This window comes from Rivibacter subsaxonicus, assembly GCF_004217215.1.
GTDB classification, from domain to species: domain Bacteria; phylum Pseudomonadota; class Gammaproteobacteria; order Burkholderiales; family Burkholderiaceae_C; genus Rivibacter; species Rivibacter subsaxonicus.
Genome location: NZ_SHKP01000005.1, coordinates 460,489 through 517,542 on the forward strand (window position 1 = coordinate 460,489; position 57,054 = coordinate 517,542).

At 68.6% G+C, this 57,054-nt stretch carries 48 protein-coding genes and 1 pseudogene (2 of these 49 cut by a window edge); 20 read left to right on the forward strand and 29 right to left on the reverse strand.

Annotated features, from left to right (window positions below; translation table 11 throughout):
* The 6 genes from EV670_RS08125 to rpmH all read right to left on the reverse strand — a co-directional run.
* On the reverse strand, positions 1 to 966 hold the 5' portion of the coding sequence (locus EV670_RS08125; protein WP_242616881.1) for a tyrosine-type recombinase/integrase. 249 nt of this gene lie to the left of the window's left edge; 966 of the gene's 1,215 nt are visible here — the first part of the coding sequence; the start codon lies at positions 964 to 966; its stop codon lies off the left edge, out of view.
* 194 nt (positions 967 to 1,160) lie between these two features.
* Positions 1,161 to 2,558 carry a tRNA uridine-5-carboxymethylaminomethyl(34) synthesis GTPase MnmE gene (gene mnmE, locus EV670_RS08130; protein WP_130431336.1) on the reverse strand — a complete coding sequence of 466 codons (1,398 nt, stop codon included), beginning with the start codon at positions 2,556 to 2,558 and terminating at the stop codon, positions 1,161 to 1,163.
* A gap of 82 nt (positions 2,559 to 2,640) precedes the next feature.
* Entirely contained in the window at positions 2,641 to 4,320 is a 1,680-nt protein-coding gene (yidC, locus tag EV670_RS08135; protein ID WP_130431337.1) for a membrane protein insertase YidC, read from the reverse strand.
* The gene (gene yidD / locus EV670_RS08140) at positions 4,317 to 4,667 is read right to left on the reverse strand and encodes a membrane protein insertion efficiency factor YidD (protein ID WP_130431338.1); all 351 of its coding nucleotides are present in this window, start codon (positions 4,665 to 4,667) and stop codon (positions 4,317 to 4,319) included. The genes yidC and yidD overlap by 4 nt, the downstream gene beginning before the upstream one ends.
* Positions 4,668 to 4,671: 4 nt before the next feature.
* Complete coding sequence (locus EV670_RS08145; protein ID WP_130431339.1) at positions 4,672 to 5,088, reverse strand: ribonuclease P protein component; 417 nt, start codon at positions 5,086 to 5,088, stop codon at positions 4,672 to 4,674.
* A gap of 48 nt (positions 5,089 to 5,136) precedes the next feature.
* Positions 5,137 to 5,271 carry a 50S ribosomal protein L34 gene (gene rpmH, locus EV670_RS08150; RefSeq protein WP_130431340.1) on the reverse strand — a complete coding sequence of 45 codons (135 nt, stop codon included), beginning with the start codon at positions 5,269 to 5,271 and terminating at the stop codon, positions 5,137 to 5,139.
* Positions 5,272 to 5,596: 325 nt separating this feature from the next.
* On the opposite strand from rpmH, the gene dnaA reads away from it, so the two are divergent.
* From dnaA to EV670_RS08175, 5 genes are all read left to right on the forward strand, one after another.
* Positions 5,597 to 6,985: a chromosomal replication initiator protein DnaA gene (dnaA, locus tag EV670_RS08155; RefSeq protein WP_130431341.1), complete on the forward strand. Its 1,389-nt coding sequence runs from the start codon at positions 5,597 to 5,599 to the stop codon at positions 6,983 to 6,985.
* 244 nt (positions 6,986 to 7,229) lie between these two features.
* Complete coding sequence (gene dnaN, locus EV670_RS08160; protein ID WP_130431342.1) at positions 7,230 to 8,336, forward strand: DNA polymerase III subunit beta; 1,107 nt, start codon at positions 7,230 to 7,232, stop codon at positions 8,334 to 8,336.
* 109 nt (positions 8,337 to 8,445) lie between these two features.
* Positions 8,446 to 11,028 carry a DNA topoisomerase (ATP-hydrolyzing) subunit B gene (gene gyrB, locus EV670_RS08165; protein WP_130431343.1) on the forward strand — a complete coding sequence of 861 codons (2,583 nt, stop codon included), beginning with the start codon at positions 8,446 to 8,448 and terminating at the stop codon, positions 11,026 to 11,028.
* 386 nt (positions 11,029 to 11,414) lie between these two features.
* Entirely contained in the window at positions 11,415 to 13,715 is a 2,301-nt protein-coding gene (locus tag EV670_RS08170; protein WP_130431344.1) for a hypothetical protein, read from the forward strand.
* Positions 13,712 to 14,860, forward strand: a complete 1,149-nt coding sequence (locus EV670_RS08175; RefSeq protein WP_130431345.1) for a protein NO VEIN domain-containing protein — start codon at positions 13,712 to 13,714, stop codon at positions 14,858 to 14,860. Before EV670_RS08170 ends, EV670_RS08175 begins: the two co-directional genes overlap by 4 nt.
* Positions 14,861 to 15,148: 288 nt before the next feature.
* Here EV670_RS08175 and EV670_RS08180 read toward each other — a convergent pair whose 3' ends face one another.
* Both EV670_RS08180 and EV670_RS08185 read right to left on the reverse strand, forming a co-directional pair.
* Complete coding sequence (locus tag EV670_RS08180; protein WP_165393269.1) at positions 15,149 to 16,591, reverse strand: right-handed parallel beta-helix repeat-containing protein; 1,443 nt, start codon at positions 16,589 to 16,591, stop codon at positions 15,149 to 15,151.
* Positions 16,592 to 16,834: 243 nt separating this feature from the next.
* Positions 16,835 to 17,512: an SgcJ/EcaC family oxidoreductase gene (locus EV670_RS08185; RefSeq protein ID WP_130431347.1), complete on the reverse strand. Its 678-nt coding sequence runs from the start codon at positions 17,510 to 17,512 to the stop codon at positions 16,835 to 16,837.
* Here EV670_RS08185 and EV670_RS08190 point away from each other — a divergent pair.
* Positions 17,511 to 19,523 carry an acetoacetate--CoA ligase gene (locus EV670_RS08190; protein ID WP_130431348.1) on the forward strand — a complete coding sequence of 671 codons (2,013 nt, stop codon included), beginning with the start codon at positions 17,511 to 17,513 and terminating at the stop codon, positions 19,521 to 19,523. The two genes, EV670_RS08185 and EV670_RS08190, sit on opposite strands and share 2 nt — an antisense overlap.
* A gap of 125 nt (positions 19,524 to 19,648) precedes the next feature.
* Positions 19,649 to 20,056, forward strand: coding sequence for a BON domain-containing protein (locus EV670_RS08195; protein WP_130431349.1), 408 nt, complete (start codon positions 19,649 to 19,651; stop codon positions 20,054 to 20,056).
* Between the two features lie 24 nt (positions 20,057 to 20,080).
* Here EV670_RS08195 and EV670_RS08200 read toward each other — a convergent pair whose 3' ends face one another.
* On the reverse strand, positions 20,081 to 21,052 hold the full coding sequence (locus tag EV670_RS08200) for an AraC-like ligand-binding domain-containing protein (protein ID WP_130431350.1): 972 nt from the start codon (positions 21,050 to 21,052) through the stop codon (positions 20,081 to 20,083).
* Positions 21,053 to 21,289: 237 nt separating this feature from the next.
* Here EV670_RS08200 and EV670_RS08205 point away from each other — a divergent pair, with 237 nt between their 5' ends.
* The 6 genes and pseudogenes from EV670_RS08205 (at position 21,290) to EV670_RS08225 (ending at position 27,275) form a co-directional block, all read left to right on the forward strand.
* Entirely contained in the window at positions 21,290 to 22,513 is a 1,224-nt protein-coding gene (locus EV670_RS08205) for an amino acid ABC transporter substrate-binding protein (RefSeq protein ID WP_130431351.1), read from the forward strand.
* A 13-nt stretch (positions 22,514 to 22,526) separates the two neighbouring features.
* Positions 22,527 to 23,405, forward strand: a complete 879-nt coding sequence (locus EV670_RS08210; RefSeq protein WP_130431352.1) for a branched-chain amino acid ABC transporter permease — start codon at positions 22,527 to 22,529, stop codon at positions 23,403 to 23,405.
* Positions 23,402 to 24,319: a branched-chain amino acid ABC transporter permease gene (locus EV670_RS08215; RefSeq protein WP_130431353.1), complete on the forward strand. Its 918-nt coding sequence runs from the start codon at positions 23,402 to 23,404 to the stop codon at positions 24,317 to 24,319. Before EV670_RS08210 ends, EV670_RS08215 begins: the two co-directional genes overlap by 4 nt.
* Complete coding sequence (locus EV670_RS08220; protein ID WP_130431354.1) at positions 24,316 to 25,062, forward strand: ABC transporter ATP-binding protein; 747 nt, start codon at positions 24,316 to 24,318, stop codon at positions 25,060 to 25,062. Before EV670_RS08215 ends, EV670_RS08220 begins: the two co-directional genes overlap by 4 nt.
* A pseudogene (locus EV670_RS18820) lies at positions 25,059 to 25,541 on the forward strand (ABC transporter ATP-binding protein); the annotation flags it as partial. The gene EV670_RS08220 and the pseudogene EV670_RS18820, both read left to right, overlap by 4 nt.
* 279 nt (positions 25,542 to 25,820) lie before the next feature.
* The gene (locus EV670_RS08225; RefSeq protein ID WP_242616902.1) at positions 25,821 to 27,275 is read left to right on the forward strand and encodes an aldehyde dehydrogenase; all 1,455 of its coding nucleotides are present in this window, start codon (positions 25,821 to 25,823) and stop codon (positions 27,273 to 27,275) included.
* 16 nt (positions 27,276 to 27,291) lie between these two features.
* Here the strand turns inward: EV670_RS08225 and EV670_RS08230 are convergent, their stop codons facing one another.
* Complete coding sequence (locus EV670_RS08230) at positions 27,292 to 27,918, reverse strand: MliC family protein (protein WP_207225028.1); 627 nt, start codon at positions 27,916 to 27,918, stop codon at positions 27,292 to 27,294.
* Between the two features lie 96 nt (positions 27,919 to 28,014).
* On the opposite strand from EV670_RS08230, the gene EV670_RS18660 reads away from it, so the two are divergent.
* Together EV670_RS18660 and EV670_RS08235 are read left to right on the forward strand one after the other, a co-directional pair.
* Positions 28,015 to 28,152: a hypothetical protein gene (locus EV670_RS18660; protein ID WP_165393270.1), complete on the forward strand. Its 138-nt coding sequence runs from the start codon at positions 28,015 to 28,017 to the stop codon at positions 28,150 to 28,152.
* A complete protein-coding gene (locus EV670_RS08235; protein ID WP_278044413.1) occupies positions 28,149 to 28,817 on the forward strand; it encodes a 3'-5' exonuclease in 669 nt (222 codons plus the stop codon). Before EV670_RS18660 ends, EV670_RS08235 begins: the two co-directional genes overlap by 4 nt.
* A gap of 16 nt (positions 28,818 to 28,833) precedes the next feature.
* Here the strand turns inward: EV670_RS08235 and EV670_RS08240 are convergent, their stop codons facing one another.
* The 16 genes from EV670_RS08240 to ssuE form a co-directional block, all read right to left on the reverse strand.
* The gene (locus EV670_RS08240; protein WP_130431356.1) at positions 28,834 to 29,886 is read right to left on the reverse strand and encodes a sulfate/molybdate ABC transporter ATP-binding protein; all 1,053 of its coding nucleotides are present in this window, start codon (positions 29,884 to 29,886) and stop codon (positions 28,834 to 28,836) included.
* Positions 29,883 to 30,800, reverse strand: coding sequence for a sulfate ABC transporter permease subunit CysW (cysW, locus tag EV670_RS08245; protein ID WP_130431357.1), 918 nt, complete (start codon positions 30,798 to 30,800; stop codon positions 29,883 to 29,885). Before cysW ends, EV670_RS08240 begins: the two co-directional genes overlap by 4 nt.
* A 1-nt stretch (position 30,801) precedes the next feature.
* On the reverse strand, positions 30,802 to 31,638 hold the full coding sequence (gene cysT / locus EV670_RS08250) for a sulfate ABC transporter permease subunit CysT (protein ID WP_130431358.1): 837 nt from the start codon (positions 31,636 to 31,638) through the stop codon (positions 30,802 to 30,804).
* A gap of 18 nt (positions 31,639 to 31,656) precedes the next feature.
* Complete coding sequence (locus EV670_RS08255) at positions 31,657 to 32,679, reverse strand: sulfate ABC transporter substrate-binding protein (protein ID WP_130431359.1); 1,023 nt, start codon at positions 32,677 to 32,679, stop codon at positions 31,657 to 31,659.
* 170 nt (positions 32,680 to 32,849) lie between these two features.
* Entirely contained in the window at positions 32,850 to 33,860 is a 1,011-nt protein-coding gene (locus tag EV670_RS08260) for a sulfate ABC transporter substrate-binding protein (protein WP_130431360.1), read from the reverse strand.
* A 111-nt stretch (positions 33,861 to 33,971) separates the two neighbouring features.
* A complete protein-coding gene (locus EV670_RS08265; RefSeq protein ID WP_130431361.1) occupies positions 33,972 to 34,565 on the reverse strand; it encodes an RBBP9/YdeN family alpha/beta hydrolase in 594 nt (197 codons plus the stop codon).
* Between the two features lie 6 nt (positions 34,566 to 34,571).
* A complete protein-coding gene (locus EV670_RS08270) occupies positions 34,572 to 34,790 on the reverse strand; it encodes a TOBE domain-containing protein (RefSeq protein ID WP_130431362.1) in 219 nt (72 codons plus the stop codon).
* A 141-nt stretch (positions 34,791 to 34,931) separates the two neighbouring features.
* A complete protein-coding gene (locus tag EV670_RS18825) occupies positions 34,932 to 35,573 on the reverse strand; it encodes a CDGSH iron-sulfur domain-containing protein (RefSeq protein WP_165393271.1) in 642 nt (213 codons plus the stop codon).
* Between the two features lie 78 nt (positions 35,574 to 35,651).
* Positions 35,652 to 36,041: a thioredoxin family protein gene (locus EV670_RS08280; RefSeq protein ID WP_130431363.1), complete on the reverse strand. Its 390-nt coding sequence runs from the start codon at positions 36,039 to 36,041 to the stop codon at positions 35,652 to 35,654.
* A gap of 39 nt (positions 36,042 to 36,080) precedes the next feature.
* Entirely contained in the window at positions 36,081 to 36,968 is an 888-nt protein-coding gene (locus tag EV670_RS08285) for an ATP-binding cassette domain-containing protein (protein WP_130431364.1), read from the reverse strand.
* A gap of 21 nt (positions 36,969 to 36,989) precedes the next feature.
* Positions 36,990 to 37,760 carry an aliphatic sulfonate ABC transporter permease SsuC gene (gene ssuC, locus EV670_RS08290; RefSeq protein ID WP_130431365.1) on the reverse strand — a complete coding sequence of 257 codons (771 nt, stop codon included), beginning with the start codon at positions 37,758 to 37,760 and terminating at the stop codon, positions 36,990 to 36,992.
* Between the two features lies 1 nt (position 37,761).
* Positions 37,762 to 38,178 carry a VOC family protein gene (locus tag EV670_RS08295; protein ID WP_130431366.1) on the reverse strand — a complete coding sequence of 139 codons (417 nt, stop codon included), beginning with the start codon at positions 38,176 to 38,178 and terminating at the stop codon, positions 37,762 to 37,764.
* 13 nt (positions 38,179 to 38,191) lie between these two features.
* The gene (gene ssuD, locus EV670_RS08300) at positions 38,192 to 39,367 is read right to left on the reverse strand and encodes an FMNH2-dependent alkanesulfonate monooxygenase (protein ID WP_130431367.1); all 1,176 of its coding nucleotides are present in this window, start codon (positions 39,365 to 39,367) and stop codon (positions 38,192 to 38,194) included.
* Positions 39,364 to 40,380, reverse strand: a complete 1,017-nt coding sequence (locus EV670_RS08305) for a sulfonate ABC transporter substrate-binding protein (RefSeq protein WP_130431368.1) — start codon at positions 40,378 to 40,380, stop codon at positions 39,364 to 39,366. Before EV670_RS08305 ends, ssuD begins: the two co-directional genes overlap by 4 nt.
* On the reverse strand, positions 40,377 to 41,396 hold the full coding sequence (locus tag EV670_RS08310) for a sulfonate ABC transporter substrate-binding protein (protein ID WP_130431369.1): 1,020 nt from the start codon (positions 41,394 to 41,396) through the stop codon (positions 40,377 to 40,379). The genes EV670_RS08305 and EV670_RS08310 overlap by 4 nt, the downstream gene beginning before the upstream one ends.
* Before the next feature lie 129 nt (positions 41,397 to 41,525).
* Positions 41,526 to 42,167: an NADPH-dependent FMN reductase gene (ssuE, locus tag EV670_RS08315; RefSeq protein WP_130431370.1), complete on the reverse strand. Its 642-nt coding sequence runs from the start codon at positions 42,165 to 42,167 to the stop codon at positions 41,526 to 41,528.
* Between the two features lie 309 nt (positions 42,168 to 42,476).
* Here ssuE and EV670_RS08320 point away from each other — a divergent pair, with 309 nt between their 5' ends.
* The 4 genes from EV670_RS08320 (at position 42,477) to EV670_RS08335 (ending at position 53,429) form a co-directional block, all read left to right on the forward strand.
* Complete coding sequence (locus EV670_RS08320; RefSeq protein WP_130431371.1) at positions 42,477 to 43,553, forward strand: M14 family zinc carboxypeptidase; 1,077 nt, start codon at positions 42,477 to 42,479, stop codon at positions 43,551 to 43,553.
* Positions 43,554 to 43,688: 135 nt separating this feature from the next.
* Positions 43,689 to 45,299, forward strand: a complete 1,611-nt coding sequence (locus tag EV670_RS08325; protein ID WP_130431372.1) for a galactose oxidase early set domain-containing protein — start codon at positions 43,689 to 43,691, stop codon at positions 45,297 to 45,299.
* Positions 45,300 to 45,507: 208 nt separating this feature from the next.
* Positions 45,508 to 47,964 (forward strand): PA14 domain-containing protein, encoded by a 2,457-nt coding sequence (locus EV670_RS08330; RefSeq protein WP_165393272.1) that lies wholly within the window; start codon positions 45,508 to 45,510, stop codon positions 47,962 to 47,964.
* A 359-nt stretch (positions 47,965 to 48,323) separates the two neighbouring features.
* Positions 48,324 to 53,429, forward strand: a complete 5,106-nt coding sequence (locus EV670_RS08335) for a DUF4082 domain-containing protein (RefSeq protein WP_207225029.1) — start codon at positions 48,324 to 48,326, stop codon at positions 53,427 to 53,429.
* Positions 53,430 to 53,534: 105 nt separating this feature from the next.
* Here EV670_RS08335 and ssb read toward each other — a convergent pair whose 3' ends face one another.
* Both ssb and EV670_RS08345 read right to left on the reverse strand, forming a co-directional pair.
* Complete coding sequence (gene ssb, locus EV670_RS08340; protein ID WP_130431375.1) at positions 53,535 to 54,026, reverse strand: single-stranded DNA-binding protein; 492 nt, start codon at positions 54,024 to 54,026, stop codon at positions 53,535 to 53,537.
* A gap of 63 nt (positions 54,027 to 54,089) precedes the next feature.
* Positions 54,090 to 54,578 carry a cupin domain-containing protein gene (locus EV670_RS08345; RefSeq protein ID WP_130431376.1) on the reverse strand — a complete coding sequence of 163 codons (489 nt, stop codon included), beginning with the start codon at positions 54,576 to 54,578 and terminating at the stop codon, positions 54,090 to 54,092.
* A 76-nt stretch (positions 54,579 to 54,654) separates the two neighbouring features.
* Here EV670_RS08345 and recQ point away from each other — a divergent pair, with 76 nt between their 5' ends.
* Positions 54,655 to 56,556, forward strand: a complete 1,902-nt coding sequence (gene recQ, locus EV670_RS08350) for a DNA helicase RecQ (RefSeq protein ID WP_130431377.1) — start codon at positions 54,655 to 54,657, stop codon at positions 56,554 to 56,556.
* A 9-nt stretch (positions 56,557 to 56,565) separates the two neighbouring features.
* Here the strand turns inward: recQ and EV670_RS08355 are convergent, their stop codons facing one another.
* Positions 56,566 to 57,054 carry the 3' portion of a DUF1269 domain-containing protein gene (locus EV670_RS08355; RefSeq protein ID WP_130431378.1) on the reverse strand. Its footprint extends 27 nt past the window's final position, so the window shows 489 of its 516 coding nt (coding positions 28-516); its start codon lies beyond the right edge, outside the window; it ends in the stop codon at positions 56,566 to 56,568.

Here is a 57,054-nt window from a genome sequence, read left to right on the forward strand (position 1 = left end):
CGTCTCCAGCGCCTTCTTCAACGCCGAGTTCATGGCGTTGTGGGCGAAGGGCTTCTTCAGGCTACTTCGGCCGGGCATCACGAGTTCGCTCGTCGAGGCCAAGGCTCGCAGCTCCTTGAACAACGCAGTTGCCTGGCTCGACAGGTAGACGATGTGCGGCTTGCCGGTCTTGGAGGTCTCGGCCGGGATGTGCCACTCGCCCTGGTCAAGGTGCACATCCGACCAGCGCGCCTGGATCAGTTCGGACTTGCGCACCATCGTGAGCAACACCAGCCGCAACCCCGCCTTGAACTGGCGTCGGACATTCGACGCCTCGACGGCGCGCAGGAACACGCCGATCTCTTCCCGTGACAGGTTCCGGTCGCGCGACTTTGGTTTGAAGACATGGCGTGCCGGCAGGCCGTGCACGGGGTTCACGGTGATGAGCCCACAGGTGATGGCGTAGTCGAACAGGCGCTTGAGCAGGCCCCGAATGTCGGCGGCGGCCGCGTCGAAGCCATGCGCCTTCTTGGCCCAGATGATCGACCGCACGTCTTCGGCACTGACCTCGCTCACCTGCAGCGCGCCGATGGCGGGAAAGATCTGCCGGTCGAGGTAGCGCCGCGGGATGGTGGTGATCTTGCGGTCGCGGGTGACGATCTCACGGAAGAAGCGCTCGCCGAAGTCCTTGACGGTCTTCTCCTTCACTTCCTCGCGCTTGCTGGACTGCTTGGCGCGCGCCGGCGACTCGCCGCGCTGGACCTCGCGGCGAGCCTCGAAGCACAGCTCGCGCGCCTCCTTGAGCGTGATCTCCGGGTAGGTGCCGATGACCAGCTTCTCGGCCTTGCCGCCGAGCCGGTAGCGGTACATCCAGGTCTTGCGCCCGCTGGCCTTGACCTCGATCAGCAGGCCCTCGCCGTCGGCGGATTGGTAGGTGGCGGTCTTCGGCTTCAGCGCCTTCAGTGCGGTATCTGTCAGTCGTCCCAAGTTGCTCTCCAACAGTGATCGTGTGTCCATGGACACAGCGAAGCCCGAAAAGCGGGCCGCCATGGACACATCCATGGACACAAATCACTGAGCTCGGCTGAGCATATGTGAGCAGACCTGGCATAAAAAAACGTTTACCGCAGAGGTAGATGAGAGGAGAAGCGAGCCGATCTGATCGCTCCTCAGCACCAGCTCTACTTTCCAATGCAGAAGCGCCCGAAGATTTCACCCAGCAGGTCATCGGCGCTGAAGGCGCCGGTGATGGCGCCGAGGCAATCGTGCGCCAGCCGCAGTTCCTCGGCCAGCAGGTCGAGCGCGGCGTCGCGCTGCTCGGCCAGTTGCTGCGCCAGTCGCAGGTGCTCGCGCGATTGATCGAGCGCGCGCAGGTGGCGCGCGCGGGCGATGAACACGCCCTCGCCACCCGGTTGCCAGCCGGCGAGTTCGAGCAGGCGCGCGCGCAGTGCGTCGAGCCCGGCGCCGCTGCGGGCCGATAGCGCCAGATGCTCGCCGGCCATCGACACGCCGCCGGTCGCGGCCGGCGCGAGGTCGAGCTTGGTGTCGAGATGCAGCACCGGCGCGGACGCGCCGCCAATGCGCACGGCGATCTCGCGGTCGGCCGCCGCGTAGCTCGCGTCGCCGGCGCGCGTGAGATCGTGCAGGAACAGCACCGCGTCGGCGTCGCCGATCGCCTCCCAGCTGCGCGCGATGCCGATGCGTTCGGCCTCGTCGACCGCGTCGATGCGCAAACCGGCGGTATCGACCACGTGCAGCGGCACGCCCTCGATCTGGATCGTCTCGCGCACCTTGTCGCGCGTGGTGCCGGGAACCGGCGTCACGATCGCCAGCTCGGCGCCGGCCAGCGCGTTGAGCAGGCTGCTCTTGCCGGCGTTGGGCTGGCCGGCGAGCACCACCGTCAGGCCCTCGCGCAGCAGCGCGCCCTGGCGCGCGCGGGCCCGCACGGCGTCGAGCGCGGCCAGCACCCGTTGCAGGCGACCGCGGGCATCGGCCTTCTCGAGGAAGTCGATCTCTTCCTCGGGAAAGTCGAGCGTGGCCTCGACCAGCATGCGCAGCTCGATCAGCGCGTCGCGCAACACGCCGATCTCGGTCGAGAAGGCGCCGGCCAGCGCGCGTCCGGCCGAGCGCGCGGCGGCCTCGGTGCTGGCATCGATCAGGTCGGCCACCGCCTCGGCCTGGGCCAGGTCGAGCTTGCCGTTGAGGAAGGCGCGCTCGGTGAACTCGCCCGGCTCGGCCGGACGCAGGCGCGGCAGCGTGTCGTCCTGCGCGGCGGCCTCGAGGCAGCGCGCCAGCAGCAACTGCAGCACGATCGGCCCGCCATGCGCCTGCAACTCGAGCACGTCCTCGCCGGTGTAGCTGTGCGGGGTCGGGAAGAACAGCGCCAGGCCGCGATCGATGGCCTCGCCGCCGGCATCGAGGAAGGGGCCGTAGTGCGCGTGGCGGGAGCTGAGCTCGCGCCCGGTCAGCGCCCGCGCCAGCGCACCGAGGCCGCGCCCGGAGACGCGCACGATGCCCACCGCGCCGCGGCCCGCGGCGGTGGCGACGGCGACGATCGGTTCATGGTGGCGCGGCAGCATGGTCGGGATTGTCGGGCTCCACAAAGCACGACGCCCCGCGGCGTGAACCGGCGGGGCGTCGTGGGTTGCTTTCAGCGTCGGATCAGTTCACGCCGAGCCGGCGGTTGATGAACCACTGCTGCGCGATGGACAGCACGTTGTTCGTGATCCAGTACAGCACCAGGCCGGCCGGGAAGAAGAAGAACATGATGCCGAACACCAGCGGCATGATCCACATCAGCTTGGCCTGCACCGGATCCGGCGGCGTCGGGTTGAGCCAGGTCTGCAGTAGCGAGGTGGCGGTCATCACGATCGGCAGGATGAAGTACGGATCCTTGGCCGAGAGGTCGGTGATCCACAGCCACTGCGCGTTGCGCATTTCCACGCTCGACAGCAGCACCCAGTAGAGCGCGATGAAGACCGGGATCTGGACCAGGATCGGCAGGCAGCTGCCGAGCGGGTTGATCTTCTCCTCGCGGTAGATGCGCATCATTTCCTGCTGCATCTGCTGCGGGTTGTCCTTGAGGCGCTCGCGCATCTCCATGATGCGCGGGTTGACCTTCTTCATCCGCGCCATCGACGCGTAGGCGCGCGCGTTGAGTCCGTAGAACGCGGCCTTCAGCAGCACCACCAGCGCGACGATCGCCCAGCCCCAGTTGCCGATCAGCTGGTAGAGCCACGAGAGCAACCAGAACAGCGGCTTGGCGAGGATCGTGAAGATGCCGTAGTCCTTGACCAGGTCGAGGCCGGGCGCCAGCTCCTCGAGCTTCTTCTCCTCCTGCGGACCGGCATAGAGCTGGCTCGTGAAGCTGCGGGTCTGGCCAGGCTCGATCGGCCCGAGCGCGAACAGCTGGCCGATGGCGTAGAGATTGGTGTCGACCTTGCGTGCGTAGAACTCGCGCGCCGCGGCGTCGCCGTGCAGCCAGGCGCTGATGAAGTAATGCTGGACCATCGCGACCCAGCCGTTGTCGGCGCTCTTGTCGATCGAGGCGTTGCCCTTCTCGATGTCCTTGAACTCGATCTTCTTGAACTTGGCCGCGTCGGTGTAGACCGCCGGCCCGGTGAAGGTGAAGTAGAAGCTCGACTCCCCGGGCGGCGGGTTGCCATCGCGCACCAGCTGCTGGTAGAGCTGCGGCGAGATCGCCGTGGTGCCGACGTTCTGCACCTCGTGCGTCACCTTCACCGCATAGCTGCCGCGCTTGAAGGTGAAGGTCTTGGCGAGCTTGACGCCGCCCATCACCGGCGACTCGAAGCGCACGTTCAGTTCGTCGGCGCCGTCCTGCAGCGTCGTCGCACCGGGCACGAGTTGCATCGGACTCAGATGCGACGGGAGGTCGGGCGCACCGACCAGGCCGGTCTGCGCCAGGTAGACGCGCTCCGCCGAGCGGTCGAACAGCACGACGTTGCGCGTCTTGTCGTTCTGGTCGACGTGATGCAGCAACTCGAGCCGCACCAGGCTGGCGCCGGCCGAGTCGAAGCTCGCCTTGATCAGGTCGCTGGTCACGGTGAAGGTCGTGCCGGCGGCCGGCGCCGACGCGCCGCCGACCGGTGCGACGGCCGCGGCCGCGGTTACCGAAGCAGCACCGCCCGCCATCGGCGCCGGTACCGCGGCGCTGCCGGCGATCGCCGGTGCCGAGCCCGGCGCCGGCGCAGTGACCGCCGGCTTGGCGCCGGCCCCGAAGAACATCGGCGGATGCCCGTTGTGCTTGTTCCACGCGTCCCACAACAGGACGAGCGACATCGTGAACACCACCCAGAGGACGGTGCGGCGCATATCGGTCATGACTTCTTGATCTCGCAGGACGACGTTGAATGGGAAAGAGGAGTCTCGGCCGCGGCGCGCGTGAGCCAGCCGGGTGCCCAGGCGGCGAGCCGCTCCGGCACCGGATCGCAGCCACCCTCGCAGCCCGGGTAGCAGCGCAGCAGGCGCCGCGCGCCGAGCGCGCTGCCGGCCAGCGCGCCATGGCGCTGAAGGGCTTGCATCGTGTAGGCCGAGCAGCTGGGTTCGTAGCGGCAGCTGTTGCCCAGCCAGGCGCTGAACAGCAACTGGTAGGCGCGCACCAGGCCCATCAGCAGGCGCTGCGGTGCGCGTGCCAGGTCATCGGCGGCCTGGGTCCAGGAGAACTGCATCGGTTCAGCCTCTGGGGCCGCCAGGCAAGGCCGCAAACAGGCGGCCCACCTCGTCGCGCACGCTCGCGCGCAGCGCGGGCGATCTGGCGCTGACGAAGTGCTTGGGATCGAAGGGCGCGCGCAGCCGCAGCACCCAGTTGCCCGCCGCCAGTGCAGCGGCACGCGCGTCGAAGGCGCTGCGCGCCTGGCGCTTGATCAGGTTGCGGGTGACGGCCCGGCGGGCATGCCGCTTGGGCACGACCAGACCGACTTGCAGCGTGTCTTCCACAGGCTTGGCGTCTGCAGATACTGTGCTTGTTGACAACTGGGCGTGGTGGAGCACGAAATGCTCGGTCCGGGCCACCGGTCGTGACGAAAGCGCAGCCGCAAAGGCGCTCGGATCGCCAAGGGCGATCCAGCGGCGTGCCGGCAAGGCGCTCATCGCGCTAGCGGCCAGCGCCGCTCAGGTCGAGACGGAAGCGTTGGAGGATCAGAGACCCAGGCGCTTGCGGCCCTTGGCGCGACGTGCGCTGATCACGGCTTTGCCACCGCGCGTCTTCATGCGCACCAGGAAACCATGGGTGCGGGCGCGGCGGATCTTCGACGGTTGGTAAGTGCGTTTCATGATGGAAAACCTCGGTAGCGATGACGTCGACCGACATCAGGCTCGGTCAGGCTGGGGCCCTGCTGGCAACCGGGCCCGATCGGCCTGGCTGCTTGAGCCCTCATGCGCAAAAGAACGGGCAGGACGCAGAAAAGCGGCGGTGCCCGGACGCGCGGAACCCGTGATTACACCAGAGATGGGCCATCCGGTCAAACCCGGAACCCTCCAAGGAGCCCGGCGATCTGTGGACGCCAGACCCTAGGAACTGTGGATAACCCTGCTGGCAGGGGTTCCGCGCGGCATAGAATTCAGCCGCTCGAACCCTGCTTGTCCACACAACAAAAGAATGAGTCCCGATCTCTGGCAGCGCGGCTGCGAGCGCCTCGCGCTGGAACTGCCCGAACAGCAGTTCAACACCTGGATCCGTCCGCTGCCAGGGGCCGAGTTGCGCGAGCACCAGGACAGCACGATCCTGACCCTGCGCGTGCCCAACCGCTTCAAGCTCGACTGGATCCGCACCCAGTACGCGCCGCGCATCGAAACGCTGATGAGCGAGCTCGCCGGCAAGCCGGTGCGGCTCGAGCTGCAACTCGCGACCCGCGATGCGACCACCGTCGAGCGTGCCCGTCCTTCCGCCAACCCGCCCGCCCACAACGGGGTTGCCGTCGCCAGCGTAGCGGCCACTCCGATCGCCGCGCCGGCGCCGAGCCAGTCCAAGCACCGGCTCAACTCGGCCCTGACCTTCGACACGCTGGTGCCCGGCCGCGCCAACCAGATGGCGCGCACCGCGGCGCTGCACGTGGCCGGCGCGCCGGGCCACATGTACAACCCGCTGTTCATCTACGGCGGCGTCGGCCTCGGCAAGACGCACCTGATCCACGCCGTCGGCAACGCGCTGCTGCGCGACAAGCCCGACGCCCGCGTGCTCTACCTGCATGCCGAGCAGTTCATCACCGACGTCGTGCGCAACTACCAGCGCAAGACCTTCGACGAACTCAAGGCCAAGTACCACTCGCTCGACCTGCTGCTGATCGACGACGTGCAGTTCTTCGCCGGCAAGGAGCGCACCCAGGAGGAGTTCTTCAACGCCTTCGAGGCGCTGCTGGCCAAGAAGGCCCACATCATCATGACCAGCGATACCTATCCAAAAGGTCTCGCAGACATCGATGAACGCCTGACCAGCCGCTTCGACGCCGGCCTGACGGTCGCGATCGAGCCGCCCGAGCTCGAGATGCGCGTGGCGATCCTGATGAAGAAGTCCGACGCCGAAGGCACGCCGATGCCCGAGGACGTGGCCTTCTTCGTGGCCAAGAACGTGCGCGCCAACGTGCGCGAGTTGGAAGGCGCGCTGCGCAAGGTGCTGGCCTACGCCCGCTTCAGCCAGAAGGAAATCAACATCGGCCTGGCACGCGAGGCGCTGAAAGACCTGCTCTCGATCCAGAACCGCCAGATCGGCGTCGAGAACATCCAGAAGACGGTGGCCGACTTCTACAAGATCAAGGTCGCCGACATGTACAGCAAGAAGCGCCCGGCCAGCATTGCCCGCCCGCGCCAGATCGCGATGTACCTGGCCAAGGAACTCACGCAGAAGAGCCTGCCCGAGATCGGCGAGTTGTTCGGTGGTCGCGACCACACCACCGTGCTGCACGCGGTGCGCAAGATCGGTGGCGAGCGCGGCAAGAACACCGAGCTCAACCAGCAACTGCACGTGCTCGAACAGACCCTGAAGGGTTGAAGACCCAGAAGCAGAAGCTTGTCCCGGCTGTCAAGGCATAGCTCTGGGGACAAGTTCGGAACAACCAGCAAGCTATCCACAGGACAAGGCCCGTTTCGAAACTTCTCCCCATTCGCGGCGCAGCGGCGACGGTCTCGGCCCACAGGGTTCATCCGTCGCTAAACCCGCGTCGAAACAGGCGAAAATCACGTTGTCCACAAGGCGAGCCGCCCTCTACTACGACGACTACCTTAAAGAGGTTGAAATGATTGTGTTGAAAGGCCAGCAGGAAAAACTTCTTGGCGCGCTGCAGGCAGTAGCCGGCATCGTCGAGAGGCGTCACACCCTGCCGGTACTGGCCAACGTCCTGCTGCGCAAGACCGGCGACCAGATCGAGTTCACCACCAGCGACCTGGAGATCCAGGTTCGCACCACGGCCAGCTTCGACGGCGACGCGGCCAACTTCTCGACCACGGTCGGCGCGCGCAAGCTGATCGACATCCTGCGCACCCTGCCGGCCGACCAGAACGTCAGCCTCACCAGCAACCAGAGCAAGCTCACGCTGGCCGGCGGCAAGAGCCGCTTCACGCTGCAGACCCTGCCGGCCGAGGACTTTCCGCTGGTGCAGGAAGCGGCCGACTTCGGCCCGGTCTTCGGCGTGCCGCAGAAGACGCTCAAGAGCCTGATCAACCAGGTTCACTTCGCGATGGCGGTGCACGACATCCGCTACTACCTCAACGGCATCCTGTTCGTTGCCGAGGGCAGCACGCTCACGCTCGTGGCCACCGACGGCCACCGCCTGGCGCTGGCGCAGGCCACGCTCGACAAGGACATCCCGAAGCAGGAGGTCATCCTGCCGCGCAAGACCGTGCTCGAACTGCAGCGCCTGCTGAAGGACGAGGACACGCCGATCGAGATGCGCTTTGCCGGCAACCAGGCCAAGTTCGCCTTTGCCGGGCTGGAGTTCGTCACCAAGCTGGTCGAGGGCAAGTTCCCCGACTACAACCGCGTGATTCCCAAGAACCACAAGAACCACATCACGCTCGGCCGCGTGCCGCTGCTGGCCAGCCTGCAGCGCGCCGCCATCCTCACGAGCGAGAAGTTCAAGGGCGTGCGCATGAACTTCGAGCCGGGCCTGCTGAAGATTGCCTCCAGCAACGCCGAGCAGGAAGAGGCCAAGGAAGAGATCGAGATCGACTACGGCGGCGACGCCATCGAGATCGGCTTCAACGTGACCTACCTGATGGACGCGCTGGCCAACATGCCGCAGGAGATGGTGAGCCTGTCGCTGCAGGACGCCAACAGCTCGGCGCTGGTGACGGTGCCCGAGCAGGCCGGCTTCAAGTACGTGGTGATGCCGATGCGCATTTGAGTCGCTTCGCTGCCGCGGGTTTGTGACCCCAGCGGCCAGCCAGCACAGCGGGCCGAGCGCCCGCTGAAGCGTTTTTGAAGGGGCTGTCGATTTCGGCCCCGCGATGGAAATGAGTGCCCCGATGAGTGAAGCCCAGACCCCGAAAGACTCCCAGAGCGAACACGACCGCGGCGTGACGCAGCAACCCGTGCCCTCGGCCGAGGGCCAGCCGATCTCGGTGGGTTCCGCGGCCTCGACGGCCTACGGCGAAGGTTCGATCCAGATCCTCGAAGGGCTCGAGGCGGTGCGCAAGCGCCCCGGCATGTACATCGGCGACACCTCCGACGGCACCGGTCTGCACCATCTCGTGTTCGAGGTGGTCGACAACTCGATCGACGAGGCGCTCGCCGGCCATTGCGACGACATCACGGTCACCATTCACAGTGACAACTCGATCAGCGTCATCGACAACGGCCGCGGCATCCCGACCGGCGTCAAGATGGACGACAAGCACGAGCCCAAGCGCAGTGCGGCCGAGATCGCGCTGACCGAGCTGCATGCCGGCGGCAAGTTCAACCAGAACAGCTACAAGGTCTCGGGCGGCCTGCACGGCGTGGGCGTGAGCTGCGTCAACGCGCTGTCCAAGTCGCTGCGGCTCACGGTGCGGCGCGAGGGCAAGGTTCACTACATCGAGTTCAAGAAGGGCGTGCCGCAGGAGCGGCTGATCGAGCTGCGCGACGGCTTCGAGATCAGCCCGATGAAGGTGATCGGCGAGACCGACAAGCGCGGCACCGAGGTTCACTTCCTGCCCGATGACGAGATCTTCTCGAACATCGACTTCCACTACGACGTGCTGGCCAAGCGTCTGCGCGAGCTGAGCTTCCTGAACAACGGCGTGAAGATCCGCCTGGTCGATGAGCGCGCCGGCAAGGAAGACAACTTCGCCTACGCCGGCGGCGTGCGCGGCTTCGTGGAGTTCATCAACCAGGGCAAGAAGGTTCTCAACCCGACGATCTTTCACGCCGTCGGCGAGAAGCAGAGCGAACAGAACACCACCATCACCACCGAGGTGTCGATGCAGTGGAACGACGGCTACAGCGAGAACGTGCTCTGCTTCACCAACAACATTCCGCAGCGCGACGGCGGTACCCACCTGACCGGCCTGCGCGCGGCGATGACGCGGGTGATCAACAAGTACATCGACGACAACGACCTCGCCAAGAAGGCCAAGGTCGAGATTGCCGGCGATGACATGCGCGAAGGCTTGGCGTGCGTGATCAGCGTCAAGGTGCCCGAGCCCAAGTTCAGTTCGCAGACCAAGGACAAGCTCGTGAGCTCCGAGGTGCGCGGGCCGGTTGAAGACGTGGTCGGCAAGACCCTCACCGACTTTCTGCTCGAGAACCCGATCGACGCCAAGATCATCGTCGGCAAGATCGTCGACGCCGCGCGTGCCCGCGAGGCGGCTCGCAAGGCGCGCGAGATGACGCGCCGCAAGGGCGTACTCGACGGCCTGGGCCTGCCCGGCAAGCTCGCCGATTGCCAGGAGAAGGACCCCGCGCAGTGCGAGATCTACATCGTCGAGGGTGACTCGGCCGGCGGCTCGGCCAAGCAGGGCCGCGACCGCAAGTTCCAGGCGATCCTGCCGCTGCGCGGCAAGATCCTCAACGTCGAGAAGGCGCGCTACGAGAAGCTGCTGAGCAGCGAGGCGATCCTCACGCTGATCACGGCGCTGGGCACCGGCATCGGCAGCGAGGACTTCAACGTCGAGAAGCTGCGCTACCACCGCATCATCATCATGACCGACGCCGACGTCGACGGCGCCCACATCCGCACGCTGCTGCTGACCTTCTTCTATCGCCAGATGCCCGAGCTGGTGGAGCGCGGCCACATCTACATCGCGCAGCCGCCGCTCTACAAGGTCAAGCAAGGCAAGCACGAGCAGTACCTGAAGGACGGCACCGAGCTCGACGCCTTCCTGCTCAAGGTGGCGCTGCAGGATGCGCAGCTCGACACCGGCCTCGGCACCGTGGAATCTGTGCTGAAGGGCGACACGCTCGAGAGCCTGGCCCGCGCCTACCTGCTGGCCGAGAACGTGATCGACCGCCTGCAGAACTGGATGGACGTGGAGGCGCTGCGTGCCATGGCCACCGGCCTCGAGCTCAAGCTCGACACCCCGGCCGAGGCCGAGGCGAGTGCTGCCGCGCTCAAGGCCGCGCTGCACGACGCCGAGGTCAGCGCCGAGACCGACGCGCGCCTGGACAAGCCCTACCTGCGCGTGGGCCGCCGCCACCACGGCAACGTCAAGGCCAGCGTGATCAGCGCCGACTTCATCCACGGCGCCGACTACGAGGCGCTGGCCGTGGCCGGCCGCACCTTCAAGGGCCTGGTCGGCGCCAACGCGGTGGTGGCGCGCGGCGAAGGCGACAAGCGCAAGGAACAGAGCGTGGCCGACTTCCGCGGCGCGATGGCGTGGCTGATGCAGCAGGCCGAAAACGCCGTGGGCCGCCAGCGCTACAAGGGCCTGGGCGAGATGAACCCCGAGCAGCTCTGGGAAACGACGATGGACCCGACCGTGCGCCGCCTGCTGCGGGTGCAGATCGAGGACGCGATCGAGGCGGATCGGGTGTTCACGATGCTGATGGGCGACGAGGTGGAGCCGCGGAGGTTGTTCATCGAATCGAATGCGTTGAGGGCGGCGAACATCGACGTGTAGTCGCCGCTGTAGGTGGGGGCATATCGTGAGAAATCGTGGGGCAAAAGGTGACAAGTAGGCTTCCCCGCACGACGGCGCCTTCAAGCCCCAAACGCAACAATCGAGTCAGCGAACTGAGTAATCGGGTTGATCTGGCCGGTCCAGCATCGCAGGGGATATTGTAGGGCGACCCATAACGTGAGAATTTGAGCCCCATAAGCTGAGAAATCTATGGGTGTTTCATAGCTCTCAGGTAAATGGCGGACCGCCACGTTCTCTGCCCACGTGAGGTCCGTCGCTCTTTGTGCACGCCCAACAGGGCTTGTGTGAAGGTATCTGAAAGGGAGTGAGCACGACCGACTTCGGCAAAGCGACCGATGCGTGCTCTGACAGAAGAACGAGTACAGATGAGTTCGATCACGAAGCCGAAGAGAGCGCTGCTGGCGTACTGCGCGCTGGCAGACCGCATCCATCAGTCCAACGCCGGAATGTTCGGGGCGCTCGTCCCATTCTTCGCGCCAATTTGCCGTGAATTTGCCGGTCGGATGTTTGACGCAGCGGCGTTCTCTAATGCAGTGGCCAGCCTGTATGGCATGCGAATCCCTCGACTAGCTGTCCTTGGCATGGCGGAACAGCTGGAGGGGCAAGGGCTTTTGGTCCCTGTCGTCGGGAAAGCAAGGGGCACGGTGTACCAGTACGCGGCCGTGAGCGTTGGTGAGGATGCGCCCGAGGTTCCGGGCGTTACAGAGCGCGAAATCGACTCCGTCCTGCATCAGTTCGTTGAATCCTGCCGTGCCGATCCGCTCTTCACCGACGAGACAGAGCAGCGCTTGCAAGAGGAGTTCCTGGATCGGCTGCTCAACGCTGAATCCATGCGGTTGCTTGCGCGCAAGGAAGCCAGTGTCGCGGCGAAGGCCTCGTCAAAGACCCTCGCCCTGAGGCGCGCTGAATCCGACCCCAAAGAGCAAAGGGGATTGCGACTCGATTTCCATGCCGCCCAGTTCCTGGTCGATTTGCGAGACAGCCAGCCCACGCTATTCGACCGGGTGTCGGACATCGCGTTCGCAAGCATGGCGGCCGAGGCGCTCGCCTGCTTTAGTGAGCCGGCGGTGGACAAAAAGGACCTTGGCGGCCTCGAAATCTACCTCGACTCGCCACTCCTGCTTGACGTTCTCGGCGTCAACGTCGACTACTCGGTCTACGGCACCGAGTTGCTCGCAATGGTCTCTTCAAGCGGCGCACAGCCAGCCGTCTTCGATGACTGCATCGTGGAAGCTGAATCGGTGGTGTCCGGCCAGCTCGCCTCGCTCCGCTCGGGGAATTCCCGCATCGGCTACTTTGGCGCTTCAGCGAAGCCCCATGTCCTCTCCGCCTTGAAAGGGAATATCGGCAGCCGCGCTGCGGCTGTTGGCATCTCCGTCAAGCAAGACCCGCAGCTCGACCTGATGCGACGGTCCAAGAACACTGTCGGGGACATTCAGGCTGAGCTGAGCAGACGCATGGCGCATTGGCCAAACGATGAGGCGCGTACCCATGACGAGCGCTCTGTGTGGGCCCTGCTGCGGATTCGCGACGCAAACACACTCTGTACTCGCATCTGCGACAGCAAGGCCGTTTTCATCACCAGAAACACGGCACTTGCTCAGGCGGCAAACGACGCCTGGAGAACTTGGCTTACTGCCGCCGCCAAGCAGAGTGTCAATGCAGCGAATCGTTGGGCGCCCGTCGCTCTTTCGGACAAGCAACTGGCGGGCTACCTCTGGCTTCGAAGCGGCGAAGGGAATGGCCAAATGTCTCGGGCTCGGCTGCTGGCTCACTGCTCGGCGGCAATTCGGCCGCGCCCCGATGTAAAGGCGCGCGCCTACAACTTGGTTCTCGACCTTCACGGCAAGGCGGAAGCCGACCACGTTGCTGCCCTCTTGGAAGATCGCGAGGGCGAACGCGCCTTGATGCGCGCGACCCGGGCCGATCCAGAGGACGTTACGCCCGAGCGGCTCCCATACATCATCGAGCAGGTGAAGCTCGCGGCGGGCGAGTTTGCTGCTGCGGTCGCTCGTGAGGAGGCGGAGCAAAAGCTCATTGCCCAGAAGGAAGAGGGTGAACAGCAACTTACGGCATTGCAAGTTGCCCATGAGGAACAGCTCGCTCGAATTGCGTCCGATAACGCCAAGGCCCAGAAAGAGAACGCGAAAGGTGTGGAGAAGCTGCATGCTGAGTTAGCCCAGCGTGACCACGAATCCACCCAGTTGGAAGGCAGGGTGGACGCCCTGAGCCAGCAGCTTCTGTCACGAGAGCGTTCCGATCTAGCCGAGCAACTGCACGCACTGTCCCAAGGCCTGGCCGCCGGAGTGGGAGTATTCAAGCGAGTTCGCTGGCTGCTCGTATTCCTCTTCTCCTCGGTGGCGGCGCTTGCGACCGCGCTCGGAGTGGAATGGCCTTTTTTCGGGCAAGTGGCGTCCTTCGCCGTGACTGCGTTCGGTTTTTGGTTTGTGCCAGAGGCACTTGGACGGCCTACACGGTGGGTGGCCATGCGTGAGACCAGGACTAGCGTTCATCGCATACATCCGCGCCTTGCCATGCCTAAAGACATCCCTGATTTCAATTCCGGCACGTGGAGCGCCATTGATACCCTCAAGCAGAAACTTGATGGCCTAGGCAGCGATACCGGACCAGTCGCGCGAACTGCAGCGGTTCACTTCTCGCAATGACGCGACGGCTGTCGGATCTGACCAGCAGCGCTGCCGTGCAGGCGGCGCTGGATGAGTTCGCAGGCGTTGGCCGAGACGCCTTCCTGGCCAAGCATGGCTTTGGCCGGTCGCGCAGCTATGTGGTCGTCGATCCTCGATCGGGCATCGAGGCCGATTCGAAGGCCATAGCCGGTGTGGCATTCGGCATTCAGTTTCCCGAGGAAGGACCACTGCGCCCGAGTGACTTTTCCGGTGGCGACGCGACCGTAGTGTCGCGATTGCAGAGCCTGGGCTTCATCGTCAAGAGCTTGCTGGCCGAGACTGCAGGCGACGACTGGCGACGCGAAGAAGTCGAGCTCATCGTGGCCGACTACCTCGCGATGCTGACGCTCGAATTGACCGGTCAGCACTACAACAAGACCGCGCACCGCCGTCGCTTGCTGGAACTGTTGAATGGTCGATCGAACGGGTCCGTCGAGTTCAAGCACGGCAACATCAGCGCCGTGATGCTGGAGCTGGGGTTTCCGTACCTGCGTGGCTACAAACCAAGAGCGAACTTCCAACGGCGACTGCTGACCGAGGTGGTCAGCGAGCAAGTCCAACGGCACCGCGTGCTCGATGACGCAGCCATGGCCGCGGCCTTGCGCCCCGTCGAGAAAGCCGACGTCAGCGACTTCAGTCGCGTCAAAGCACCAGCACCACAACGAGCGCTCGTTGCGCGGGAGCAGGCGGCGATTTACGGTCGACTGCCGATCAAGCGCGACTACCTGCAGCGCGAAGCGCAGAACCGCGCACTGGGTCTGGCTGGCGAGGAGTTCGCTCTGAGCTTCGAGCGCTGGCGCCTAGCGGGTCTCGGTGCAGGACAACTGGCCGAGCGAGTTGAGCATGTGTCGCGGACACAAGGCGACGGACTCGGCTTCGACATACAGTCGTTCGAGGTCGACGGCCGCGCGCGCTACATCGAGGTCAAGACAACCGCGTTTGGTGAACGAACGCCGTTCTTCGCCTCTGCGAACGAAGTGCGCTTCGCTCAGGAGAACACAGAGCAGTTCCGGCTGTATCGGCTCTTTGACTTTCGAGCCGCACCCCGACTGTTTGAGCTCGCAGGCGCCATCGAGCGACATTGCTCCCTCGATCCGGCTACTTACAGAGCGAGCTTCGACTAGCAACGCGCACGATAGCTGGCGCCGAAAGACGGCTCAGGGCGTTCTCAGTTTTGCTGCACTTGTAGCAACATGAGCTGCATGTCGCGATGTGTGGGTGGTGCTTGACGCGCTGCGCCGCCAGCATCCCCAGTTGTTGAAGCCGGCCGCGTGAGCGTGAGTCGACAAGTGCCGTTCAGGCGCAGCGAAAGCAGGTTCTCCCCTGCCTCGCTCCAGCAACGCAAACGCCATACATTGACCGCATGAAGTCCAGACGGGCTGCGCGCACCACCGCCACCCCTGGCGGACCCATCACGGCTCGCACGCCGCCCCCTTGACGCTCGGCGCCGCCGCACCCTGGCACAAGTTCGAGGTTGCAGCCTGACCATCGCGCTTGTTGCCGCTGCACCAGAGCGAGCCAGCCTGCACGCCCTCGGCCGTGATCGCCAGGCCCGAGCCCACCGCCGTCATCGTGTTGCGATCCAGGCCCACGGACTCGATGCTCCCCCTGACGGGCAAGCGCTCGCCGGCCGCGATACCGGTCGCGGCGCCGACGCGCACGCCAGCGCCCCGGGCCTTGTCGATGGTGTTGTTGCGTACCAGCACGTTGCGCACGGCCAGGTCCTGTCTGAGCACCGCGATCGCGGCCTCGTCCTTGAACAGCATGTTCTGCAGCTCGATCGCGCCGTGGCCCGTGAGGCTCAACGACTTCCACTTACCGCCGCGGTTGTAGCTCGGCTCGCTGGTCTGGATCTCGCGCAGCGTGTTGCCCTCGATCAGCGCGTTGTTCACGCCGAAGGTGAGGTACGAGGACTCGCGCGCCACCAGGATGCCGGCCGCCATCGGCGAGTGGGCCACCGTGTTGCCCTTCACCGTCGCGCCGTCCACGCCAAGAAGCGAGATGCCGCGCCCCCAGTACTGCCCCTGCAGGTCGTTGTTGGCCAGCACGATGTTCTTGTTAATGCCGGCGTCCTGCCGGGTGGCCCAGTCCTCGGCGGCCCTCTCTCCACTGGACTCGGCCGCCTTGCCGCCGACGTAGCTCACCACCGCCAGCATGTCGTCGCCGCTCTCGCGCACCTTGTTGGCCAGCACGCGCCCGTCGCGCGAGCCCGAGGTGATGTGGATGCCGTCGGCCAGCGATCGCTTGACCGTGTTCTCCGCCACCAGGAAGTTGTAGGCCTTGAAGAGGATGATCCCGGCGCTCGCCGCGCCGTTGGCTTCCGGCGAGTCGTCGGGGCCTGCGTTGGTGATCGTGTTGCCCTGGATCACCACGTTTTTCACCGGTGTGCGCTTGCCGCCGACGTCGAGGTACACGGCGATGCCGGCGCTCCACGGTGTGGACTGCCTCGAGGTGGTCACCGCGGTCTTGGTGAGGCGGTAGAGCCTGACGCCGTCGGCCTGGATCATGATGGCCTGGTCGCTCGGGTTGGTGGCATGGATCGTCGCGCCCGCGCCGTAGACCGTGACGTTCGGTCGCCTGATCGAAAGCCGCTTGCCGATGAGGTAGCGCCCCGGCTTGTCGAACACCAGCCACTCGCCCGGCGCCAGGCTGTCGAGCGCCGCCTGGATCTGCGCCGTGTCGTCCTCCGCGTCGTCGGCGCGCGCACCGAAGTCGCTGATCTTCCTGGCCGAGCCCGGCACCGCCGGCACGCCCGGCACCGTCATGCAGGCACCGTCGCCAGAGGCGGCCGCTGCCGCGGGCGACAGGAAAGATGCCGCCAGGCATGCGATGCAGGCCCCCCATGCTTTGTGCATCCCGCTTCTCCTTGATGGCGCCAGACGAGCAGCCATCATCGCCCGATCGCGTTCAGGCTCATACAGGTCGACGCACGAGCTTGAGTGGCCTCGTGCTCCCACACTGCTTGCGCGAGCAACGTGGTCTGCTCTGCGACAGCTACGAGGTGTCGCGGCAATGGTCGGCTATCGCCGGTGGACGCATCGCCCACGGCCAGGTGCGAATGCGTTGATGCGGATGCCTTGCACGCCGCGAGCGCCGCTCTACCTCGGCGGAGGTGGCATGGCGGACGAGTGATGATCGACGATCAGCCAGTCATTGCCGCGCTTCCTGTAGACGAAGCTGTAGCGCGCCGGGAGCGTCTTGGTCTCGCCGTCGCGCACGTAGGAGAAGGTGTAGTAGCCGCTGTTGATGGCCGTGTCGCCGTAGATCCGGATCTTCTGCTCGCCGAACGTGACCTTGTGACCCGGCAGCGCCTTGAAGGCGCGCTCGAAGTAGCCTCGAATCGCCGGCTTGCCCACCGCGATGGTGGGTGAGAGGGTGCCCCACAAGATGCCGTCGTCGTCGTACAGCGCCAGGATCACGTCGGGGTTGTCGTCGACGAAGACGGCGGTCCACTTTGCCGCGGCAGCGGCGACGGCGTCGCGCGACACGGTGGCGGACGCAGCAGAATCCTGCGGCGCCACAGCACAGCCGGGCGCACCGGACAACAGGAACGCAGCCAGCAATACCGTGCCAACCACACCACCGAACCTGCCGGAAACTTGCTTGTTCATCTGATGTCTCCTGATCGTTGCCGCGCCATGCGGGCCGATGACATTGCGCCCGATCGGCGTCGCGGTCAACTCGGCGACGGGCGCGAGCAAGCCCACGGCGCCCGGAGGCACGCACCGGAGGTGCAGGCGCTCCGGCCCATCGTCCAACCCTGAGATCGCCGCCATGCACGAGTCCGCCCCCCGCACCCCCCTGATCCGCCTCTACCAGGACTGGCTGCGCGAGCAGCGCGGCCTGGTCTTCGACAGCTTCGAGGCGCTATGGCAATGGTCGGTCACCGACCTCGACGCCTTCTGGCAGAGCATCTGGGACTTCGGCGAGCTGCGCTCGCCCACGCCGCACACGGCGGTGCTGGCCGAGCGGCGCATGCCGGGGGCGGTGTGGTTTCCCGGCGCGCAGCTCAACTACACGCACCAGGTGCTGCGCCATGCGGAGGCGGCGCATGCCGCCGGGCAGCCGGCGATCGTCAGCGAGAACGAGCTGGGTGAAGTGCGCACGATGAGCTGGCCCGAGCTGCGGCGCCAGGTCGCCTCGGTCGCGCTGACGCTGCGCGCGCTCGGCGTGCGGCGCGGCGACCGCGTCGCGGCCTACCTGCCCAACGTGCCGGAGACGATGGTCGCCTTCCTGGCCTGCAGCAGCCTCGGCGCGGTGTGGAGCGTCTGCGCGCCCGACATGGGCACCGCCGCGGTGGCCGACCGCTTCAAGCAGATCGAACCGAAGGTACTGATTGCGGCCGACGGCGTGCACTACGGCGGCAAAGCCATCGATCGCAGCGCAGTGCTGCAGGAACTGCGCGGCCAACTGCCGAGCGTGCAGAAGCTGCTGCTGCTGAAGACGCCGTTCGCGGCCGCGGAAGTGGCGCACGACCTCGACTGGTTGCAGGCCGCCGGCCGCGACGATGCCGAGGTCGCCGCCTTCGAGCCCGAGTGGTTGCCCTTCGACCACCCGATCTGGATCGTCTACTCCAGCGGCACCACCGGCCTGCCCAAGGCCATCGTCCACGGCCAGGGCGGCATCCTGCTGAGCGCGGCGCTGAGCCAGATCCACTACGACGTCGGCGCCAGCTACGCCCCCAACAGCTTCGGCGAGCGCTTCCACTGGTACAGCTCGACCGGCTGGGTGATGTGGAACGCGCAGCTCGCCGGCCTGGCCTTTGGCGCCACGGTCTGCATCTATGACGGCAACCCGGCCGGCAGCAAGGAGCGGCCCGACTGGAGCGTGTTGTGGCGCTTTGCGGCGCGCCACGGCGTGAGTTTCTTCGGCGCCGGCGCGGCCTGGTACGCCAGCGTCATGAAGGCTGGCGTGCGGGCACTCGACTGTGGCTACCTCTCCCGCGTGCGCGTGCTCGGCTGCACCGGCTCGCCACTGGCCGAGGACGTGCAACGCTGGGGCACGGCGCAGCTGACCGATGCCGGCGCCAGGGACATCTGGTGGTGCAACATCTCCGGCGGCACCGACTTCTGCGGCGCCTTCGTCGGCGGCAACCGCGAGCTGCCCGAGGTGCCGGGCCAGATGCAGTGCCGCTTCCTCGGCGCCGCGGTCTATGCGTGGAACGAGAGCGGCGAGGCGGTGATCGACGAGGTCGGCGAGCTGGTCTGCACCGAGCCGATCCCTTCGATGCCGCTGCAGCTTTGGAACGACCCCGGCAACGCGCGCTACCTGTCGAGCTACTTCGACACCTACCCCGGCGTCTGGCGCCATGGCGACTGGATCAAGATCGGCCGCGACGGTGGCTGCGTGATCTACGGCCGCAGCGACGCAACGATCAACCGCCAGGGCCTGCGCATGGGCACCAGCGAGATCTACAGCGCGGTCGAGGCCCTGCCCGAGGTGCTCGACTCGATGGTGGTCGACCTCGAATACCTCGGTCGCGAAAGCTACATGCCGCTGTTCGTCGTGCTGCGGCCGGGCGTGGCGCTCGACGATGCGATGAAGCAGAAGATCAACGCCGCGATCCGCACGAGCCTGTCGCCGCGCTTCCTGCCCGACGAGATCTTCCAGGTCGCCGAGGTTCCGCGCACCCTCTCCGGCAAGAAGCAGGAGCTGCCGATCAAGAAGCTGCTGCTGGGCCAGCCGCTCGCCAAGGTGGTCAACAAGGAGGCCATGGCCAACCCGGGCTGCCTGGACTGGTACGAGCAGTTGGCGGCCAGCCGCAGCCGCGACGCGTCCGCGTCGTAGCGCGCGCGTCCGCGGTGCTGCCTTGTCGGCGTTGTCCGACAAGGATTCGACCCTTTGTCCGATCGATCGTGAGGGCTCCGGAAGCTACGGTTGGTTCATCCGCAGCTTTCATTGAAGGAGCCACGATGCGCACGAAACTCAATCCGATGATCCCGGCCGCGCTGGCCGCCGCACTCGCGCTCGGCATGGCCGCGTGCGAGCGCAAGGACGACCGGCAGACGGTCGGCCAGGCGCTCGACTCGGCGATGAACAGCGCCGAGCGCAAGGCCGACGAGGCCGGAACCAAGATGGCGCAGGCCATGGACGCCGGCACCGTCAAGCTCAAGGACGCCGGCATCACGACCGGCATCAACGCCATGCTGGCCGGCGATACCCGCCTGAGTGCGAGCAAGATCGACGTCGATACGACCAACGGCAACGTCACGCTCAGGGGCACGGCGCCCGACTCCGCGGCCCGGCAGCACGCCACCGAGGTGGCAGAGAAGGTCGACGGCGTGCGCTCGGTCAACAACCAGTTGCAGATCCGGCCCTGAACGCGGCCGCGCCGGCGCGCTGCCTCAGCCCGGTAGCGCGCCGGCGACGACGCCGTGCCGGTAGTCGCTCGGCGCCACGCCGAGATGGGCGCGGAAGACGCGACTGAAGTGCGCCATGCTCGAAAAGCCGAAGCTGAACGCGATGTCGGTGATTGAGCGTCGATCGTTGGCGCGGTCGTCGAAGCTCTTGCGGCAGGCCTCGAGCCGGCAGCGCAGGATGTAGCCGGCGACGCCGTCGGGCTCCTCGGCAAAGGCGTTGTAGAGCTGGCGCCGGCTGCAGTTGAGCGCGAGTGCGATGGCGTCGACCGCCAGCGCCGGGTCGCCCAGGTGCGCGCTCACGTGCTGCTTGATGCGCTCGCGCAGCGCCTCGCGCTGGGTGGCGGCGGTGCCGATGCCGGCCAGTTCCAGCATGGACAGGTGCACGAACTGCGTGATCGCGTCGCCCACCCCGCGCGCGGCCACCTCCGACATGCCGGGCAGCTCGCGGTAGGCGGAGCGCATGGTCTCGAGCGCCATCCGTGCCACGCCGCCGCTGCCGCCCAGGCGCCGCGCCAGCAGCGGGTCGAGCGAGATCCCGCGCTCGACCAGGCTCTGCTTGGGCAGCATCACGATCAGGTGTTCCACGCGCACCGGGTTGGCGACCGCGTAGCTCGCGGTGGTGTCGTAGAGGCTCCACTGGCCGGGCGTGACCCAGGCCTCGCGGCCCTGCTGCTCGACGCCGGCGCAGCCCACGTAGGGCGCGACGATCTTGAGGTAGCCGGTCTCGCCGGAGCGCGCCAGCGCGGCCGAGCGCAGCACGCGGTGGCGGTTGGCCTCGAGCCGCGTCAGCACCACGTCACCGGCGTGCAGCGTGCTCATGCGGCCGTCGAAGTCGGTGTCGCCGTAGAGGTCGGAACGCAGGCCGCTGAACAGCCGCGCGATGCACTCGGTCCAGAAGCCGACGCGCTCGGCGGCGGCGACCTGGTCGGTGTTGATCGAGCTGGCGGTGATGCCCATGGTGAAGACGCGCTGGCCGGCCGCGAAGCGGCCTTGGAATGCGAAGCCTATCGACCTGCCGGCCGCGGCTCAAGCGACCGAACCCGGACCGCGGGTAAGCCCCGAGCGGCGTGCACGGATCGTCAAGCGCGCGTGCATGCAGCGTCAAGCGCCAGCCACCGGCGCTGCCCAGAATGCGGGCACAGACCGGCGTCGTCAGCCGGCATCGTCACGACCGACCGACCACGGAGACAAGCCATGACCGCACGTCGCACCCCGCCCGCCGGCCTGATCAAGCGCCGCACCCTCGTCCAGGCCGCCGCCGTCGCCCCGGTGGCGCTGGCGCTGCCATCGATCGGCACCGCGCAGGCCGCGCCGGTGCGCATCGGCTACGCCATCGCGCGCACCGGCCCGTGGTCGACCGGCGCCCAGGTCAGCCAGGAGCCGAACTACCTGATGTGGGCCGAGCAGCAGAACGCCGCCGGCGGCTTGAGCGTCAAGGGCGTCAAGCGCCCGATCGAGCTGCTCAGCTCCGACGACCGCAGCGACATCGAGACCTGCGTGCGCACCTACGAGAAGCTGATGGGCAGCGACAAGGTCGACCTGATCCTGCCGCCCTGGGGCAGCAACGCCAACTTCGCGGTCGCGCCGCTGGCCACCCGCTTCGGCTACCCGATGCTGGCGCCGACCGCGCTGAGCCGGCGCCTGATCGAGATGAAGCTGCCCTACTTCTTCTCGCTGCTGCAGCAGCCGGCGCCGATGATGAATGCGCTGGTCGACATGCTCAAGGCCAATGGCGTCAAGTCGATCACTGCGATCTACGTGGACGACCTGTTCGGCATCGAGAACTACGCGGCGCTGAAGGTGGCGCTGCAGGGCACCGGCATCAGCCTGCTCGAGGACAAGAGCTACCCGCTCGGCGTCAAGGACCTGTCGCCGGTGCTGCGCTCGATGAAGGACAAGAACCCGGACGCCTTCGTCGGCCTGACCTACCCGCCCGACACCATCCTCGCCAGCAAGCAGGCCAAGGAGATCGGCTTCAACCCGAAGTACTTCTACGCCAGCGTCGGCACCGCGTTCCAGCTCTACCGCAACGTGATGGGCGCCGGCGCCGAAGGCGTGCTCGGCATGGGTTCGTGGAACGCCAAGAGCAGCCCCGGCGCCAAGGCCTATTTCGACGCCCACGTGGCGAAGTTCGGCGCGCAGAAGGAGCCCGATCGCTGGGCCAGCGGCGCCACCTGGGCCGGGCTGCAGATCATGACGGCGGCGGTCGCCAAGGTCGGCCTCGACCGCAAGGCGATCCGCGACTACGTGACGAGCGGCGACCACAACACGATCCTCGGCAAGATCAAGTTCGCCGGCAGCGAGAACGTCGGCACGCCGGGCAGCGTGAGCCAGTGGCAGAAGGGCGAGTTCGAGGTCGTGTGGCCCAAGTCGATGGCGACCGGCACGCTGGTGACGCCGAAGCCGGCGTGGGTCTGAGCCAGGGGATCCGTTGACCGCAGGTGCCTGGGCCGAACTGATCGCCTCCGGTCTCATCACCGGAGGCATCTACGCGCTGGTCGCGCTCGGCCTGAACCTGCAGTACGGGCTGATGCGCATCCTCAACATCGCGCACGGCGAGTTCCTGATGGTCGGCGCCTTCCTCACCTGGACGGCGCACACCATGCTCGGCATCTCGCCGCTGCTGATGGTGCCGGTCTCCTTCGCGCTGCTGATGGGGCTCGGGCTCGTGATCCACCGGCTCACCTTCCGCCGCCTCACGCGCACCAGCCCCAACCTCGATGTCTTCGAGGCACGCGGGCTGATGGCGAGCTTCGGCCTGATGTTCCTGGTGCAGAACTGCGCGCAGCTGCTGTGGGGCGGCGACCTGCGCGGCTATGACTTCCTGGCCGCGCCGGTGGCGATCGGCGGCGCGCAGTTCGCCGCCAACAAGCTGCTGCTGTTCGTGCTGGCGCTGCTGTTCAGCGGCGCGCTGATCCTGCTGTTGCGCCTGACGCTGCTCGGCAAGGGCGTGCGCGCGCTGATGCAGTCGCCGACCGGCGCGCAACTGGTGGGCATCGACACCGGACGCCTGCACCCGCTGATGTTCGGCATCGGCCTCGGGCTGTCGGGCGTGGCCGGCTGCCTGCTGTCGATGACGTACACGATCTCGCCGTCGATGGGCGAGCCCTACACCGTGACCGCGCTGATCGTCATCACGCTCGGCGGCTTCGGCAGCATGGCCGGCGCGCTGGTCGGCGGCCTCGCGCTCGGCGTGATCGAGGCGCTCGGCATGCACTTCACGAATCCCTCGCTGAAGTCGCTGCTGTCCTACGCCATCTTCATCGGCGTGCTGCTGTGGCGGCCGAACGGCTTGTTCGTGCGCAAATGAAAAGAGATCTGCTGATCCTGCTGGCGCTGGCCGGCTGGGCGCTCGCAGTGCCGCACTACGGCAGCGAGTTTGCCGTCTCGCTGGCGCTGACCTGCCTGATGTATGCCGCGCTGGCCACCAGCTGGAGCCTGTTCTGCGGCAGCACGCGCTACCTGTCGCTGGCGACCTCGGCCTTCTTCGGCATCGGCGCCTACGCCGGCGCGCTTGTGCTCGATCAGCTGCCGTGGCTGCTGGTGATCGCGCTCGGCGCCGCGCTGGCCGCCGGCGTCGCGCTGCTGATGGGCGCGGCGGTGCTGCACCTGCGCGGCACCTACTTCGCGGTGCTGACCTTCGGCATGACCGAGCTGATCCGCCATGCCGTGACCTACTGGGAGAAGCAGGTCACCGGCACCGTCGGCCGGGTGCTGCTCGAGGTACCCGAGCGCGACACGGTCTACCTGACGATGCTCGGCCTGGCGGTGGCGGCGCTGGCGGTGTCGATGGTGGTGCGACGCAGCCGCTTCGGCCTGGCGATGGCCGGCATCGGCGCCGACGAGCAGCGCGCCCAGACGCTCGGCGTCAACACCCGGCTCGTCAAGATCGGCGGCTTCACGCTGATCGCCGCCTTCGCCGGCGCGGTGGGCGCGACGATGAGCGTGCGCTGGACCTACATCGACCCGGCCACGGTGTTCAACCCCTTCATCGGCTTCCAGACCGTGCTGATCGCGCTGATCGGCGGCGCCGCGACGCTGTGGGGTCCGCTGATCGCGGCGGTGGTGTTCAGCCTGCTGGCCGAGACACTGCGGCTGCAGGCGCCGCAGGTCTACATGATCGCGCTCGGCCTGCTGCTGATCCTGTGCGTGCTCTACCTGCCGGGCGGGCTGGCCTCGCTGCGCCTGGGCACGCTGAGCGCGTGGTGGAAGGACCGGCGATGAACGGCCACCCGCTGCTCGAGGCGCGCGAGGTCACCGTCCGCTTCGGTGGGTTGACGGCGGTCGACGCGGTCAGTGCCGCCTTCGCGCCGGGCGAGCTGGTCGGCATCATCGGCCCCAACGGCGCCGGCAAGACCACCTTCTTCAACGCGCTATCGGGCGTGATCGTGCCGAGCGCGGGCGAGCTGTTCGCCGGCGGCGCCAGCCTGGCCGGCGCCGCGCCGCACCGCTTTGCGCAGCAGGGCATCGCGCGCACCTTCCAGACGCCGCGCGTCTTTGCCGAGCTGAGCGTGGCGGCCAACATCGACTTCGGCCTGCAGTTCGCCGGCCGCAAGCGCGAGGCGCCGCCGCTGCTCAAGGACGCGGGCACGATCCTCGATCTGATCGGGCTCTCGGCGCAGGCCGCGTTGCCCGCGGCGGCGATCACGCCCTCGCAGCAGCGCCTGCTCGAGATCGGCATGGCGCTGGCCACGCGGCCGCGGCTGCTGCTGCTCGACGAGGTCGCCGCCGGCCTGACCGAGGCCGAGGTCGAGGCGATGGCGCGCCTGATCCGCCGGCTGCGCGACGAGCTGGACCTGACCGTCATCTGGATCGAGCATGCGGTGAGCACGCTGCTGCGCCATGTGGAGCGCGTGCTGGTGCTGCACCAGGGCCGCAAGATCGCCGACGGCCTGCCGTCGGAGGTGGTGCGCAACGCCGAGGTGATCGAGGCCTATCTCGGCGACGAGATGGTGGAGCCGGCATGAGCGCGGCCGAGCTCAGGATCGAAGCGCTCGCCGCCGGCTACGGCGGCTTCCAGGTGCTGCGAGACCTCTCGCTCGAGGCGCGGCCCGGGCTCACCGTGATCCTCGGCCCCAACGGCGCCGGCAAGACCACGCTGCTGAAGGCGATCTCGGGCCTGATCCCGCGCGCCGGCGGCCAGGTGCTGCTCGACGGCGCCGCGATCGAGCCCGAGGCCAAGACCTCCGAGATCGTCGGCCGCGGCCTGGTACTGGTGCCGGAGGGTCGCCAGCTCTTCGGCCAGATGACGGTGACCGAGAACCTCGAGCTCGGCGGCTGGCTGGTGGCCAAGGCCGAGCGGGCCGAGCGCCTGCGGCAGGTGTTCAAGGATTTTCCGAAGCTCGCCGAGCGCGCCCGCCAGCTGGCCGGCACGATGAGCGGCGGCGAGCAGCAGATGGTGGCGGTGGCGCGCGCGCTGATGAGCGCGCCGCGACTGCTGATGCTCGACGAGCCCTCGCTCGGCCTGGCGCCGAAGATGGTCGACGAGCTGCTCGCGATCGCGCGCCGCATCGCCGACGCCGGCACCACGGTGCTGATGGTCGAGCAGAACGTGCGCAAGGCGCTCGCCGTGGCCGATCGCGGCTACGTGCTCGAGCGCGGCCGCCTGGTCGCCAGCGGCGCGGCCACGCTGTTGGCGCGCTCCACGGTGATCCGCCAGGCCTACCTCGGCCAGCCGGCCGCGACCGGCACGCCGAACACGAACTCAGCGACGAAGGAGTCCCCCATGTCCGACCTGTCCATGCTCATCAACGGCCTGTCCGTCACGGCCGAGCGCGGCGCCACGTTCGAACGTCGCAACCCGCTCGACGGCAGTGTGGCCACGCGCGCGCCGGCGGCCAGCGAGGCCGACGCGGTGCTCGCGGTCGAGACCGCGGCCGAGGCCTTCAAGAGCTGGAGCCAGACCGGCCCGACCGAGCGCCGCATGCTGCTGCTGAAGGCGGCCGACGCGCTCGAGGCCAGGACGCCCGCTTTCGTGCAGGCGATGGCGGCCGAGACCGGCGCCACCGGCATGTGGGCCGGCTTCAACGTGCACCTGGCGGCCGGCATGATCCGCGAGGCGGCGGCGCTGACCACGCAGATCAGCGGCCAGATCATTCCCTCCGACGTGCCCGGCTCGCTGGCGATGGGCATGCGGCAACCGGCCGGCGTGGTGCTCGGCATCGCGCCGTGGAACGCGCCGGTGATCCTCGGCGTGCGCGCGATCGCCACCCCGCTGGCCTGCGGCAACACGGTGATCCTCAAGGGCAGCGAGAACTGCCCGCACACGCACCGGCTGATCGTCGACGCCTTCCAGGACGCCGGCCTGCCGGCCGGGGTGCTGAACTACCTGACCAACGCGCCGGCCGACGCCGGCAAGGTGGTCGAGGCGATCGTCGCCCACCCGGCGGTGCGGCGCGTCAACTTCACCGGCTCGACGCGCGTCGGCCGGCTCATCGCGGCGACCTGCGCCAGGTACCTCAAGCCGGTGCTCTTGGAGCTCGGCGGCAAGGCGCCGCTGGTCGTGCTCGACGACGCCGATCTCGACGATGCGGTCAACGCGGCGGCCTTCGGCGCCTTCGCCAACTCGGGCCAGATCTGCATGAGCACCGAGCGCCTGATCGTCGACAGCAAGATCGCCGACGACTTCGCGGCCCGCTTCGTCAAGAAGGCCAGGGGGCTGCCGCTCGGCGACCCGCGCAAACCCGAGCCGGTGGTGCTGGGCTCGGTGATCGGCATGGGCACGGTCGAGCATTGCAACGCGCTGATCGACGACGCGCTGGCCAAGGGCGCCAAGCTGCTGTGCGGCGGCAAGGCCGACAGCACGCTGATGCCGGCCACGATCCTCGACCACGTGAAGCCCGGCATGCGCGTCTACGCGGAGGAAACCTTCGGCCCGCTCAAGTGCATCGTGCGGGTCGACGGCGTCGAGGCGGCGGTGGCCTGCGCCAACGACAACGAGTACGGGCTGTCGGCGGCGGTCTTCGGCCGCGACATCGCGCGCGCGCTGAACGTGGCGCGCCGCATCGAGTCCGGCATCTGCCATGTCAACGGGCCGACCGTGCACGACGAGGCGCAGATGCCCTTCGGCGGCGTCAAGGGCAGCGGCCTCGGCCGCTTCGGCGGCATGGCCGGCGTGCACGAGTTCACCGAGCTGCGCTGGGTCACGCTGCAGACGGCGCCGCGCCACTATCCGTTCTGAGCACGGCCCGGGTAGCTCATTTCCCGGCGCGCAGGCAGCGCATCTCGGTTGCGCCGTAGCCCCAGCGGATCAGCGCCTGGCCTTGATGCTCCCAGAGGCTTTCGTTGCGGCCCTCGTAGCGGGCGCCGCTGGCGCTGGGCTGCAAGACCATCAGCGAGGTGGCGTCGCCGCGCTCGGCCACCAGCGTCGGAGGCTCGGTCGCGAAGAAGGTGGCGAGTACCTCGTTGGCCGCATCGCCATTGCAGACGAAGCGCACCGGGCCGACGCCCGGCAGCAGCCGGTAGCGCGCCTGCAGCTCGACGGTCCGCAGCCGGTAGCTGGTCTCGACGCAGGCACGCTGGTCGCTGCTCCGCCAGCAGTCGTCGCGTCCCTTGACCCAGCCGCGCTGCTCGGCCTTCAGCATCGGCGGCCGCTCGTCGACCGCTGCCTTCGTGGCCTGCGCGTAGACCTGGGCCAGCTTGCGATCGAGCTGCGCGAGGCCGGGATCGCCGCAGACCAGTGCGGCCATGCTCTCCGCGGCGACCTTGGCGCAATCGAAGGACGGCCCCTCGGCCGCCCCGGCCGCCCCTGCGGCGAGGAGCCCGAGCATCAGCACTGCGGCAGCCCACGCCGGATGCGACGGACGCGCGAGGTGTGGCTTCAAACGGCGGACTCCTTGGCGTACGAGGATCTGCCCGGATGATGCATGGGCTGCCGCGGCGCACGCTCATAATTCGGCCCACAACAACGGGAGATCGCCATGGCCAAGGGTCAACAGCGCAGCAACAAGGAAAGCAAGAAGCCGAAGAAGGACAGCGGCCCGTCGAAGCCGGTCTCGCCCGGCGCGGTGACGCCCACCGTGGTGACGGTGGTGCCCGACCGCAGCAAGAAGAAGTGAGCTCGCCCGATGGCGCGGGCGCCTCGCAAACCCTCGCCGTCATCGACTTCGAGACCACCGGCATGTCGCCCGGCATGGGCGCACGTGCCACCGAGATCGCGGCGGTGCTGGTGCGCAACGGCCAGATCGTCGGTCGCTACCAGAGCCTGATGCGCAGCGGCGCCTGGGTGCCGCCGTTCATCACCCAGCTCACCGGCATCAGCAACGCGATGCTCGAGGCGGCGCCGGCGGCTGCAGAGGTGATGCGCGAGGTCGGCGAGTTCATCGGCGACGCACCGCTGGTGGCGCACAACGCGGCCTTCGACCGCGGCTTCTGGCGCGCCGAGTGCGAGCGCGCCGATGTTGCGCCGCCGCCGGTCGACTCAGGCTTTGCCTGCACGCTGCTGCTGGCGCGCCGTTTGTACCCGGAGGCGCCGAACCACCGGCTCGGCACGCTGAAGGCCTTTCACGAGCTGCCCGACGCCGGCCGTGCCCACCGCGCGCTGGCCGATGCCGAGGTCACCGCACACCTGCTGCTGCGCATGCAGCGCGACGTGGAGCGCCGCTTCGAGGACCAGATCGGCGAGGAAGGCGCGACCCATGCGCTGTTGCTCAAGCTGCAACGCGCGCCGCGCCAGCGCCTGGGCGACTGCGTGCGGGCGCATCGTGTCGTCTGCGCGGCGTAGCCGCGCACGCGATCGATCAGATCATCGCCGCCGGGTCGTGCGCCGTCTCGGACGCGGCGCCCTCGGCGAAGCGCGTCAGCCGGCGCGCGCGCAGGTGCAGCAACACATCCGCTTCGAGCCGGCCGGCGTCCTTGAGCCGCAGGTAGTCGGCGCGCGGCAGTTCCATGTCGAGGAAGCCGCCGCCGTCGGCGCGCTTGAACTCGAGCCGCGTGTTCGGCCCCACCGTGAGCGCCTGCGACAAGGTCACCGCCAGCGTCTGGTCATCCGCCGCCTCGGCGATCTCGAGCTCGTGCGGGCGCACGTAGCTGGCGCCGCCGGCCTCGTGCTTGGCACGGCCGTGGAAGATGTTCACGTCGCCGAGGAACTGCAGCACGAAGGGCGTGGCCGGTCGGTCGTAGACCTCGTCCGGCGTGCCGTCCTGCTCGATGCGGCCATGGTTCATCACGACGATGCGGTCGGCTACCTCCATCGCCTCTTCCTGGTCGTGGGTGACGAAGACGCTGGTCACGTGCACCTCGTCGTGCAACCTCCTCAGCCAGCGCCGCAGCTCCTTGCGTACCTTGGCGTCGAGTGCGCCGAAGGGCTCGTCGAGCAGCAGCACCTTGGGCTCGACCGCGAGCGCACGCGCCAGCGCGATGCGCTGGCGCTGGCCACCCGAGAGCTGGTGCGGGAAGCGGTCGGCAACCCAGTCGAGCTGCACCAGTTCGAGCAGCTCCATCACCTTCTTGCGGATCGTCGCGTCGTCGGGTCGCGTGGCCTTGGGCCGCACGCGCAGGCCGAAGGCCACGTTCTCGAAGATGCTCATATGGCCGAACAGCGCGTAGTGCTGGAACACGAAGCCGACCGCGCGCTCGCGCACGTCGGTGCCGGTGGCGTCGGCGCCGTGGAAGTGCACGCTGCCGCTGTCCGGCACCTCGAGCCCGGCGATGATGCGCAGCAGCGTGGTCTTGCCCGAGCCCGAGGGGCCGAGCAGCGCGACCAGTTCGCCCGAGGGGATGTCGAGCGTGAGGTTGTCGCAGACGACCGTCTTGCCGAAGCGCTTGTTGAGGTTGCGGACTTCGATGCTCATTCCGATTTCTCCAGCGACATGCCGTGCATGTCCGTCTTCACCCGCCGCTCGACGACGTACTTCAGCACCAGCGTCACCAGCGCCAGCCCGGCCAGCAGCGAGGCCACCGCGAAGGCCGCGGCGAACTGGTACTCGTTGTAGAGGATCTCGATGTGCAGCGGCATCGTGTTGGTCTGGCCGCGGATGTGACCCGAGACCACGCTGACCGCGCCGAACTCGCCCATCGCGCGCGCGTTGCTCAGGATCACCGCATACAGCAGCGCCCACTTGATGTTGGGCAGCGTCACGCGCCAGAAGATCTGCCAGCCGCCGGCGCCGAGCACGCGCGCGGCCTCTTCCTGCTCGGTGCCCTGGGCCTGCATCAGCGGGATCAGCTCGCGCGCGACGAATGGGAAGGTGATGAACACGGTGGCCATCACGATGCCGGGCAGCGCGAAGATGATCTTGATGTCGTGCCCGCGCAGCCACTCGCCGAACCAGCCCTGCAGGCCGAACACCAGCACGAAGATCAGGCCGGCGATCACCGGACTCACCGAGAACGGCAGGTCGATCAGCGTCAGCAGCAGGTTCTTGCCGCGGAAGTCGAACTTGGCGATGCACCAGGAGGCGGCGACGCCGAACAGCAGGTTCAGCGGCAGCGAGACCGCCGCTACCAGCAGCGTGAGCTTGATGGCGTGCAGCGCATCGGGCTCGACCAGTGCCGCGAGGTAGACCTCCCAGCCCTTCTTGAAGGCCTCGATGAAGACGGTCGCCAGCGGCACGAACAGGAACAGCGTGAGGAACGCCAGCGCGATGCCGATCAGCAACCGCCGCACCCAGGCCGGCTCGGTGGTGGCGTTGCGGATCAGGCGCGGGGAGATGCGCACGCTCTGGGTGTGCTGCGCAGCGACGGGAGCGGTGGCGGCAACCGTCATTTCAATGTCCACCTTGCCGGCGCCGCGACCACGCCTGCAACGCGTTGATCGCCAGCAGCATCAAGAAGCTCGCGACCAGCATCACGACCGCGATCGCGGTCGCGCCCGGCACGTCGTATTGCTCGAGCTTCGTGATGATCAGCAGCGGCGTGATCTCCGAGACCATCGGCAGGTTGCCGGCGATGAAGATCACCGAACCGTATTCGCCGAGGGCGCGCGCGAAGGCCAGCGCGAAGCCGGTCAGCAGCGCCGGCGTCAGGATCGGGAAGATCACGTGTTGAAAGGTCTGGCGGCGGCTGGCGCCGAGCGTGGCGGCGGCCTCTTCCAGTTCCTTGCTCAGGTCTTCCAGCACCGGCTGCAGCGTGCGCACGACGAAGGGCAGGCCGATGAAGACCAGTGCGATGAACACGCCGACCGGCGTGAAGCTCACCTTGAACGGCAGCAACTGGCCGACCCAGCCGTTCTGGGCCCAGATCGCGGTCAGCGCGATGCCGGCCACTGCGGTCGGCAGCGCGAACGGCAGGTCGACCAGCGCGTCGACGATGCGCTTGCCGGGAAACTCGTAGCGCACCAGCACCCAGGTGATGATCAGCCCGAACACGGCATTGAGCAGCGCCGCCGCGAGGCTGGCGCCGAAGGTGAGGCGGTACGAGGCCAGCACGCGCGGCGAGGCCACGGCCTCCCAGAAGGCCGGCCAGGTCATCGTGAAGGCCTTGAGGAACGCGGCCGACAGCGGCAGCAGCACCACCAGGCTCATGTAGAGCAGGGTGAAGCCGAGCGTGAGGTCGAAGCCCGGCAGCACACTGTGCCGCCGCAGCAGGGTGCGGGACAGAAACACTTGGACTCTCGAACCGGCCTACTTGCGGTTCGCGGCGAGGATCTGGTCGTAGATGCCGCCGTCGTCGAAGTGCTCCTTCTGGGCCTTGCTCCAGCCGCCGAAGACCTCGTCGATGGTGAAGGTGTTGACCTTCGGGAAGGTCTTGGCGTGCTTGGCCAGGATGGCCGCGTTGCGCGGCCGCAGGCCGTGCTGGGCGGCGATCTCCTGCGCCTCGTCGGACCAGAGGTGCTTGAGGTAGGCCTCGGCCGCCTTGCGGGTGCCCTTCTTGTCGACGACCTTGTCGACAACGCTGACCGGGTTCTCGGCCAGGATCGTCCACTGCGGGTAGACCACGTCGAAGACGTCGCCGAACTCCTCGCGGATCAGGTCGACCTCGCTCTCGAAGGTGGCCAGCGCGTCGCCGATGTTGCGCTGGATGAAGGTTGTGGTCGCGGCGCGACCACCGCCGTCGAAGACCGGCACGTTGGCAAAGATCTTCTGGACCCGCTCGCGCGCCTGGGCCGGCGTGCCGCCGGCCTTGAGCACCGCGCCGTAGGCGGCGACATAGCTGTAGCGGCCGTTACCGGTGACCTTGGGGTTCGGGATCACGACCGAGACGCCGGGCTTGGCGACGTCGGCCCAGTCCTTGATGCCCTTGGGGTTGCCCTTGCGCACCAGCAGCACCGTGACCGAGGTGTTGGGCGCGGCGTTGTCGGGCAGGCGCTTGGCCCAGTCGGCCGGCACCAGGCCGCTGCGCGCGGCGAGCATGTCGATGTCCAGGCCTTGGTTCATCGTCACGACGTCGGCCTCGAGGCCCTCGATCACCGAGCGGATCTGCTTGCTCGAGCCGCCGTGGCTCTGGTTGAGCGTGATGTCCTCGCCGGCAGTCTTCTTCCAGTTCGCGGCGAAGGCCTTGTTGTAGTCCTTGTAGAACTCGCGCGAGACGTCGTAGCTGACGTTGAGCAGGGTCGGGCCGGCGGCGCTGGCGAGACCGGCGGTCGAGACGAGGGCCAGACCGATCAGCGAGCGGCGCAGCAGCGAGAAGGAGGCGATGCGGGACATGGGAGCGCGGGTCTGGTGGACCCTTCGGCAGCATGAGGGAGCGCGATCGTAGAAGCGGGCCCTCAAAACAGGAACGACAGTTTTGGCTGATCTTTATGCGAAGAACGAACAAAGACCCGAAGCGGGCGCTCCGGCTGTGAGCGCACGCTTCGTCATTGGTGGCGTGCAGGCTAGCGCTTCGAGTAGATCTGGTCGAATACCCCGCCGTCGCCGAAGTGCGCCTTCTGGGCCTTGGTCCAGCCACCGAAGACCTCGTCGATCGTGAAGAGCTTGAGCTTCGGGAACTGGCCCGCGTACTTGGCGGCGACCTTCGGGTCGATCGGCCGGTAGTAGTTCTGGCCGGCCAGGTCCTGGCCTTCAGGGCTGTAGAGGTACTCGAGGTAGGCCTGGGCCACCGCGCGGGTGCCCTTCTTGTCGACGTTCTTGTCGACCACCGCCACCGGCGGCTCGGCCAGGATGGAGAGGCTCGGCGCCACGATGTCGAACTTGTCCGGCCCGAGCTCCTTGATCGCCAGCAGCGCCTCGTTCTCCCAGGCCAGCAGCACGTCGCCGATGCCGCGCTCGACGAAGGTGGTGGTCGAGCCGCGCGCGCCGGTGTCGAGCACCGGCACGTTCTTGAACAGCCTGGCGACGAAGTCCTGCGCCTTGGCCTCGGAGCCGGTCTTCTTCAACTCGTAGCCCCAGGCCGCGAGGTAGTTCCAGCGCGCGCCGCCCGAGGTCTTGGGGTTCGGGGTGATGACCTGAACGCCGGACTTGACGAGGTCGTCCCAGTCCTTGATGCCCTTCGGGTTGCCCTTGCGCACCAGGAACACGATGGTCGAGGTGTAGGGCGAGCTGTTGTGCGGCAGGCGCTTTTGCCAGTCGGCCGGCAGCAGCTGGGCCTTCTGGCCGATCTCGTCGATGTCGTAGGCCAGCGCCAGCGTCACGACGTCGGCGTCGAGCCCGTCGATCACCGAGCGCGCCTGCTTGCCGGAGCCGCCGTGCGAGGCCTTGATGTTCAGGTCGTCGCCGGTCTTGGCCTTCCACTGCTTGGCGAAGGCCTTGTTGACGTCCTGGTAGAGCTCGCGGGTCGGGTCGTAGCTGACGTTGAGCAGCGTGAGCTCCTTGGCGGCGATGGCGCCGGCGGCCAGGGAGAGGATCGACGCGGCCAGCAGGCCGCGCAGCGGGTACGAACGGGTCATGAATGCCTTCTTTCGCGGAAAACCAATCGATGGCTTGATTCTGGGAAGCGACTGTTCGACAAGGAACGAATCAAAGCGCCCATGCATATGCGACGAACGCGCAAGCGGGCTTCAGACCGCGAAGTCCCACTCCAGCGCCGAGGCGCGCTGCGGCCGTTCGAGCGCCGCCAAGCGCTGTCGCTCGCGCTCGACCAGGCGCGCGATGCCCGGCCAGGCGCCGTAGCCGGAGGCCGGGTTGACGTGGCCGGCGGCGCCGAGGTCGATGAAGCCGCTGCCCCAGCGCCGGGCGAAGCCGCGCGCGTCCTCGAAGCGCAGCCAGGGGTCGTTGCGGCTGCCGACCAGCAGGCTCGGAAACGGCAGCGCGCCGGCTGGCAACTGGTCCTCGCAGCCGAAGCGGCGCGGATCGGCCGGCGCCACCAGCAGCGCGCCGCGCAGCCGCGAGCGCCCCACCGCGAGCAAGCCGTGGTGGGCCAGCGCAAGGCAGCCGAAGCTGTGCGCAACCGCGATCCACTGCGCGCGCTGATCACTGGCCAGCGCGGCCTCGATGCGCGCCGACCAGCGGGCCATGTCGGCCACCGACCAGTCGGCCTGCTCCACGCGCAACGCGCCCGGACTGCGCGCCTGCAACCGGCTCTGCCAATGGTCCGGACCGCTGCCGTGCAGCCCCGGCACGATCAGCAGGCGAACACGTCCTGCACTGTGCATCGGCAACTACAGCGTGGCGATCGAGACTTCGGTCGACTTGACCAGCGCGATCACCTCGCGCCCGGGCTTGAGACCGAGCTCCTTGACCGAGCGGGTTGTGATGACCGAGGTCACGAGCAGGCCGCTGGCGGTCTCGACATCGACCTCCGAGACCACCGGCCCTTCGATGATTTCCTTAACCTTGCCGCGGAACTGGTTGCGGACGTTGATGGCGCTGATGCTCATGGAGAAGACCTCGGTCGATGTGGATGAGGTCTCCATGTTGGCGACGCGAGAAGGCGCGACCAACGAATGATTCCGCCGCTGCATAGGCGGCGCGCGCATGAGCGCGCCAAAGCTTGGCGGGCCGGGCCCGCCGGCGCAGGATCAGGCCCCGTCGCTGTTGAAGCCGGCCGCCTTGTGGCTGCCGTCGCAGTAGGGCTTGTTCTTCGACTGGCCGCAGCGGCACAGCCAGGTCTCGCTGACGCGGTCGACGGTGCGGCCGGTACCGGAGACGATCTCGAGATTGCCGACCAGGTGCAGCGGCCCGTTGAGCACCGGCAGCAGCGCGAGCGGGCCGTCGCGTTGAGCCAGCGGCTGCGACTCGCGCGTCGCGACCTCGCCGCTGGCGACGAAGCCGACCCGGCTGTGGCTGTTGTCGCACCAGGGCTTTCTGGCCGAGGCGCCGCAGCGGCACAGCGTGCGGCGCAGGCCCTCGTCGCGGCCGTTCAGGCTCAGCGGTGCGTGGATGGCGAGCGGGCCGTTCTCGCGCAGCTGCAGCAGGTTGACCGGCGGCGCCGCCTCGGCCGCCGACCCGTCGACCATCTCGCAGCGGATCGCGCCCGAGGGGCAGTTGCGGGCCAGCGTCTGCAGCTCGTGCGGTGTGGCGCGGTCGGGGTGGATCCACTCGCCCTTGACGTTGGGCACGAAGACATCGGGCCGGTCGAGCACGCAGTGGCGCGAGTGGATGCAGCGCTCGCCCTCGAAGTGCACGATGACGGTGGTGCCGCGAACGGTTTCGATGCTCATCTCGCTGACTCCTCTGGCAGGCGTGCCGCCTGAATCCACTATAGGAGTCGGCCGAGGCCGGGGCCAACGCGAGCGGCCCTAGCTCACGCGTTCGCCCACCTCGTGCAAGCGGCCGATAAGCGAGGCGTCCAGGCCCTCCACGGCAGGCGTCAGCACCGCGCGCTGCGCCGCATCGACGGTGCGCGCCAGCGTCGACGCATGCGGCAGCACCGTGCCGTAGAAGCGCAGCTGGTCGCCGTACGCCACCAACAGGGTCGGGAAGTTCTCGACCTCGAGTGCCAGCGGGCCGATCAGGTCGCTCTGGTCCTCGATGTCGATCCACGCGAAGCGCAGCTGCGGCCGCTCGCGCGCCAGGGCTTCGAAGGGCGCGCGGTAGTCGTCGCAGGTGCGGCACCAGGCGGCACAGAGGCAGGCGACCAGCCAGGGTCTGTCGTCGATGGCGGCGGCGGCGGGCGATGCGGGTGGCATGCCGCGAGTGTGCCTGCGGGCGCGGCGCGCGGCAGGCGGCTAGACCGCCCAGCGCAGTGCGGGCACGGCCCAAGGCGCTTCGACCTGGTCCGGTAGCGACTCGGCCGCCTCGCGCTGCAGCACCCGATCGAGCAGCCGCTCCTCGGCGACGGCAAACGCCGGGTCGCCGCGATGCCGCGACCGCGCCAGCGCGATGCGCTCGTCGAGCGCGATGCCGCCATCCTCGACCAGCAGCACCCGGTCGGCCAGCGCGATCGCCTCGCCGACATCGTGCGTGACCAGCAGCGCGGTGAAGCCATGGCGCTGCCACAGGCGCTCGATCAGGCGCTGCATCTCGATGCGGGTCAGCGCATCGAGTGCGCCGAGCGGCTCGTCGAGCAGCAGCAGGCGCGGCGCATGGACCAGCGCGCGCGCCAGCGCCACGCGCTGGCGCTGGCCGCCCGAAAGCACCGCCGGCCAGTCGCCGGCGCGCTCGGCGAGGCCGACCTGCTCCAGAGCCTCGAGCGCGCGTTCGCGCGCATCGGCGCCGTCGAGGCCGAGCGCGACGTTGTCGAGCACGCGCTTCCAGGGCAGCAGGCGCGCCTCCTGGAACATCACGCGCACCTCGTCGGCGCGCGCCGCGGCCGGCTCGCCGTCGATGCGCAGGCTGCCCGCGGCCGGCGCGTCGAGTCCGGCCGCCAGCCGCAGCAGCGTGCTCTTGCCGCAGCCGCTGCGGCCGACGATCGCGACGAACTCGCCCGGCCGCACCCGCAGGTCGATGCCGCGCAGCACTTCGCGGGCGCCGAAGCGCTGGGCCAGGCCGTCGAGTTCGAGTGCGGCGCCGCGTGCGGCCAAAGGTGCACGCAGCGCGACCACTGGCGCCGCGGGCGGCTCAGCGCGCAATGGCGCGGTCCAGAACTCGGTGACTTCCAGTTGGAGCGGGTGCATGGTGCGCTTCTCGTTGATCGTTCAGCGGGCCGGCTGGTAGCCCGGGTGCCAGCGCAGCCACCAGCGCTCCAGGCCCTTGGCCGCGAGATCGCCACCCTTGCCGAGCAGCGCGTACAGCAGGATGCCGACCAGGACCACGTCGGTCTGCAGGAACTCGCGCGCGTTCATCGTCATGTAGCCGATGCCGGCTTGGGCCGAGATGGTCTCGGCGACGATCAGCAGCACCCACATCAGGCCGAGCGCGAAGCGCAGCCCGACCAGGATGCTCGGCAGCGCACCGGGCAGGATCACGTGGCGATAGAGCCCGAAGCCACGCAGCCCGTAGCTGCGCGCCATCTCGATCAGTCCCGGGTCGACGCCGCGGATGCCGTGGAAGGTGTTGAGGTAGACCGGGAAGAACACCCCGAAGGCGACCAGGAACAGCTTGGCCGCCTCGTCGATGCCGAACCACAGGATCACGAGCGGGATCAGCGCCAGTGGCGGGATGTTGCGCACCATCTGCAGCGTCGAATCGAGCGCGGTCTCGGCGGCACGGAAGCTGCCGTTGATCAGCCCGAACAGCAGCCCGAGGCTGCCGCCGATGGCCAGCCCGACGAAGGCGCGCCCGGTGCTCTTGAGCACGTGCTGCAGCATTTCGCCCGAGGCCGCGAGCTGCCAGAAGGCGCTCGCCACTGCCCACGGCGCCGGCAGGATGCGGGTGCTGAGCCAACCCAGGCGCGAGGCGAGCTCCCAGGTGCCGATCAGCGCCACCGGCAGCAGCCAGGGTAGGACGCGGTTGAAGTTCCTGTTCATGTCAGACGGCGAACTCGAGCGGGTCGGCCTCGTAGGCGGTCTCGGCCGCACCCAGCACCAGCGCGTCGATCAGCTCGATGCGGTTGCCGAAGGGATCGTCGAGGTAGGCGCGGGCGCCGACGTCCGGCACGCCGCCGGTGTCGACGCGCAGGCCGCGCTCACGCAGCGCACCGATGAAGTCGCGCAGCCCGCGCACCCGCAAGGCCAGGTGCGCCTGCGGCGCGACGCCGCTGTAGGGGCCTTCGTGTAGGTCGAGGCGCTGGACGCCGAGCTGAAAGCGCAGCGTGCCGGGGCGGTCGAGCGCCGGATCGCGCAGCTCGCGCAGGCCGAGCCGCTCTTCGTAGAACTCGCGTGCGCGCCAGCCACCGCCGGGCGGGATCGGCAGTTGCACGTGGTCGATGGCAAAGACGGAGGACATGGGCGCTCCCGGCTCAGCTGGCCGAGACATGGCGCGGCACGATGCCGTTGGCCATCACCTCGCCGAACGGCCCCGTCAGCACCGGCCCGGCCGGCGCGTTGGCGCCGCGATCGATGTCGAGCAAGGGAAACAGCAGCTCGGCCACGCGGTGCGATTCCTCCAGGTGCGGATAGCCCGAGAGGATGAAGTGCTCGAGGCCGAGCGCCTCGTACTCGCGGATGCGCTGCGCCACCTGCTCGGCGCTGCCGACCAGTGCCGTGCCGGCACCGCCGCGCACCAGGCCGACGCCGGCCCAGAGGTTGGGCGCGATCTCCAGGCCCTTGCGCACGTCGTTCTTGTCGAAATGCCCGCCGTGGAGTGCGGCCATGCGGCGCTGGCCGACCGAGTCCATCTGCGCAAAGCGCGCCTGCGCCGCGGCCACGGTGGCCGGGTCGAGGTGCCTGATCAGGTCGGCCGCCGCGGCCCAGGCCTCGTCCTCGGTCTCGCGCACGATCACGTGCAGCCGGATGCCGTAGCTCAGCGTGCGGCCATGCCGCGCGGCGCGCGCCTTCACGTCGGCCACCTTCTGCGCCACCGCGGCCGGCGGCTCGCCCCAGCTCAGGTAGGTGTCGAACTGCGCTGCCGCCAGCTCGTGCGCGGCATCCGACGAGCCGCCGAAGTACAGCGGCGGGTAGGGCCGCTGCAGCGGCGGAAACAGCAGCTTGGCGCCCTTGACGCTCAGGTGCTCGCCGTCGAAGTCGAGCGCGTCGCCGGCGTGGCTGCGCGCGAGGATCTCGCGCCAGACCGTCATGAACTCGGCGCTCTGCTCGTAGCGCGCGGCGTGGTCGAGGAACTGGCCGTCGCCGGCCAGTTCGTCGGCGTCGCCGCCGGTGACGAGGTTGATCAGCACCCGGCCGGCCGAGAGCCGGTCGAAGGTGGCCGTCATGCGCGCGGCGAGCGACGGCGTCACCAGTCCCGGCCGCAGTGCGACCAGGAACTTGAGTCGCTTCGTCTCGGCGATCAGGCTTGCGGCGACCAGCCACGGGTCCTCGCAGGAGCGGCCGGTCGGGATCAGCACGCCCTCGTAGCCGTGGCTGTCGGCGGCGATCGCGATCTGGCGGAAGTAGTCGAAGCTCGCTGCGCGCGCGCCGACGCTGGTGCCGAGGTGGCGCGAGTCGCCATGGGTGGGAATGAACCAGTAGGGCTTCATCGCGTGGTACCTCCGGTGGCCTGCTGCGCCACCTTGGTTGCGCCGGGCGGTTGCCAGACGATCTCGGCCACCTTGACCTGGCGCGGGATCAGCCCGAGCGCGGCAAAGGCGTCGGCCACGCGCTGCTGCTCGGCGGTGATCGCCGGTGTCAGCGGCGCCACCGGCGAGGGCGGTCGCCGCTCGATGAAGCGGTGCACGGTGGCCAGGCCGAGGCCGCTGAAATCGCTGATCAGTTGCGCCGCTTCCTTGCGATGGCTTTGCACGTAGGCATCGGCGCGCGTGAGCTCTTCGAACAGCACCTGCAGCGCCTGCGGATGCTTCTCGGCGAGCGCGGTCGAGGCCAGGTAGAAGCTGTTGTTGCCCGACAGTCCCTCGCCGGTGGCGAGCACGCGTGGCGCGATGTCGAGCTCGGTGGCGGCGTAGTACGGGTCCCAGATCGCCCAGGCATCGACGCTGCCGCGCTCGAAGGCGGCGCGTGCGTCCGACGGCGGCAGGTAGATCGGCGTGATGTCGGACCAGGCCAGCCCGGCCTTCTCGACCGCGCGCAGCAGCAGGTAGTGCGCGCTCGAGCCCTTCTGCAGCGCGATCTTGCGGCCCTTCAGATCGGCCAGCGTGCGGATCGGTGCCTCCTGCTTGACCAGGATCGCCGAGCTGCGCGGCTTGGACGGCTCGGCGCCGACGTAGCGCAGCTCCTTGCCGGCGGCCTGCGCAAACACCGGCGGCGAGTCGCCGGTCAGGCCGAACTCGAGGCTGCCGACCGACAGCGCCTCGAGCAACTGCGGCCCGGCCGGGAACTCGACCCACTGCACCCTGGCATTCGGAAAGCGCTTCTCGAGCGCGCCCTGCTGCTTGAGGATCACGAGGTTGACCGCGCTCTTCTGGAAGCCGATGCGGATCTGCGCCGGTGCGGCCTGCGCGAAGGCGGCTCCCGACAGCAGCAGCCCCCAGGCCGCGGCCGCGGTCACGAGCACCGCGCGGCGGCGTTGCTCGAAGTGGTTGATGAACACGCTCATGGCCGCACCCCCGCGAGCTGCGCCGGTGCGGCGGCCGCTGCCACCGGCTTCGCCGGCAGCGCGTCGGCGACCTTGATCGGTTGCGGGATCAGCTTGAGCTCGGCAAAGATGTCGGCCACCTTTTGTTGCTCGGCGGCGACCGCGGCGCTGACCGGCTGCACGCCGAGCGGGTAGCGGCTCAGGCTGCTCTGCACCACCTCGATGTCGAGGCCCTGGACCGGCGCGATGAGCGCGGCGGCAGCGATCTGGTTGGCGGCGAGCCAGCGCGCGCGTTCATGGAGGTCGTCGAACAGCGTGCGGATCACCTGCGGATGCTTCTCGGCGTAGCCGCGGTCGGCCAGGTAGAACAGGTGGTTGTTCACCAGGCCCTTGCCGTTGGCGAGGACGCGCGCTCCGATCTGCTTCTCGGCGGCGCTGAGGAAGGGGTCCCAGATCGCCCAGGCGTCGACGCTGCCGCGCTCGAAGGCGGCGCGGGCGTCGGCCGGCGGCAGGAACACCGGCTGCACGTCGCTGTACTTGAGGCCGTTCTTCTCCAACAGCTTGACCAGCAGGTAGTGGACGTTGCTGCCCTTGTTGAGCGCGATCTTCTTGCCCTTCAGGTCAGCGACCGATTTGATCGCGGAGTCCTTCGGCACCACCAGCGCCTCGGCCTCGGGCGCGGCCGGGTCGTTGCCGACGTAGACGAACTTCGCACCGGCGGCCTGGGCAAAGATCGGAGGTGCCTCGCCGACGTAGCCGACGTCGATCGAGCCGACGTTGAGGCCCTCGAGCAGTTGTGGTCCGGCCGGGAACTCGACCCACCTGACCTCGACGCCTTGCGGCGCGAGGCGCTTCTCGAGCGTGCCCTGCGCCTTCTGCAGTACGAAGACGCTGGCCGCCTTCTGGTAGCCGATGCGAAGTTGTGCCGGCGCCTGCTGGGCGCTGACGGCGAAGCCCTGGCTGCCGAGCAAGGTCGCGGCGATGCCGGAAACCCACGCGCGGCGGCTCTGGATGAAACGATCGAAGAAGCTGCTCATGAAACTGATCCTGTGTTGGTGAAAAGCATGCGGCCGGCCGCCCCACCAGCCGTGAGGCCGCATGAACCCTGTGGGGGAGGAGGAGACAAACGAAGGCGCCTGCCGGCGCGCGCATTCAGGGGTCGCGATTCAGGCCGGACATCGCAGCGCGAGCGCGGGTTCGGCCTGCGCGGCAATCTCGGCCACCGTGATCCGGGGCGTCGCCGTGCGCCACACCGGCAGCCGTTGCGCCACGGTGGCCGCGGCACGCTCGCTGCGCGCGCGGATGTCGGCATCGACGCGGTAGCTGCCGTCGGCGGCGCGTAGCAACTGCGCATCGGTGGCGTAGATCGCGTCGAGGATGTCGCGTGCGCCGAGCGCGGCCAGCACCGGCTTGAGCGCGTAGTCGACGGCCAGCAGGTGCGCCGCGCTGCCGCCGGTGGCCAGCGGCAGCACCGTCTTGTCGCGCAGCGCGTCGGGCGGCAGCAGGTCGAGAAAGGTCTTCAGCAGGCCGCTGTAGGCCGCCTTGTAGATCGGCGTGGCGACCAGCACCACGCTGGCCGCATGGACGCTGGCCAGCGCCGCCTGCAGCGCCGGCGCCGAGGCATCGGCGTGCAGCAGGGCTTGCGCCGGCAACTCGCGCAGGCGCAACCACTGCGGTTCGTGCAGCGCCAGCGCTTCGGTGACGCCGCGCGCCAGTGCCTCCGAGCGCGAGGTTGACGAGGGGCTGCCGAGGATGGCGAGCAACTTGCCGCCCGCACGAAGCGGGGCGGTTCCAGGTTCTTGATGCATGCCACCACGATAGGGAGCGCGGACCGTGCGGCCAACGAAGGCTTGCGCGCATCGGTATCGGTTCGGCGCATATGCGCCGGTGGCTCAGGCGCGACGTTGCATCAGCCGCGCGCGCCACAGCGCGAACAGCTCGACGACGCCGCCGAGCGCGGCGATGCCGACGGCGGGCCATTGCCGCAGCGGGACGAGCAGGCGCGTGTTCATCGGCGGCACCGTAGCGGGTTCTCATGACAGCGGCGTGGCAGCGGCGTGGCGCGCCGCCGACGCGCGCGGCGCTATCCTGAGCCCGGCCCACCACCCTGCCGCGACGTGCGCTCTACACCACCGCACCAGACGCCGGCGCCGCTGCCCGAACTGATCGAACTGCAGCGCCTGATCGATGCCGACGGCGGGCGTCATCTGCAGGTGCGCGCGCTGGGCGAGGTTGAGGCCGGTGGCGCGCGCTATCCGCTGCTCGCGATCACGCTCGGCAACCCGGCGCTCGACTCGCCCGCAGTCGGCTTCTTCGGCGGCGTGCATGGGCTGGAGCGCATCGGCGCCGAGGTCGTGCTGGCCTGGCTTGGCAGCCTCGTGATGCGGCTGCGCTGGGACGAGCTGCTGCATCGTCAGCTTGAGGGGCTGCGCATGGTGTTCATGCCGCTGGTCAACCCGGCCGGGCTGGCGCTCGGCACGCGCGCCAACGGCCGCGGCGTCGACCTGATGCGCAACGCGCCGGTCGATGCCGGCGAGCGCGTGCCCTTCCTGGTCGGCGGTCAGCGCCTGAGCGCGCGCCTGCCCTGGTACCGCGGCGAGGCCGGCGCGCCGATGGAGGCCGAGAGCGCCGCGCTGTGCGCGCTGGTCGAGCGCGAGCTGCTGGCGCGGCCCTTCAGCATCGCGGTCGACTGCCACTCGGGCTTCGGCAGTCGCGACCGGCTCTGGTTTCCCTACGCCCACAGCCCGCGTCCGATCCCCCACCTGGCCGAGATGCATGCGCTCGGCGCCCTGCTCGACGGCACTCATCCGCAGCATCGCTACATCTTCGAGCCGCAAAGTCGCCAGTACCTGGCCCACGGCGACCTCTGGGACCATCTCTACCTGCAGGCCTGTGCCGGGGCGGCCTGCACCTTCCTGCCGCTGACACTGGAGATGGGTTCGTGGCTGTGGGTGCGCAAGAACCCGCGCCAGCTCTTCTCGCGCCACGGCATCTTCAACCCGCTGATCGGCCATCGCCAGCAGCGCGTGCTGCGCCGGCACATGGGCTGGCTCGACTTCATGGCGCGCGCGGCCGGCAGCTACGCGCGCTGGCTGCCGGCCGGCGCCGAGCGGGAACGCCACGAGGCTGCTGCGCTGCAGCGCTGGTTCAGTCCGGCGCCACGTCGAACGGGAAGCGGCCGTGCAACTTATTGAAACATTTGACCTATAACACGGGGGGCTACGGGCACGGCGCGGCGCCACACACTGCGGGCAGAGGTCGCATGTGACGTGGCACTTCGGGATTGCGCCGAAGCGTCCGACCAGCCAGTGTTCAGGCAGCAACAGAACATGGGTCGCAGTTCTTCGCATCGCCACGGTCTTCGAAGCGCGCGACGGCGCGGCATTGCCGCACTCGCCGTCAGCGCGTTGCTGCTTGGGGGCTGCGGCGGCGGTGGCGGCGGCGAGATCGTCGCGCCACCGCCGGTGCTGCCGCCGCCGCAACCGCAAGAGCCACCACCTGCCCCCCCGCCCACCTTCTTCCCGCCCGGCCCGATCCCGGCCGATGCCCATCTGGGCGGCATGTGGTCGCCGGTCTACAGCTGGCCGCTGATCGGCATGCATGCGGTGCTGATGCCCGATGGCAGCGTGCTCACCTACGGCAGCAACACCGTCGGCAAGCAGACCGGCAAGTTCGACTACGACGTCTGGGTTGCGGGTAGCAGCGCGCCCGATGCCGGCCACCTGACGCTGCCCAACACCACGCCGACCGATATTTTCTGCAACGCCCAGCTGGTGCTGCCGCAGGCCGGCTCCAAGGTGCTGATGGCCGGTGGCGACAACTTCGTCAATGGCTTCACCACCAACACCGGCAACCCCAACACCAACATCTTCGACCGCGCCGACAACTCGCTGACGCTGGGCCCCGACATGTACCGGCCGCGCTGGTACGCGACGCTGACCACGATGCCCAACGGCGACACCTACATCCAGGGCGGCCGCGACGGCACCGACCGCCCGGAGGTGCGTACCGTCGACGGCGCTTTCCGCCTGCTGTCGGACGTCGACACCAGCACGCTCGACTTCTACTACCCGCGCAACTACGTCGCGCCCGATGGCCGCGTGTTCGGCTACGACACCTTCGGCCGCATGTACTACGTCAACCCAGAGGGCAGAGGATCGATGGTTCTGCTGGACACGATCCCGGTCGCCAACCGCGGCCAGGACGCGACCAGCGCCATGTTCCTGCCCGGCCAGATCCTGCAGTTCGGCGGTGAGTCGAACGGCGCGATCGTGATCGACATCAACGGCGCCACGCCGACGATCACGCCGACCCAGGCGCTGTCGTCACAACGGCGCTGGGCCACCGCGACGCTGCTGCCCAACGGCCGGGTGCTGGCCACCGGCGGCAGCGAGGTCTACAACGAGCTCATCGGTGTCAACAATTCGGCCGAGATCTGGGACCCGAGCACCGGGCAGTGGAGCGTCGGCGCCAGCGGGCAGGTGCCGCGGCTGTATCACTCCAGCGCTCTGCTGATGCCCGACGGCAGCGTGCTGGTGCCGGGCGGCGGAGCTCCGGGGCCGGCGCGCAACCTGAATACCGAGGTCTACTACCCGCCCTACCTCTTCGCCGCCGGTGGCGTGCGCGCGACCCGGCCGGCGATCAGTTCCGCGCTGGGCACGGTCGACCTCGGCAAGACGGTGACGGTCACCGTCAACAGCTCGAAGGCGATCAGCCGTGTCACGCTGCTCAAGACCGGCTCGGTGACACACAGCTTCAACATGGACCAGCGCTTCCTGGAACTGCCGTTCACGACCAGCGGCTCGACGCTGACGGCGCAGATGCCGAGCCGGGGCGTCGATGCGCCGCCGGGCTACTACATGCTGTTCGTGATCGACAGCGCGGGCGTGCCCTCGGAGGCCAAGTTCCTGCGCATGACCGTCGCCGGCGCCAGCCAGTAGGTCGGTTCGCGGCCCTGGGGCGAACGGCAGCGACGGTGCCGCCTTGGGCGGGCGACCCCCCAAGTGCGCCCGTCCCCCTACCTAGAAAGCAGGACTACGGCAACCGGTTCCAGGCACCACACTCACTCGTAGTCACGGCAGCGACCGGCTGCGCGACGCGCGTCGAGTCGTGGCGCCGATGCCGGTCACGGCCACGGAGGTAAGCGTCATGGGTCGGTTCGGCATCTCTGGTTCGGTGCGGTGGCAGGGTCGCCACCATCGGTTGCTGTGGTCGGGCCTGTGCGCCCTGGCGCTGGCCGCCTGTGGCGGCGGTTCCGAAGACGAGGACGTGGCCGTCGCGCCGCAGCAGGAAGACCGGCGCGCCACCGCCGCGGCCTTCTTCCCGCCCGGCGCGATTCCTACCGACGCCCACCTGCGCGGCATGTGGTCGCCGGTCTACAGCTGGCCGCTGATCGCGTTGCACGCGGTGCTGATGCCCGACGGCAGCGTGCTCAGCTATGGCACCACGACCACCGGCAAGCAGACCGGCTACTTCCACTACGACGTCTGGGATGGCACCAGTGCGCCCAACGCCGGCCACCTGACGCTTCCCAACCAGACCGGGACCGACCTGTTCTGCAACGCCCAACTGGTGTTGCCGCAAGCCGGCTCCAAGGTGCTGATGGCCGGTGGCGACAACTTCGTCAACGGCTTCACCACCAACACCGGCAACCCCAACACCAACATCTTCGACCGCGCCAACAACTCGCTGACGCTCGGGCCGAACATGTTCCGGCCGCGCTGGTATGCGACGCTGACCACGATGCCCAACGGCGACACCTTCATCCAGGGCGGCCGCGACGGCGCCGACCGGTCCGAGGTGCGCACCACTGGCGGCACCTTCCGCCTGCTGTCGAACGTCGACACCAGCACGCTCGACTGGTACTACCCGCGCAACTACGTCGCGCCCGATGGCCGCGTGTTCGGCTACGACACCTTCGGCCGCATGTTCTACATCAACGTGGCCGGCACCGGCACGCTGTCGCTGCTGGGCACGATCCCTGCCAATTACCGTGGCCAGGACGCGACCAGCGCGATGTTCCTGCCCGGCAAGATCCTGCATTTCGGCGGCGCCTCGAACGGCGCGATCGTGATCGACATCAACAGCGGCACGCCGAGCATCAGCACGACGCAGTCGCTATCGTCACAACGGCGCTGGGCCACCGCGACGCTGCTGCCCAACGGCCGGGTGCTGGCCACCGGCGGCAGCGAGGTCTACAACGAAGAGATTGGCGTGAACAACTCGGCCGAGATCTGGAACCCGAGCACTGGCCAGTGGAGCGTCGGCGCCAGCGGGCAGGTGCCGCGTCTGTACCACTCGAACGCGCTGCTGATGCCCGACGGCAGCGTGCTGGTGCCCGGCGGTGGTGCGCCGGGGCCGCGGCTGAACCTGAACACCGAGGTCTACTACCCGCCCTACCTCTTCGCCGCCGGTGGCGTGCGCGCGACCCGGCCGGCGATCAGTTCCGTGCCGGGCACGGTCGACCTAGGCAAGACGGCCACGGTCACCGTCAACAGCTCGAAGGCGATCAGCCGCGTTACGCTGCTCAAGACCGGCTCGGTGACGCACAGCTTCAACATGGACCAGCGCTTCCTGGAACTGCCGTTCACGACCAGCGGCTCGACGCTGACGGTTCAGATGCCGACCAAGGGCACGGACGCGCCGCCGGGCTACTACATGCTGTTCGTGATCGACAGCGCGGGCGTGCCCTCGGAGGCAAAGTTCGTGCGCATGACCGTCGGCGGCACCGGCGGTGGCCTGTCCGGCAGCTACTACAACAACCTCACGCTGGCCGGCAACCCGGTGTTCACGCGCAACGAGGCGATCGACTTCAACTGGGGCAACACCTCGCCCGGCGCCGGGGTGCCGACCGACCGCTGGTCGGTGCGCTGGAGCGGCTCGGTCAAGGCGCCGAGCAGCGGCAGCTACAAGTTCCAGACCCTGTCCGACGACGGTGTGCGGCTGTGGGTCAACAACGCGCTGGTGATCGACGACTGGAACAACCATGGGCCGACCACCAGGACCAGCGCCTCGATCAACCTGACGGCGGGTCAGAGCTACGCGATCAAGCTCGAGTACTACGACAACCTCGGGGGCGCCCAGGTCGCTCTGCGCTGGCAGGCACCCGGCACCAGCACTGCGGTGCCAATCCCGATCTCCGCGCTCGAACCGGGCGCGCCGCCCCCATCCGGCTCCGGCACCGGCTTGGCCGCCAGCTACTTCAGTAACGCCACCTTGACCGGCACGCCGGTGATGGGTCGCACCGAGGCGGTCAACTTTGCCTGGGGCACCGCCTCGCCCGGCTCCGGCGTTCCGGTCGACCGCTTCTCGGTGCGCTGGGAAGGAACGGTCAATGCGCCCAGCGGCGGCAGCTACCAGTTCCAGACCCTGTCCGACGACGGCGTCCGGCTGTGGGTCAACGGCGTGCAGTTGATCAACAACTGGACCAATCACGGACCGACCACCAACACCAGCGCGGCCATCAGTCTCACGGCGGGCCAGCGCTATGCGATCAGGCTCGAGTACTACGAGAACGTCGGCGGCGCAACGATCCAGATGAACTGGAAGCCGCCCGGTGCCAGCGCCTACGCGGCCGTGCCGGCGAACCAGCTGTTCCCGAACTAGATTGCCGAGCCGGTGCGCTGCGAGCCGGCTCGACATCCACGCCGCTCCCGCAAGGCAACCCTGGCGCACCTTGCTCGACTTCGCCTCCCTAAGGGTCGCCCCGGCCCTTGAGGCGAGGGTGGCCCCGGATCCCGGGGCTACTGCCGCACGCGCCTCCCTGAACACACTCGGTTACATCGAGGCGGCCGCGTTCGCGGCCTGAAGGGGCCGCCCGCACTCAAAGGGTTGGGAGATAGACGCAAGCGCATGCGCATCGGGCCGCGTTTCGGGAGGAGCGCGTCATGCGTCGACAAGAAACACCTCGCCTGCTGGCGAGCCGCGGTAACTGGCGAGCTGCGCTGACGGTCTCGATTGCCGTCATGCTGCTTTCCAGTTGCGGCGGCGGCAGCGAAGAACAGGACAGCGCCAGCGCGCAGCAGGAGCGCACGGCCAGGCCAGCCGGCTTCGTCCCCAGCGTGCCGATCCCGGGCGATGCGCACGTGCGGGGCATGTGGTCGCCGGTCTACAACTGGCCGTTGATCGCGGTGCATGCCGTGCTGCTGCCGGATGGGGGTGTCCTCAGCTACGGCACCAACGAGGACGGCAAGCAGACTGGCAAGTTCGTCTACGACGTCTGGGACGGCACCGGTGCGCCGGACACCGGTCACCTGACGCTGCCCAACCTGACCCCGACCGACATCTTCTGCGGCTCGCAATTGCTGCTGCCCCAGGGCGCCCCGACCGTGTTCCTGGCCGGCGGCGACAACTGGACCGGCACCCAGACCACCAACACCGGCAATAACGACAGCAACCTGTTCCGCACGCTGGACAACTCGCTGACACCGGGTTCGGACATGAATCGCGCGCGCTGGTACTCGACCTCGACCACGCTGATCAACGGCGAGACCTACATCCAGGGCGGCAGTGGAGGCACCGACCGGCCGGAGGCGCGCCAACTCGACGGCGTCTTCCGGCTGCTGAGCAGCGCCAACACCGGCGGCCTGGACTTCATGTACCCGCGCAACTTCGTCGCACCCGACGGGCGCGTGTTCGGCTATGACAGCGCGGGCCGCATGTACTACGTCAACGCCTCGGGCACCGGGGCGATCACGATGGCCGGGCAGTTTGCCGCCGCCAATCGCGGCAACGACTCCAGTGCGGCGATGTTCAGGCCGGGCCGGATCCTGCAGTACGGCGGCGCCTCCAACGGTGCCGTCGTCATCGACATCACCAGCGGCGTGCCGGTGGTGACGCCGACCCAGTCGATGTCTTCGCAGCGGCGGCTGTCGACCGCGACGATCCTGCCCAACGGCCGGGTGCTGGCCACCGGCGGCAGCTCGGTCTGGAACGAGATGACCAACGTCAACTACACGGCCGAGATCTGGGACCCGACCAGCGGCCAGTGGAGCGTCGGCGCCAGCGCGGTCAGGGCAAGGCTCTACCACTCCAACGCCCTGCTGATGCCCGACGCCAGCGTGCTGGTGGTCGGCGGTGGTGCGCCCGGGCCGCAGAACAACCGCAACGCCGAGATCTACTACCCACCCTACCTGTTCGCGTCCAACGGCACGCGTGCGCCGCGACCGACGCTGGGCGCGGTGCCCACTGGTCTGGAGATCGGCAAGACCTTGATGGTCGACACCGACAACCCGGCCGCCATCAGCCGCGCGACGCTGGTCAAGACCGGCTCGGCGACTCACGGCTTCAACATGGAGCAGCGCTTCGTCGAGCTGAGCCTGGCCGTCGTCGGCAGCAAGCTTGCGCTGCAGTTGCCGACCAAGGCGGTCGATGCGCCGCCCGGCTTCTACATGCTGTTCCTGATCGATGCTACCGGCGTGCCATCGGAGGCGAAGATCGTGCGGATCGGCATTGCCGCCAACCCGAATCCGGCGATCGTGCCGGTGCTCGCCGCTCCCGGCGCGCAGAGCGGCACCATCGGTGTGGCCAGCAACCTGGTGCTGAGCGCCAGCGACCCCAACGGCGATGCGCTCGGCTACGGCGCCAGCGGCCTGCCGCCGGGGCTGGTGCTCGATGCGCTCAGTGGCGCCATCAGCGGCACGCCCACCGCGGCCGGCAGCTACGACGTGGTGGTCGTCGCCAGCGACGGCATCAACGCCGCCAGTGCCAGCTTCGTCTGGACGGTGACCGACCCTGCGCCGCTGAATCTGGCCCCGTTGCCGCCGGCGACGCCGGTGCAGGCCAACGGCAGCATCACGTTCACGGCAGACGCGAGCGGCGTGAATCCGCGCTATCGCTGGAGCTTCGGTGACGGCAGCGCCACCACCGAATGGTCGAGCAGCGCCAGCGCCGCCCACACCTACACCCGCGCCGGCATCTACAGCGTCACGCTGATGGTGACCGACGACCGCGGCAACCTGATCAGCCGCAGCTTCCTGCAAACGGTGTACCTGCCGGCCACGGCGCAGAAGCCGAGCGTCTCGACCAACCTGCTGGTCGAGGAGCCGGCGACCGGCAATCCGCGGCTGTGGGTGGTCAACCAGGACAACGACAGCGTCAGCGCCTTCGACACGGTCAGTCGTGCCAAGCTGGCGGAAGTTGCAGTGGGCGCCGCGCCACGCGCGATTGCGCGGGCCGCGGACGGCATGCTGTGGGTCAGCAACAAGCAGAGTGCATCGATCAGCGTGATCGACCCGGCGACGCGCGCGGTGGTGCGTACCGTCGCGCTGCCGCGCGCCTCGCAGCCCTTCGGCATCGCGATGTCGCCGACGGCCGCGCAGGCTTTCGTGGCGCTCGAAGGCGGCGGCCAGTTGCTGCGCTTCGATACCGCCAGCTTCAGCCAGACCGGCAGCCTGGCGATCGGCCAGAACGCGCGCCATCTCTCGGTGAGTGCCGATGGTGCTCGCGTCTTCGTGTCGCGCTTCGTCACGCCGCCGCTGCCGGGCGAGGGCACCGCCAGCATCAGCACGCCGGACTTCGTCGGCGGCGAGTTGCTCGAGGTCAATGCCGCGACCATGGCGCTGACGCGCAGCATCGCGCTGCGCCACAGTGCCAAGGCGGACGCCGAGAACCAGGGTCGCGGCGTGCCCAACTATCTGGGCGCGGCAGCCATTTCGCCCGACGGCAGCCAGGCCTGGCTGCCATCGAAGCAGGACAACATCCGTCGTGGCGCGCTGCGCGACGGCTCCGACCTGAACTTCCAGAACACGGTCCGGGCGATCAGTTCGCGCATCACGCTGCCGGCCGGTGCCGAGGACTACGCGGCCCGCATCGATCACGACAACGCCAGCATGGCCAGCGCGGCGGTGTTCGACGCCCGCGGCAACTATCTCTTCGTGGCCCTGGAGACCAGTCGCGAGGTCGCGATCATCGACGCGCACGGCGGCAACGAGTTGCTGCGCTTCGATGTCGGTCGCGCACCGCAGGGGCTGGCGTTGGCGCCGGACGGCAACACGCTCTACGTCAACAACTTCATGGATCGCAGCGTCAGCGTCCACGACCTGCGCACGCTGCTGGCTGGCAGCGAAGCCGACGTGCCGCTGCTGGCCACCCTGCCGGCGGTGGCGATCGAGAAGCTGGCCGCCAACGTGCTGATCGGCAAGCAGCACTTCTACGATGCGCGTGACACCCGCCTGGCGCGCGACCGCTACATGAGCTGCGCCAGCTGCCACAACGATGGCGGCCATGACGGCCGGGTCTGGGACCTCACCGGCATGGGCGAGGGTCTGCGCAACACGATCAGCCTGCGCGGCCGCGCGGGCGGCCAGGGCAACCTTCACTGGAGCAACAACTTCGATGAAGTCCAGGACTTCGAGGGCCAGATCCGCGCGCTCGCCGGCGGCTCGGGCCTGATGAGCGACGCCGACTTCAGCGCCGGCACGCGCAGCCAGCCGCTCGGCGACCCCAAGGCCGGACGCAGCGCCGATCTCGACGCGCTGGCCGCCTACGTGGCCTCGCTCAACGCCTTCGACCCGTCGCCCGCACGGGACGGCAGCGGCAACCTGAGCGGCGCTGCGATGGCCGGCCGCTCGGTGTTCGTCAGCAAGAACTGCGCGGCATGCCACGCCGGCGCAGCGTTCAGCGCCTCGGGCACGGTGCCGCCGGCCAACATCGGGACGCTCAAGACCAGCAGCGGGCTGCGGCTTGGCGCCGCGCTCACCGGCATCGACATCCCGACGCTACGTGATGTCTGGGCCAGCGCGCCCTACCTGCACGATGGCTCGGCTGCCACGCTCGGTGACGCCGTGCGCGCGCACAACAACGTCACCGTGAGCGACACCGAACTCGCGTCGCTGACGGCGTACCTGCGCGAGATCGGCAGCGACGAGGGGCCGGCGCCGGCGCCCAGCGGCAACGGGACGACGATCTGGCCCGCCAGTGCCGTCCCGACGAACATCAGCGACAGCGATACGGCCGCGGTCAACCTCGGCGTGAAGTTCACGTCCGACCAGAACGGCTTCATCACCGGCATCCGCTTCTACAAGGGCGTCACCAACACCGGCACCCACGTCGGTACGCTCTGGACCGCCGGCGGCCAGCAGCTCGCGAGTGCCACCTTCGTCAACGAGACCGCCTCCGGCTGGCAGCAGGTGAACTTCGCCAATCCGGTGGCGATCACCGCCGGCACCGTCTACGTCGCCTCGTACCTGGCGCCGAACGGTCGCTATGCCGGCGACAACGGCTATTTCGCCAGCGCCGGTGTCGACAGCCCGCCGCTGCGCGCGCTTCGCGACGGCGCCAGCGGCGGCAATGGCGTGTACGTCTATGGTCCGTCGACGGCCTTTCCCGCGGCCACCTACCAGTCCAGCAACTACTGGGTCGACGTGGTGTTCTCGACCACCGCACCGGCCGACCTCACGCCGCCGGCGGTGACATCGATCTCCCCGGCGAGTGGTGCCGGTGGTGTGGCGACCAGCGCCGTGGTCAGCGCCACCTTCGACGAGGCCATGGATCCAGCCACCATCAACCTCGGCACCTTCGACTTGCGTGGACCGGGCAACACCCCGGTCGCGGCCAGCGTCGTCTACAACGCGACGACGCGGGTCGCGACGCTGACGCCCGGCGGCGCGCTGGCTGCGGCCACCCTCTACACCGCGACCGTTCGCGGCGGGGCGACCGATCCGCGTGTCAAGGACCTGGCCGGCAACGCGCTGGCCGTCAACCGAAGCTGGTCATTCACTACCGCCGCGCCCGACACCACGGCGCCGACCGTGACCGCGAGAACGCCCGCCAGCGGCGCCACCGGCATCGGCCGCGGTACCAACATCACGGCCACCTTCAGCGAGCCGATGGACGCTTCCACCATCAACACGGGCACCGTCGAACTGCGCGACTCGGCGGGCGCGCTGGTGCCGGCGGTGGTCAGCTACAGCGCGACCAACCGCAGGCTGACGCTCAATCCGAACGCCAATCTGGGTGCGCTGAAGACCTACACGGTGAGCATCGCCGGCGGGACTTCCGACCCGCGCGTCAAGGACCTGGCCGGCAACTCGCTGGCAGCGCGGCTCAGCTGGTCGTTCGCGACGAGGTAGAGGACGAGGCCGCGCCAGTCGCGCTGGCGCAGCAGCGCCAACGAAGAAGGGGCCGGTGACGGATGCGTCACCGGCCCCTGTTCGCCGAAGCCGAGAGTCCGCCCCTCAGAACGGAATGTCGTCGTCCATGTCGTCGAAGCCGGTCGCCGGCTTCTGCGCGGCCGGCGCCGGGCGCGCGGCCGGGGCGCGCTGCTGGCGTTCGCCACCACCGCCACCACCTTCGCCGCGGCTGTAGCCGCCGCCCTCGCCGCCGCCCATGCCTTCGCGGCTGCCGAGCATCTGCATCTCGGTGGCGATGACCTCGGTGGTGTAGGTGTCCTTGCCTTCCTTGTCCTGCCACTTGCGGGTCTTCAGGCGGCCCTCGACGTAGACCGAGCGGCCCTTCTTGAGGTACTCGCCGGCGATCTCGGCCAGCTTGTCGTAGAAGACCACGCGGTGCCACTCGGTCTCCTCGACCTTGTCGCCGCTGGTCTTGTCCTTCCAGTTGCGCGAGGTGGCGATGGTGACGTTGCAGATCGCCGCGCCGTTGGGCGTGTAGCGCACTTCGGGGTCGCGGCCGAGGTTGCCGACGAGGATGACTTTGTTGACCGAGGCCATGACGCGCTCCGCTGGGGAATGGGCTGAATGTTCAATTATGACGAATGGGCATCGCGCCCCGGCCTAGGGTTCGCCGTCCCAGTAGTCGAGATTGGCCTCGGCGCGGTTGCGCAGGCTGACCTGCCCGGTCGAGGCGCTGAGCTTGCCGGAGTCGGGGTACTCGCAGAGCTCCGGCCGCTCCTGGGTGCTGATCGAAAGGTACTTCAGCGGCGCCGCCGAGCTGTTGACGATCTGGTGGGGATACTCGGGTCCGGGCGGAATGAAGATCACGTCGCCGGCGCGGATCGGCACCAGTTCCCCTGCCACCCGCAGCGTGCCCTCGCCCTCGAGCACGACGAACATCTCCTCCTGCGCGTGATGCAGGTGGTAGGGGCAGACGCGCATGCCAGGCGCCAGGATGTCGATGCCGGCGCCGAGCTTGCGCGCCGCCGTGCCCTCGGACAGCTGCGCATACCGGGTGTCGTACAGCGGCGGGCGCTCGTGGCGCTCGAGCGGCAGCTCGTTGAAGTTGCGGACCAGCAGCGCGCGCAGGCGCTCGGCGTTCTCGTTCATCGGCAGCCTCGACGGGAGTGGAGCGAGCGGTCCATTCTTGCCGCTTTGGCGCGTTCGGGGGCCATGCGCCGCTAGGATGCCTGTCGTGACCCCGCCCCGCCCCGACGCCACCCTCGCCCCCACCGACCCGCTGCAGATCCTGCAGAGCGTGTTCGGCTACGCCGCCTACCGTGGCCCGCAGGCCGAGATCGTCGAGCGGGTGGTGGCCGGCGGCGACGCGCTGGTGCTGATGCCCACCGGCGGCGGCAAGAGCCTGTGCTACCAGGTACCGGCGATCGCGCGCCACCGCGCCGGGCGCGGCGTCACCGTGGTCGTGAGCCCGCTGATCGCGCTGATGCACGACCAGGTCGGCGCGCTCGAGGAGGCCGGCGTGCATGCCTCGTTCCTCAACAGCACGCTCGATCTGCCCGACGTGCAGCGCATCGAGCGCGAGATGATGAGCGGCCGCCTCGTGCTGCTCTATGTGGCGCCCGAGCGGCTGACCACGCCGCGCATGCTGGCCCAGCTCGATTCGCTCGCCGAGCGCCGGCTGCTGAGCCTGTTCGCGATCGACGAAGCCCATTGCGTGAGCCAGTGGGGCCATGACTTCCGTGCCGACTACCTCGGCCTGTCGGTGCTGCACGAGCGCTTCCCCGCGGTGCCGCGCATCGCGCTGACCGCCACGGCCGACGAGCACACGCGCGCCGACATCATCGAGCGCCTGCAACTCGAAGACGCGCGCCTGTTCATCAGCAGCTTCGACCGCCCGAACATCCGCTACCGGGTGGTCGAGAAGGACGATCCCAGGCGCCAGCTGCTGCGCTTCCTGCGCGAGGAGCACGAGGGCGCGGCCGGCATCGTCTATTGCCAGAGCCGCAAGAAGGTGGACGAGACCGCGGCCTGGCTCGAGACCGAGGGCATCGCAGCGCTGCCGTACCACGCCGGGCTCGACAGTGGCGTGCGCCAGAAGCACCAAGACCGCTTCCTGCGCGAGGATGGCATCGTGATGGTCGCGACCATCGCCTTCGGCATGGGCATCGACAAGCCCGACGTGCGCTTCGTGGCCCACCTCGACCTGCCCAAGAACATCGAGAGCTACTACCAGGAGACCGGCCGCGCCGGCCGTGACGGCGAACCGGCCGAGGCCTGGATGGCCTACGGCCTGGCCGACGTGGTCAACCAGCGTCGCATGATCGACGACGGCGAATCGGGCGAGGAGTTCAAGCGCCTGCAGCGCGCCAAGCTCGACGCCTTGCTCGCACTGGCCGAGGCCACCGACTGCCGCCGTGTGAGGCTGCTCGGCTACTTCGGGGAGTCGTCAACGGCTTGTGGCAACTGCGACAACTGCCTGGAGCCGCCGGCCACCTGGGACGGCACCGAGGCGGCGCAGAAGCTGCTGAGTTGCATCCTGCGCTTTCAGCGCCACGACCAGGGCCCGCGCGCCTTTGGCGCCGGCCACCTGATCGACGTGCTGCGCGGCAAGCGCAGCGACAAGGTGGCGCAGTACGGCCACGAGCGGCTCAGCACTTTCGCCGTCGGCGCCGATCTCGACGAGAGCCGCTGGCGCGCGGTGTTGCGCCAGCTGGTGGCGCTCGGCTGCGTGATGACCGAGGGCGAGTACCAGACGCTGGTGCTCACCGACGGCGCACGCGCCGTCCTCAAGGGCGAGCTCAGCCTGCAACTGCGGGTGCCGAACGTGGCGCCGCGCGGCGGCAAGACCGGCCGCACGACGCGGGTCCGCGGCGCCGCCGCCAGGGAAGCGCCGGCCGGGCTCGACGGTGCCGGGCAGGCGCGCTTCGAGGCGCTCAAGTCATGGCGCACCGAGGTCGCGCGCGAGCACAGCCTGCCGCCGTACATCGTGTTCAGCAACGCCACGCTGGCCGAGATGGCGCGCCTGGCGCCCGACTCGCTGGCCTCGCTCGGCGAGGTCAGCGGCGTCGGCGCGAAGAAGCTCGAGGCCTATGGCCGCGAGATCCTGCGGGTGCTTGAAAGCGCGTAGGAGCCCCGCCTAGGGAAAGGCCGGGATGTTGGGCTCGACGCCCTCCAGATGAGCCTCGGGATGCAGGGCCTCCAGGCGGCGCTCGACTTCGAGCACGCGCGAGCGCGGCACGTCGACCATCAGCAGGATCTGCCCCTGCTCGATGGCAGGTTCGAAGCGCTTGAGCCGGCTGCTCGGCGTGGCGATGCCGATCATGCTCGAGGCCCAGGCGCCGATGAGCGCGCCGAGGATCGCGAGCACGGCGGCGATGCCCCACTGGGGCGGCTCGCCGGCATCGGCAAACAGAAACGCCGCCAGGCACCCGGCCACGGCGCCGACGGCGGCGCCGATCACGATGCCGGCCTGGGCCGACCGGACCACGTCCGAGGTCTGCAGCAGGTTGGCCGCGTGCAGGCCCGAGAGGTCGGCGCCCTCGCGCCCCACGAAGTGGATGTGCGACACCTCGATGCGGGCGAGGAGCAGATCATCCATGGTCCGGCGAGCGCTCGCCAGATCGGG

Excerpts from the sequence above, each read along its gene's own strand:
- EV670_RS08265 (WP_130431361.1), bottom strand. The coding sequence starts at position 34,565 with ATGCACAGTGCAGGACGTGTTCGCCTGCTGATCGTGCCGGGGCTGCAC.
- ssuE (WP_130431370.1), bottom strand. The coding sequence starts at position 42,167 with ATGCATCAAGAACCTGGAACCGCCCCGCTTCGTGCGGGCGGCAAGTTG.
- ssb (WP_130431375.1), bottom strand. The coding sequence starts at position 54,026 with ATGGCCTCGGTCAACAAAGTCATCCTCGTCGGCAACCTCGGCCGCGAC.
- ssuD (WP_130431367.1), bottom strand. The coding sequence starts at position 39,367 with ATGAAGCCCTACTGGTTCATTCCCACCCATGGCGACTCGCGCCACCTC.
- EV670_RS08285 (WP_130431364.1), bottom strand. The coding sequence starts at position 36,968 with ATGCACCCGCTCCAACTGGAAGTCACCGAGTTCTGGACCGCGCCATTG.
- EV670_RS08185 (WP_130431347.1), bottom strand. The coding sequence starts at position 17,512 with ATGGCGGCGATCTCAGGGTTGGACGATGGGCCGGAGCGCCTGCACCTC.
- EV670_RS08200 (WP_130431350.1), bottom strand. The coding sequence starts at position 21,052 with ATGGGCATCACCGCCAGCTCGATCAACACCGACCAGGTCGCCGCCGCC.
- EV670_RS08280 (WP_130431363.1), bottom strand. The coding sequence starts at position 36,041 with ATGCCACCCGCATCGCCCGCCGCCGCCGCCATCGACGACAGACCCTGG.
- recQ (WP_130431377.1), top strand. The coding sequence starts at position 54,655 with ATGCCTGTCGTGACCCCGCCCCGCCCCGACGCCACCCTCGCCCCCACC.
- EV670_RS18660 (WP_165393270.1), top strand. The coding sequence starts at position 28,015 with ATGGCCAAGGGTCAACAGCGCAGCAACAAGGAAAGCAAGAAGCCGAAG.
- ssuC (WP_130431365.1), bottom strand. The coding sequence starts at position 37,760 with ATGAACAGGAACTTCAACCGCGTCCTACCCTGGCTGCTGCCGGTGGCG.
- EV670_RS08205 (WP_130431351.1), top strand. The coding sequence starts at position 21,290 with ATGACCGCACGTCGCACCCCGCCCGCCGGCCTGATCAAGCGCCGCACC.
- EV670_RS08310 (WP_130431369.1), bottom strand. The coding sequence starts at position 41,396 with ATGAGCAGCTTCTTCGATCGTTTCATCCAGAGCCGCCGCGCGTGGGTT.
- EV670_RS08270 (WP_130431362.1), bottom strand. The coding sequence starts at position 34,790 with ATGAGCATCAGCGCCATCAACGTCCGCAACCAGTTCCGCGGCAAGGTT.
- yidC (WP_130431337.1), bottom strand. The coding sequence starts at position 4,320 with ATGACCGATATGCGCCGCACCGTCCTCTGGGTGGTGTTCACGATGTCG.
- EV670_RS08220 (WP_130431354.1), top strand. The coding sequence starts at position 24,316 with ATGAACGGCCACCCGCTGCTCGAGGCGCGCGAGGTCACCGTCCGCTTC.
- EV670_RS08295 (WP_130431366.1), bottom strand. The coding sequence starts at position 38,178 with ATGTCCTCCGTCTTTGCCATCGACCACGTGCAACTGCCGATCCCGCCC.
- yidD (WP_130431338.1), bottom strand. The coding sequence starts at position 4,667 with ATGCAGTTCTCCTGGACCCAGGCCGCCGATGACCTGGCACGCGCACCG.
- EV670_RS08305 (WP_130431368.1), bottom strand. The coding sequence starts at position 40,380 with ATGAGCGTGTTCATCAACCACTTCGAGCAACGCCGCCGCGCGGTGCTC.
- EV670_RS08190 (WP_130431348.1), top strand. The coding sequence starts at position 17,511 with ATGCACGAGTCCGCCCCCCGCACCCCCCTGATCCGCCTCTACCAGGAC.
- gyrB (WP_130431343.1), top strand. The coding sequence starts at position 8,446 with ATGAGTGCCCCGATGAGTGAAGCCCAGACCCCGAAAGACTCCCAGAGC.
- dnaA (WP_130431341.1), top strand. The coding sequence starts at position 5,597 with ATGAGTCCCGATCTCTGGCAGCGCGGCTGCGAGCGCCTCGCGCTGGAA.
- EV670_RS08225 (WP_242616902.1), top strand. The coding sequence starts at position 25,821 with ATGTCCGACCTGTCCATGCTCATCAACGGCCTGTCCGTCACGGCCGAG.
- cysW (WP_130431357.1), bottom strand. The coding sequence starts at position 30,800 with ATGACGGTTGCCGCCACCGCTCCCGTCGCTGCGCAGCACACCCAGAGC.
- EV670_RS08255 (WP_130431359.1), bottom strand. The coding sequence starts at position 32,679 with ATGTCCCGCATCGCCTCCTTCTCGCTGCTGCGCCGCTCGCTGATCGGT.
- EV670_RS08170 (WP_130431344.1), top strand. The coding sequence starts at position 11,415 with ATGAGTTCGATCACGAAGCCGAAGAGAGCGCTGCTGGCGTACTGCGCG.
- rpmH (WP_130431340.1), bottom strand. The coding sequence starts at position 5,271 with ATGAAACGCACTTACCAACCGTCGAAGATCCGCCGCGCCCGCACCCAT.
- EV670_RS08215 (WP_130431353.1), top strand. The coding sequence starts at position 23,402 with ATGAAAAGAGATCTGCTGATCCTGCTGGCGCTGGCCGGCTGGGCGCTC.
- EV670_RS18825 (WP_165393271.1), bottom strand. The coding sequence starts at position 35,573 with ATGAGCATCGAAACCGTTCGCGGCACCACCGTCATCGTGCACTTCGAG.
- EV670_RS08330 (WP_165393272.1), top strand. The coding sequence starts at position 45,508 with ATGGGTCGGTTCGGCATCTCTGGTTCGGTGCGGTGGCAGGGTCGCCAC.
- EV670_RS08240 (WP_130431356.1), bottom strand. The coding sequence starts at position 29,886 with ATGAGCATCGAAGTCCGCAACCTCAACAAGCGCTTCGGCAAGACGGTC.
- EV670_RS08345 (WP_130431376.1), bottom strand. The coding sequence starts at position 54,578 with ATGAACGAGAACGCCGAGCGCCTGCGCGCGCTGCTGGTCCGCAACTTC.
- EV670_RS08145 (WP_130431339.1), bottom strand. The coding sequence starts at position 5,088 with ATGAGCGCCTTGCCGGCACGCCGCTGGATCGCCCTTGGCGATCCGAGC.
- EV670_RS08260 (WP_130431360.1), bottom strand. The coding sequence starts at position 33,860 with ATGACCCGTTCGTACCCGCTGCGCGGCCTGCTGGCCGCGTCGATCCTC.
- EV670_RS08175 (WP_130431345.1), top strand. The coding sequence starts at position 13,712 with ATGACGCGACGGCTGTCGGATCTGACCAGCAGCGCTGCCGTGCAGGCG.
- dnaN (WP_130431342.1), top strand. The coding sequence starts at position 7,230 with ATGATTGTGTTGAAAGGCCAGCAGGAAAAACTTCTTGGCGCGCTGCAG.
- EV670_RS08335 (WP_207225029.1), top strand. The coding sequence starts at position 48,324 with ATGCTGCTTTCCAGTTGCGGCGGCGGCAGCGAAGAACAGGACAGCGCC.
- mnmE (WP_130431336.1), bottom strand. The coding sequence starts at position 2,558 with ATGCTGCCGCGCCACCATGAACCGATCGTCGCCGTCGCCACCGCCGCG.
- EV670_RS08325 (WP_130431372.1), top strand. The coding sequence starts at position 43,689 with ATGGGTCGCAGTTCTTCGCATCGCCACGGTCTTCGAAGCGCGCGACGG.
- EV670_RS08195 (WP_130431349.1), top strand. The coding sequence starts at position 19,649 with ATGCGCACGAAACTCAATCCGATGATCCCGGCCGCGCTGGCCGCCGCA.
- EV670_RS08180 (WP_165393269.1), bottom strand. The coding sequence starts at position 16,591 with ATGCACAAAGCATGGGGGGCCTGCATCGCATGCCTGGCGGCATCTTTC.